50 protein-coding genes and 7 tRNA genes (1 of these 57 running past the window's edge) are annotated in these 57,671 nt (G+C 43.0%); 46 read left to right on the forward strand and 11 right to left on the reverse strand.

Translation table 11 applies throughout. From position 1 onward, the window contains the following. Positions 1-59 precede the first annotated feature (59 nt). The 17 genes from ABS301_RS23600 to ABS301_RS23680 all read left to right on the forward strand — a co-directional run bounded on the left by ABS301_RS23600 (position 60) and on the right by ABS301_RS23680 (position 11,889). Positions 60-131 (forward strand) — tRNA-Glu (locus ABS301_RS23600). A gap of 6 nt (positions 132-137) precedes the next feature. Continuing rightward, positions 138-210 (forward strand) — tRNA-Thr (locus tag ABS301_RS23605). A 39-nt stretch (positions 211-249) separates the two neighbouring features. Continuing rightward, positions 250-323: transfer RNA gene (locus tag ABS301_RS23610), tRNA-Ile, on the forward strand. A 29-nt stretch (positions 324-352) separates the two neighbouring features. Next, positions 353-426 (forward strand) — tRNA-Asp (locus tag ABS301_RS23615). 23 nt (positions 427-449) lie between these two features. Further along, positions 450-522, forward strand: a tRNA-Val gene (locus ABS301_RS23620). Positions 523-545: 23 nt separating this feature from the next. Then, positions 546-631, forward strand: a tRNA-Leu gene (locus tag ABS301_RS23625). Positions 632-659: 28 nt separating this feature from the next. After that, a tRNA-Arg gene (locus ABS301_RS23630) sits at positions 660-733 on the forward strand. 274 nt (positions 734-1,007) lie between these two features. Further along, positions 1,008-1,859, forward strand: coding sequence for a zinc ribbon domain-containing protein (locus ABS301_RS23635; protein WP_349674516.1), 852 nt, complete (start codon positions 1,008-1,010; stop codon positions 1,857-1,859). Positions 1,860-2,079: 220 nt separating this feature from the next. Further along, positions 2,080-2,913: a serine hydrolase gene (locus tag ABS301_RS23640; RefSeq protein WP_349674517.1), complete on the forward strand. Its 834-nt coding sequence runs from the start codon at positions 2,080-2,082 to the stop codon at positions 2,911-2,913. Next, on the forward strand, positions 2,910-3,998 hold the full coding sequence (locus ABS301_RS23645; RefSeq protein WP_349674518.1) for a dipeptide epimerase: 1,089 nt from the start codon (positions 2,910-2,912) through the stop codon (positions 3,996-3,998). Before ABS301_RS23640 ends, ABS301_RS23645 begins: the two co-directional genes overlap by 4 nt. 62 nt (positions 3,999-4,060) lie before the next feature. Beyond that, positions 4,061-5,995, forward strand: coding sequence for a peptide ABC transporter substrate-binding protein (locus ABS301_RS23650; protein ID WP_349674519.1), 1,935 nt, complete (start codon positions 4,061-4,063; stop codon positions 5,993-5,995). Positions 5,996-6,132: 137 nt separating this feature from the next. Next, positions 6,133-7,074, forward strand: a complete 942-nt coding sequence (locus tag ABS301_RS23655) for an ABC transporter permease (protein WP_349674520.1) — start codon at positions 6,133-6,135, stop codon at positions 7,072-7,074. After that, positions 7,071-8,057: an ABC transporter permease gene (locus ABS301_RS23660; RefSeq protein WP_349674521.1), complete on the forward strand. Its 987-nt coding sequence runs from the start codon at positions 7,071-7,073 to the stop codon at positions 8,055-8,057. Before ABS301_RS23655 ends, ABS301_RS23660 begins: the two co-directional genes overlap by 4 nt. 11 nt (positions 8,058-8,068) lie before the next feature. Beyond that, positions 8,069-9,121, forward strand: coding sequence for an ABC transporter ATP-binding protein (locus ABS301_RS23665; protein ID WP_349674522.1), 1,053 nt, complete (start codon positions 8,069-8,071; stop codon positions 9,119-9,121). Further along, on the forward strand, positions 9,121-10,053 hold the full coding sequence (locus ABS301_RS23670) for an ATP-binding cassette domain-containing protein (protein ID WP_349674523.1): 933 nt from the start codon (positions 9,121-9,123) through the stop codon (positions 10,051-10,053). Before ABS301_RS23665 ends, ABS301_RS23670 begins: the two co-directional genes overlap by 1 nt. A 79-nt stretch (positions 10,054-10,132) precedes the next feature. Beyond that, a complete protein-coding gene (locus ABS301_RS23675; RefSeq protein ID WP_349674524.1) occupies positions 10,133-11,026 on the forward strand; it encodes a C40 family peptidase in 894 nt (297 codons plus the stop codon). A 17-nt stretch (positions 11,027-11,043) separates the two neighbouring features. Further along, a complete protein-coding gene (locus ABS301_RS23680) occupies positions 11,044-11,889 on the forward strand; it encodes a serine hydrolase (protein WP_349674525.1) in 846 nt (281 codons plus the stop codon). Between the two features lie 4 nt (positions 11,890-11,893). Here the strand turns inward: ABS301_RS23680 and ABS301_RS23685 are convergent, their stop codons facing one another. Both ABS301_RS23685 and ABS301_RS23690 read right to left on the reverse strand, forming a co-directional pair. Continuing rightward, complete coding sequence (locus tag ABS301_RS23685; protein WP_349674526.1) at positions 11,894-12,565, reverse strand: YjjG family noncanonical pyrimidine nucleotidase; 672 nt, start codon at positions 12,563-12,565, stop codon at positions 11,894-11,896. 4 nt (positions 12,566-12,569) lie between these two features. Further along, positions 12,570-13,208 (reverse strand): YczE/YyaS/YitT family protein, encoded by a 639-nt coding sequence (locus ABS301_RS23690; protein WP_349674527.1) that lies wholly within the window; start codon positions 13,206-13,208, stop codon positions 12,570-12,572. A 77-nt stretch (positions 13,209-13,285) separates the two neighbouring features. Between ABS301_RS23690 and ABS301_RS23695 the strand changes: the two genes are divergently transcribed. Next, entirely contained in the window at positions 13,286-13,909 is a 624-nt protein-coding gene (locus tag ABS301_RS23695) for a cyclic nucleotide-binding domain-containing protein (protein ID WP_349674528.1), read from the forward strand. Here ABS301_RS23695 and ABS301_RS25825 read toward each other — a convergent pair. Next, positions 13,870-14,025 (reverse strand): type II toxin-antitoxin system prevent-host-death family antitoxin, encoded by a 156-nt coding sequence (locus ABS301_RS25825; RefSeq protein ID WP_502878001.1) that lies wholly within the window; start codon positions 14,023-14,025, stop codon positions 13,870-13,872. The two genes, ABS301_RS23695 and ABS301_RS25825, sit on opposite strands and share 40 nt — an antisense overlap. Here ABS301_RS25825 and ABS301_RS23700 point away from each other — a divergent pair. From ABS301_RS23700 to glyA, 4 genes are all read left to right on the forward strand, one after another. Then, positions 14,011-14,760 (forward strand): M48 family metallopeptidase, encoded by a 750-nt coding sequence (locus tag ABS301_RS23700; RefSeq protein WP_349674529.1) that lies wholly within the window; start codon positions 14,011-14,013, stop codon positions 14,758-14,760. The two genes, ABS301_RS25825 and ABS301_RS23700, sit on opposite strands and share 15 nt — an antisense overlap. Continuing rightward, positions 14,732-15,844 carry an MCP four helix bundle domain-containing protein gene (locus tag ABS301_RS23705; protein ID WP_349674530.1) on the forward strand — a complete coding sequence of 371 codons (1,113 nt, stop codon included), beginning with the start codon at positions 14,732-14,734 and terminating at the stop codon, positions 15,842-15,844. The genes ABS301_RS23700 and ABS301_RS23705 overlap by 29 nt, the downstream gene beginning before the upstream one ends. Next, complete coding sequence (gene recJ, locus ABS301_RS23710) at positions 15,813-17,525, forward strand: single-stranded-DNA-specific exonuclease RecJ (RefSeq protein ID WP_349674531.1); 1,713 nt, start codon at positions 15,813-15,815, stop codon at positions 17,523-17,525. Before ABS301_RS23705 ends, recJ begins: the two co-directional genes overlap by 32 nt. Positions 17,526-17,667: 142 nt before the next feature. Continuing rightward, a complete protein-coding gene (gene glyA / locus ABS301_RS23715; protein ID WP_349674532.1) occupies positions 17,668-18,918 on the forward strand; it encodes a serine hydroxymethyltransferase in 1,251 nt (416 codons plus the stop codon). A gap of 101 nt (positions 18,919-19,019) precedes the next feature. Here glyA and ABS301_RS23720 read toward each other — a convergent pair whose 3' ends face one another. Both ABS301_RS23720 and ABS301_RS23725 read right to left on the reverse strand, forming a co-directional pair. After that, complete coding sequence (locus tag ABS301_RS23720) at positions 19,020-19,190, reverse strand: DUF1540 domain-containing protein (protein ID WP_349667875.1); 171 nt, start codon at positions 19,188-19,190, stop codon at positions 19,020-19,022. A 77-nt stretch (positions 19,191-19,267) separates the two neighbouring features. Then, positions 19,268-20,209, reverse strand: a complete 942-nt coding sequence (locus ABS301_RS23725; protein WP_349674533.1) for a glycoside hydrolase family 43 protein — start codon at positions 20,207-20,209, stop codon at positions 19,268-19,270. Between the two features lie 207 nt (positions 20,210-20,416). Here ABS301_RS23725 and ABS301_RS23730 point away from each other — a divergent pair, with 207 nt between their 5' ends. The 3 genes from ABS301_RS23730 to ABS301_RS23740 are packed head-to-tail and all read left to right on the forward strand — an operon-like array spanning position 20,417 to position 23,933. Next, the gene (locus ABS301_RS23730; protein ID WP_349674534.1) at positions 20,417-21,193 is read left to right on the forward strand and encodes an FAD binding domain-containing protein; all 777 of its coding nucleotides are present in this window, start codon (positions 20,417-20,419) and stop codon (positions 21,191-21,193) included. Then, positions 21,194-21,661: a (2Fe-2S)-binding protein gene (locus tag ABS301_RS23735; RefSeq protein ID WP_349674535.1), complete on the forward strand. Its 468-nt coding sequence runs from the start codon at positions 21,194-21,196 to the stop codon at positions 21,659-21,661. It begins immediately after the preceding gene. 1 nt (position 21,662) lies between these two features. Beyond that, positions 21,663-23,933: a xanthine dehydrogenase family protein molybdopterin-binding subunit gene (locus ABS301_RS23740; RefSeq protein ID WP_349674580.1), complete on the forward strand. Its 2,271-nt coding sequence runs from the start codon at positions 21,663-21,665 to the stop codon at positions 23,931-23,933. Positions 23,934-24,000: 67 nt separating this feature from the next. On the opposite strand, the gene ABS301_RS23745 is transcribed toward ABS301_RS23740, so the two are convergent. Next, positions 24,001-25,422: a PspC-like choline-binding domain-containing protein gene (locus ABS301_RS23745; protein ID WP_349674536.1), complete on the reverse strand. Its 1,422-nt coding sequence runs from the start codon at positions 25,420-25,422 to the stop codon at positions 24,001-24,003. Positions 25,423-25,660: 238 nt separating this feature from the next. Next, positions 25,661-27,025, reverse strand: coding sequence for a CapA family protein (locus tag ABS301_RS23750; protein WP_349674537.1), 1,365 nt, complete (start codon positions 27,023-27,025; stop codon positions 25,661-25,663). Positions 27,026-27,383: 358 nt separating this feature from the next. Here ABS301_RS23750 and ABS301_RS23755 point away from each other — a divergent pair, with 358 nt between their 5' ends. Both ABS301_RS23755 and ABS301_RS23760 read left to right on the forward strand, forming a co-directional pair. Beyond that, positions 27,384-27,845 carry a DUF6323 family protein gene (locus ABS301_RS23755; RefSeq protein WP_349674538.1) on the forward strand — a complete coding sequence of 154 codons (462 nt, stop codon included), beginning with the start codon at positions 27,384-27,386 and terminating at the stop codon, positions 27,843-27,845. Between the two features lie 13 nt (positions 27,846-27,858). Continuing rightward, on the forward strand, positions 27,859-28,692 hold the full coding sequence (locus ABS301_RS23760; protein ID WP_349674539.1) for a DUF6179 domain-containing protein: 834 nt from the start codon (positions 27,859-27,861) through the stop codon (positions 28,690-28,692). 54 nt (positions 28,693-28,746) lie between these two features. Here the strand turns inward: ABS301_RS23760 and ABS301_RS23765 are convergent, their stop codons facing one another. Beyond that, positions 28,747-33,012, reverse strand: coding sequence for an acyl-CoA dehydratase activase-related protein (locus ABS301_RS23765; protein WP_349674540.1), 4,266 nt, complete (start codon positions 33,010-33,012; stop codon positions 28,747-28,749). A gap of 253 nt (positions 33,013-33,265) precedes the next feature. Here ABS301_RS23765 and ABS301_RS23770 point away from each other — a divergent pair, with 253 nt between their 5' ends. The 16 genes from ABS301_RS23770 to ABS301_RS23845 all read left to right on the forward strand — a co-directional run bounded on the left by ABS301_RS23770 (position 33,266) and on the right by ABS301_RS23845 (position 52,693). Then, the gene (locus tag ABS301_RS23770) at positions 33,266-34,207 is read left to right on the forward strand and encodes a magnesium transporter CorA family protein (RefSeq protein WP_349674541.1); all 942 of its coding nucleotides are present in this window, start codon (positions 33,266-33,268) and stop codon (positions 34,205-34,207) included. A gap of 18 nt (positions 34,208-34,225) precedes the next feature. Continuing rightward, entirely contained in the window at positions 34,226-35,074 is an 849-nt protein-coding gene (locus ABS301_RS23775; protein WP_349674542.1) for a DUF1751 domain-containing protein, read from the forward strand. Between the two features lie 14 nt (positions 35,075-35,088). Next, entirely contained in the window at positions 35,089-36,525 is a 1,437-nt protein-coding gene (gene pyk / locus ABS301_RS23780; RefSeq protein ID WP_349674543.1) for a pyruvate kinase, read from the forward strand. Between the two features lie 143 nt (positions 36,526-36,668). Next, positions 36,669-37,943: a diaminopimelate decarboxylase gene (locus ABS301_RS23785; RefSeq protein ID WP_349674544.1), complete on the forward strand. Its 1,275-nt coding sequence runs from the start codon at positions 36,669-36,671 to the stop codon at positions 37,941-37,943. Between the two features lie 446 nt (positions 37,944-38,389). Next, a complete protein-coding gene (locus tag ABS301_RS23790) occupies positions 38,390-38,881 on the forward strand; it encodes a GNAT family N-acetyltransferase (RefSeq protein WP_349674581.1) in 492 nt (163 codons plus the stop codon). A gap of 133 nt (positions 38,882-39,014) precedes the next feature. Beyond that, positions 39,015-39,905 (forward strand): S8 family peptidase, encoded by an 891-nt coding sequence (locus ABS301_RS23795; protein WP_349674545.1) that lies wholly within the window; start codon positions 39,015-39,017, stop codon positions 39,903-39,905. Between the two features lie 298 nt (positions 39,906-40,203). After that, entirely contained in the window at positions 40,204-41,289 is a 1,086-nt protein-coding gene (gene recA / locus ABS301_RS23800; RefSeq protein ID WP_349674546.1) for a recombinase RecA, read from the forward strand. Between the two features lie 16 nt (positions 41,290-41,305). Further along, positions 41,306-41,914 carry a regulatory protein RecX gene (locus ABS301_RS23805; protein ID WP_349674547.1) on the forward strand — a complete coding sequence of 203 codons (609 nt, stop codon included), beginning with the start codon at positions 41,306-41,308 and terminating at the stop codon, positions 41,912-41,914. Positions 41,915-42,039: 125 nt separating this feature from the next. Continuing rightward, positions 42,040-43,599: a ribonuclease Y gene (gene rny, locus ABS301_RS23810; RefSeq protein WP_349674548.1), complete on the forward strand. Its 1,560-nt coding sequence runs from the start codon at positions 42,040-42,042 to the stop codon at positions 43,597-43,599. A gap of 71 nt (positions 43,600-43,670) precedes the next feature. After that, complete coding sequence (locus ABS301_RS23815) at positions 43,671-45,092, forward strand: D-alanyl-D-alanine carboxypeptidase family protein (RefSeq protein WP_349674549.1); 1,422 nt, start codon at positions 43,671-43,673, stop codon at positions 45,090-45,092. Positions 45,093-45,509: 417 nt separating this feature from the next. Further along, positions 45,510-46,163, forward strand: coding sequence for a fructose-6-phosphate aldolase (gene fsa / locus ABS301_RS23820; RefSeq protein WP_349674550.1), 654 nt, complete (start codon positions 45,510-45,512; stop codon positions 46,161-46,163). A gap of 35 nt (positions 46,164-46,198) precedes the next feature. Then, entirely contained in the window at positions 46,199-47,716 is a 1,518-nt protein-coding gene (gene arfA / locus ABS301_RS23825) for an arabinosylfuranosidase ArfA (protein WP_349674551.1), read from the forward strand. Between the two features lie 20 nt (positions 47,717-47,736). After that, a complete protein-coding gene (araA, locus tag ABS301_RS23830; RefSeq protein WP_349674552.1) occupies positions 47,737-49,230 on the forward strand; it encodes an L-arabinose isomerase in 1,494 nt (497 codons plus the stop codon). Positions 49,231-49,258: 28 nt separating this feature from the next. Further along, positions 49,259-50,860, forward strand: coding sequence for a xylulokinase (locus tag ABS301_RS23835; RefSeq protein WP_349674553.1), 1,602 nt, complete (start codon positions 49,259-49,261; stop codon positions 50,858-50,860). Between the two features lie 21 nt (positions 50,861-50,881). After that, entirely contained in the window at positions 50,882-51,574 is a 693-nt protein-coding gene (locus tag ABS301_RS23840; RefSeq protein WP_349674554.1) for an L-ribulose-5-phosphate 4-epimerase, read from the forward strand. Between the two features lie 51 nt (positions 51,575-51,625). Then, positions 51,626-52,693: a GntR family transcriptional regulator gene (locus ABS301_RS23845; protein ID WP_349674582.1), complete on the forward strand. Its 1,068-nt coding sequence runs from the start codon at positions 51,626-51,628 to the stop codon at positions 52,691-52,693. 4 nt (positions 52,694-52,697) lie between these two features. On the opposite strand, the gene ABS301_RS23850 is transcribed toward ABS301_RS23845, so the two are convergent. Then, positions 52,698-53,942 (reverse strand): MFS transporter, encoded by a 1,245-nt coding sequence (locus ABS301_RS23850; RefSeq protein WP_349674555.1) that lies wholly within the window; start codon positions 53,940-53,942, stop codon positions 52,698-52,700. Between the two features lie 235 nt (positions 53,943-54,177). Between ABS301_RS23850 and ABS301_RS23855 the strand changes: the two genes are divergently transcribed. Next, positions 54,178-54,993, forward strand: a complete 816-nt coding sequence (locus ABS301_RS23855; RefSeq protein ID WP_349674556.1) for a helix-turn-helix transcriptional regulator — start codon at positions 54,178-54,180, stop codon at positions 54,991-54,993. Between the two features lie 23 nt (positions 54,994-55,016). Here ABS301_RS23855 and ABS301_RS23860 read toward each other — a convergent pair whose 3' ends face one another. After that, positions 55,017-55,862, reverse strand: a complete 846-nt coding sequence (locus ABS301_RS23860) for a helix-turn-helix domain-containing protein (protein ID WP_349674557.1) — start codon at positions 55,860-55,862, stop codon at positions 55,017-55,019. Between the two features lie 51 nt (positions 55,863-55,913). Beyond that, positions 55,914-56,477, reverse strand: coding sequence for a hypothetical protein (locus ABS301_RS23865; protein WP_349674558.1), 564 nt, complete (start codon positions 56,475-56,477; stop codon positions 55,914-55,916). A 317-nt stretch (positions 56,478-56,794) separates the two neighbouring features. On the opposite strand from ABS301_RS23865, the gene ABS301_RS23870 reads away from it, so the two are divergent. Further along, complete coding sequence (locus ABS301_RS23870) at positions 56,795-56,908, forward strand: hypothetical protein (RefSeq protein ID WP_349674559.1); 114 nt, start codon at positions 56,795-56,797, stop codon at positions 56,906-56,908. Positions 56,909-57,297: 389 nt separating this feature from the next. Further along, a protein-coding gene (locus ABS301_RS23875) for an Ig-like domain-containing protein (protein WP_349674560.1) crosses the window boundary here: on the forward strand, positions 57,298-57,671 show its beginning. It continues 1,162 nt past the right edge of the window; the window shows 374 of its 1,536 coding nt (coding positions 1-374); the start codon lies at positions 57,298-57,300; its stop codon lies off the right edge, out of view.

Raw genomic sequence — 57,671 nt, forward strand, 5'->3', positions numbered from 1 at the left:
GTAGAGCAAACGGCTGTTAACCGTTGGGTCGTAGGTTCAAGTCCTACTCGGGGAGCTTTGGCCCCATGGTCAAGCGGTTAAGACATCGCCCTTTCACGGCGGTAACACGAGTTCGAATCTCGTTGGGGTCATTGAATGCCGATGTGGCTCAATTGGCAGAGCAGCTGATTTGTAATCAGCAGGTTATCGGTTCGAGTCCGATCATCGGCTTTCACTTTACTAAATATATCTATCAGATTATTATGTTTAGGACCTTTAGCTCAGTTGGTTAGAGCAACCGGCTCATAACCGGTCGGTCCCGGGTTCGAGTCCCCGAAGGTCCACTAGCACTGAACTAAATATTTGATAATCTGGCCTGGTGGCTCAGTTGGTTAGAGCGCCGCCCTGTCACGGCGGAGGTCGTGGGTTCGAGTCCCATCCGGGTCGTTTTACAACTGCATTTTGCTTATGGGATCTTAGCTCAGCTGGGAGAGCATCTGCCTTACAAGCAGAGGGTCATAGGTTCGAGCCCTATAGGTCCCATTTCCATGAGAAATCATGAGAATGCCGGCGTGGCGGAACTGGCAGACGCACAGGACTTAAAATCCTGCGGGCTTAATCGCCCGTACCGGTTCGATTCCGGTCGCCGGCATTGCCTGAAAAGGCAGCCAATTAAATATGTGTGTGTAGCTCAGCTGGATAGAGCACTTGGCTACGGACCAAGGTGTCGGGAGTTCAAATCTTCTCACGCACGTAGAGGAAAAGCATTTACACGAAAGTGTAGATGCTTTTTTTGTTGTGCGCCTTGCGACGCACGTTTCTAATGGGTGAAAAGTCCCTAGTCCCCTCATGGACAACAGTTTTTGATTCCACACCAAAAGAGGATGATACTTGTAATAATAACGAATGCCAAGAAGTCAGCAGAGGCACAAAGTATAATTTTGAAAGTAAATTTACTTTAAAAGTTATTAATTTTGATATATACTAACTATTAGTATATATCAAAATTAAAGATGAGGGGTACGAATATGTATTGTATGAAGTGTGGAACTCAATTACCAGATGGATCAAAGTTTTGTATGGACTGTGGTAATTCAGTATTACAAAGCGAAATTAATAATAATCAGTCAACAACTAAATCAAAATTAATACCAGCAAAATGCACCAATTGTGGAGCCACTCTTGAAGTGGATAGTTCTCAGCAGGCTGCCATATGCCCTTATTGTAAATCTGCATATATAGTTGAGCAAGCAGTTAATAATTATAATATAAGCTTTAATTCTAATTTAAACATAGAGAATACGACTATTAATATAAATGGGATAGATACTGACAATTTATTATTACGTGCAAAAGAGTTTGAGGATGAATACGAATATGAATATGCGTTGAGATACTATAATCAAGTTTTGGATGTTGATAATGAAAATAATAATGCACGTGATGGTGTAAAACGAATTAAAAATGCTTTAGAAAACTATATCTATTATGAGAGCCCAGCAAGCCGAGGTTTCACAGCTGGTAAATTACAATTAAAGAAAGATAAATTGATTTACATCAATAAAAAGGGACAGGAAACAGTGTATGATTTAAGATGGATAAAAAAACTTCAGAATTTTGGTGGAGGATTCTCTTTCAATTATGGTGAAATTCCATCTAGTATCTCAATTGTTTGTAAAAATAAAAGTTCAGAGTGGCTTGATCTGATTGACCACGCCTTAAAGGGAATATATCCAAGAAGACATAAGCCAATATCTATCGAAGAGTATATAGTAAAAAATTTTAACAAAAAAACTTCAATTCAAGCAGCAAACTATTATCAACAAATGATGAATGTTAGTACAAAAGATGCAGTAAAAAAAATAAGTGAGCTTTTATAAATTTAAATAATGATATGTTGTAGTTGGTAACTTATACTAATAATTATTTATAAGACAACTATTGCTTGATTTTTTTCCAGAATTTATTATACTAAATAGTAAATGATATAAGAAAATTTAATAAAAAAATCTGAATCAGGTGCAACGAGGTAGCTGGCAACAAAGGGTGCAGTGCCTCTTTTTTTATATAAATGATTCTAAATGACTGGAGTTTTGCGGGATGACAAGGGATGAGGTAATCAGAATATTAGATCAGGTTCCTGGAAAAATCAGCTTTTTTTATGAAAACCTGGAAACAGGAGAGCGGGTGGGATACAGGGAAGATCAGCCGCTTATGGCAGCCAGCGTGATAAAGATATATATTATGGCGGCAGCATTTAATCAGTTTGAGACCGGAAAACTGAGGCAGGATTTCTCGCTGCCCATATACAAAAAGGATTGCGTTCCATCCTGCGGAGCTCTCACTTACCTTCATGAGGGGATCTGTGTCACGGCATTGGATCTGGTCACTCTGATGATTATATTCAGTGATAATACGGCCACCAATGTGCTCATTGAATTATTGGGGATAGACGAGATCAATCGATATATTAAGTCTCTTGGATTTGAAAAAACCTGCCTTAACAGAAAAATGTATGATATAGAAAAGTCGAGTAAGGGGATTCAAAATTACATAACTGCATCCGAGACAGGCAGGCTGCTTACGATGATGTACCGGGGAGAATTGGTCAGTGAAGGGGCAAGCAGGCAGATGATATCAATTTTAAAAAATCAACAGCTTTGCAGTAAGATTCCATTTTATTTACAGGCGCTTACAGAGGAGCCGGAAATAGCCCATAAAACAGGCGAGGATCGTGGAATTACTCATGATGTTGGGATCGTTTATGGAAAAACGCCATTTTTGGTCTGCTTTTGTGGGAATGAGACGGATACTCCTGGATTTGAGCGGATTATGGCGGAACTATCGTTAAAATTATATGAAGAGACAAATCGGTCAGAGGCGCAGAATCAGAACAAAATCATGGACAGCATGATAGGAAGGAAATCAGAATGAGAATAGCGAAAATTGAAACGGCAGAAGTGAATATTCCTCTTGTAACTCCATTTAAGACAGCCCTCAGGACCGTAGATACTGTTAATGATATAGTAGTCAGAATTACGTCTGACGACGGGCAGGCAGGATACGGTGAGGCTCCCCCTACGGCTGTGATTACAGGAGAGACGAAGGGCTCTATCCGCTGCGCTATTGAAGAGTTTATTGCACCTCCATTAATTGGTATGGAGATTGAAAATTTGGATGGCATTATGAAAGTACTTCATAAATCAATGATTAAAAACACTTCGGCGAAGGCGGCTGTGGATATGGCTGTTTATGATCTGTTTGCAAAATTCTGCGGGAAGCCTCTCTATCAGGTTTTAGGGGGCAGTAAGGGCGAAATAGAGACCGATTTGACCATCAGCGTCAATGAGACAGAGGAGATGGTCAAAGACAGTCTGCTTGCAATCCAGCAGGGCTTTAGAATACTGAAGATCAAAGTCGGCAAAGAAGGACAAAAGGATGTGGAACGGATCAAGGCCATTCGCCAGGCTGTGGGGCCAGAGATTAGGCTTCGGATTGATGCAAACCAGGGGTGGTCGGCAAAAGATGCAGTTAGGATTATAAGAAAACTGGAGGACATGGGAATCGATATGGATCTTGTGGAACAGCCGGTGAGTGCCCATGATTTTGAAGGGATGAAGCTTGTCACCAGTCAGGTACAGACCCCCATTCTCGCAGATGAAAGCGTGTTTTCAGCCATGGATGCCATACATATCATAAAAGAACGGGCTGCAGATTTAATTAATATTAAGCTGATGAAGACCGGGGGAATTTACGAAGCTTTAAAAGTCTGTGCTATAGCAGAATGCTACGAAGTGGAGTGTATGATTGGATGTATGCTGGAGAGCAAGATTGCGGTCAGCGCAGCAGCCCACCTGGCAGCTGCAAAGGGAGTTATTACCAGAGCGGATTTAGACGGGCCCTCCTTATGCAGTGAGGATCCATATAGCGGAGGTCCTGCCTTTATGGGCTCCAGAATTATAATGAATGGGGAGCCGGGACTGGGAATCTTTAAAGTACCTGTTTTTGGGGAGAAATAGAAGCATACGAATGAGGACACTAATCCCTGACGGGTTAGAAATAAAAAAAATGGAGGAAAATTATGAAGAAAAAAAGATTAGCAGCCGGAATTCTCTGTGCAGTTCTTGCAACGGCAACTGTACTTAGCGGATGCGGAGGTAAAAAAGCTTCTGAAAGCAGTGCAGGAAGTGCGGAGGGTGGATCAAAGACCGAAGGAAGCGGAGAGCTGGCAGTTTATAAAAAGCTCTATGGAAGAGAGGCTACAACTCTTAATTATCTGGTTTCTTCCTCAGAAGATGATTATAAAATCGGAGCGAATGTGATCGACACGTTGGTTGAATACGATAGCAAGGGACAGATTAAACCAGGTCTGGCAACAGAATGGACTTATGATGAAGCGACCTTAACCTGGACATTTAAGCTTAGAGACGCAAAATGGGTAGATAACACGGGAAAAGAGGTTGGAACCGTGACTGCTCAGGATTTTGTGGATGCGATGAAGTATGAGCTAACTCCGGAATATGAAAGTGCTAATGTACAGAATTTGTTTGGTATTATTGCCAATGCCGATAATTATTATAATGGACTGGTTTATAACGGTGGTGCAGATAAGGACGGAAAGGTATGGCAGCCAGTTGAATTTTCAGAGGTTGGTGTTAAGGCTGTAGATGAACATACCCTTACTTATACGCTTGGAAAAGATGTTCCTTATTTCCTGTCTTCTCTGGCTTATATAGTTTATATGCCAGCTTATGGACCTCAGCTTGAGGAGCTTGGTAAGGACTTTGGAACAGGCGCAGACAAGATGTATTATAATGGTGCTTACTATCTGGAAGAATTCTCTCCTCAGGAAAAGCATGTTATGAAGAAAAATCCGTTAAATTACGATGCAGCTCTGGTTTATATTGATGAAATTCAGGAAGTTTACAATGCGGAATACAATACAATCGGACCTGAGATGGTAAAACGAGGCGAGGTGGATTATGCAGAAATCTCTTCCGATATTCTGGATGACTGGAAAAACGGTGAGGATACAAAGAACTTAATCAGCAGAGAGAGACCAAAAACAAGCTACTCTTATTTCTACTGCTTTAACTTTAATCCCCAGTTTGATGCTCAGTATGAGCCGGATAACTGGAAAAAAGCAGTAAATAATGAAAACTTCCGTAAGGCTTTATCATCAGCACTTAATAAGTCCAAGGAAGTTGCAGTGTTAGAGTCCGCCACACCCGATGATTTTGTTATCAACTCTATTACACCTCCAAACTTTACCTTTAATGCACAGGGTGAGGATTATACCAAGGTAGGGGATATGGCAAACTTAACCCAGACCTTTGATGAGACAAAAGCAAAGGAATACAGGGATCTGGCAAAGAAAGAACTGGAGGCATCAGGTGTAACATTTCCTGTTAAGGTATTAATGCCATACAATCCGTCTGAAGTAAACTGGGATAAAGAATGTCAGGTAGTGGAACAGCAGATGGAAAGCCTTCTTGGCTCTGATTTTATTGATATCGTTGTGGAAGCAGGTCCTGCAGATGGATTTTTAACAGAAGTACGTAGAAGCGGTAAATTTGCATTTATGAAATGTAACTGGGGCGCAGATTATGCTGATCCGGAGACCTGGACAGATCCGTTCTATCAGAAAAAGGGAGAAAGCGGATATGAACTTGGCTATAAGTATGGAAATATAGCAAAAGCAATTGAAGACGGAACGCCTTCTGCTGAAGCGGCTTTAGAATACCTGACTCTTGTGGATCAGGCTAAGGATATGAAAACAGATATCAATGCAAGGTATGAGGCATTTGCAAAGGCAGAGGCAAGTCTGGTAGATCACGCATTTGTGATTCCTTACAGCATTTCTGTCAGCAAGTATGTGGCAAATAAGCTGGATGTATTTGAAGGGCAGTATGCACCGTTCGGAGTATCTAATCTTCGGTATAAAGGACAGCATTTAAAGGATCATTTCATTTCCATGGATGAGTTTAAGGCGAACCAGGAAGCAAATGAAAAATAGACGGTAAGATAAAACGCCGGATCACAGGCTATGCTTTTGGTCCGGCGGAAAAATACCGTCTGAAGGGGAGGTGGATATCATCTGACTTCGCCTTCAGAGAGTATTTTTACAAACAAAACAAAGGAGTCTGAAAACTGATGTTACTATACTTGAGTAAAAGAATCGCACGTTCATTTCTTACATTAATCATCATTCTGACCGTTGTATTCTGTCTTCTCCGCCTAATGCCGATTGAAGGTTATTTTCAGAACTTTGATAAAATGACGACTCAGCAAATCGAAGTGGGTTTAAAGGAGATGGGATTGTCGGATCCCCTTCCACTCCAGATTGTTCATTTTTTCCAGAAACTGCTTCATGGGGATCTGGGTACTTCCAGGATTTACCGTTCCAACGTTCCTGTATCCGATATTCTGGCGGATAAAGTACCTGTATCCATTAAGCTGGGAATCTGGTCCATGGTTGTCTCACTTCTGGTTGGGCTTCCTATGGGGGCTTTTATGGCAAGGTATCAGTATCGTTGGTTTGATAAAATAGGTACATTTTTTATTGTATGTATTCAGGCTGTACCGGCCGCAGTCTATTTCCTTTATATTCAGCTTTATGGGACACAGCTCTTTCATGTAGGGCTGCTCTTTCAGATCGATGATCCCAATTACTGGATTTTGCCGGTTCTCTCCATGTCTCTTGGAAATATTGCATTTTATGGGATGTGGCTGAGACGGTATATGATTGATGAAAGCAATAAGGATTATGTCAGGTTAGCAAAGGCAAAAGGGCTGTCAGAAGGTAATGTTATGTTTAAACATATTTTCCGCAACGCCTTTGTTCCCCTTGCCCAGTATATTCCTACTGCATTTTTAAATACGGTAATCGGTTCTATTTACATAGAATCTCTTTACAGCATTCCTGGAATGGGCGGTCTTTTGGTTACCGTAATTAAAAAGCATGACAATGCCATGGTACAGGGGATTGTTCTTTTGTATGCCTGTGTGGGCGTACTGGGACTGCTTCTCGGGGATCTTATGATGGTTACGCTGGATCCCAGAATCAGCCTTGGAAAGAAAGCAGGTGACAGATGATGAAGCAATTTTCTTACCGCCATACAAAGGAAGCAGAGTTAATTGAAAATATGGAAGAAGCAGAGCTGTTTACGTTTGGGGGATATAATGAAGCGGAGACAGAGAAAACGGGATTCAGCAATTACTCTTATTGGAACAGCACGCTCCATGCATTTTTTAAAAACCGCATAGCCTTTGCTTTACTGGTGCTGTTAATGCTGTTATTGGCATTTACATTTGTACAGCCTTATCTTCCAGGCCAGTATGATCCAAACCTGATTATTAATGATACCAGTGGAATGCAGTTTCGTAATATTCCGCCTGGAAAACAATTTATTCTCGGAACCAATTCCATCGGTCAGGACTTATGGGCACGGATCTGGTCAGGAACCAGGACTTCGCTGTTTATTGGCTTATCAGTGGCGCTGGCGGAGGCCGTAATCGGAATTACGGTAGGGGTGATCTGGGGCTATGTCAGAAAGGCGGACTTTATACTGACTGAAATTTATAATATTATTGATAATATACCAAATACAATTATATTGATTTTGATCTCTTACATATTAAAGCCCAGTGTTAAAACACTGATATTTGCCATGTGTCTTACAGGTTGGATTCAGATGGCAAGATTTATCCGCAACCAGATACTCATTATCAGAGACAGAGATTATAATGTTGCCAGCCGGTGTCTTGGAACACCAACAGTCAGAATTATTGTGAAAAACCTTCTGCCTTATCTGGTTTCTGTCATTATGCTTCGTATGGCACTTACCATTCCGGCGGCTATTGGAAATGAAGTGTTTATTACCTATATTGGTCTGGGACTTCCGGTTAATATTCCAAGTCTTGGGAACTTAATCAATGAAGGAAGAGCACTGATTACCAGCCCGGCACTGCGCTATCAGCTGGTTTATCCTACCATTATTCTTTCATTTGTAACTATTTCTTTCTACATTATCGGCAACGCGTTTTCTGATGCCGCCGATCCGAAGAATCACTTATAAGGAGGCAGCCAATGGGACGAGAGACGATATTAGAGGTAAATGATTTAGATATTACCTTTGAACTGAGAGGGAAACGGCTTCATGCCATACGTGGAATTTCCCTGGAACTTTATAAAGGGGAAATTCTTGCGATTGTAGGGGAATCGGGAAGCGGAAAATCGGTATTTACAAAATCATTTATGGGACTCTTAGATAAGAACGGCAGTGTCAGCGGCGGGAAGGCCGTTTATTATGGCTCTGATGATAAAGTTCCGGTAGAGTTAACGGGAATTAGGAAAGAAAAAGACTGGTTAAAGCTGCGGGGACATGAAATTGCCATGATCATGCAGGATCCAATGACCAGCTTAAATCCATTAAAGACCATAGGTTCACAGATTATGGAGGCGGTTCTCCTGCATCAGAAGGGAAGCAGGGCTGAGGCCAGAAAACGGACGCTTCAGTATCTGACTGATGTGGGAATTCAGGATCCGGAGAAACGTTTTTCTCAGTATCCTCATGAATTTTCGGGGGGTATGCGCCAGCGTGTGGTCATAGCCATAGCAATCGCCTGCAATCCCCAGATTCTTATTTGCGATGAGCCCACGACGGCTCTTGATGTGACCATACAGGCTCAGATTCTGGAACTGATTAAGGAACTACGGCTGAAATATAAGCTTTCGGTGATCCTTATTACTCATGATCTGGGAGTAGTGGCGAATACGGCAGACAGAGTAGCCGTGATGTATGCCGGGGATATTGTGGAGATTGGAACCAGTGAGGATATCTTTTATGATGCAAGACATCCCTATACCTGGGCGCTCCTTTCCTCTTTGCCTCAGGTTGGGATAAAAGGAGAGAATTTATTCTCCATTGCCGGAACACCCCCCAATCTTTATGCAGAAGTAAAGGGAGATGCGTTTGCTCCCAGAAATCCCCAGGCTCTTAAAATTGATTTTGTGAAGAGTCCTCCTTATTTCAGCATTTCTCCTACCCACAAGGCTAAAACCTGGCTGCTGGATGAACGGGCACCAAAGGCGGATCCGCCGCCTGTACTAAAAATAATCAGAGAAGGAGGTCTGTTCTGATGGAGCGGGAAGTATTACTGGAAGTTAAGGATTTGGAAGTGACCTTCGGCGAACGAAAAAAGAAATATCAGGCAGTAAAAGGGGTAAACTTTAAGATTTATAAAGGGGAGACCTTTGGACTGGTGGGAGAATCCGGTTCTGGAAAAACGACCATTGGCCGGGCTGTTATGAGAATTATAAAGACTTCAGGAGGAGAAATTCTCTACAAGGGTCAGAAAATAAACGGAGATATTTCGGGAGAACTGGACCGGAAGGTGATTCAGGAAATCCAGATGATTTTTCAGGATCCTCAGGCATCTTTAAATGAAAGAGCCAAGGTGGATTATATTGTAAGCGAAGGGTTATTGAATATTGAAAAAGGGATTCCTGAGAAGGAAAGGAAAGAACGGGTGAATCAGGCACTTCTTGATGTGGGACTTCTTCCGGAGTTTGCCAGCCGTTTCCCCCATGAGTTTTCGGGAGGCCAGAGGCAGCGGATCGGTATTGCAAGATCTCTGATTATGAAACCGGAGTTTATTATAGCGGATGAACCGATTTCTGCCCTCGATGTGTCGGTGCGGGCTCAGGTTCTGAATCTTCTTACCAGAATTCAGAAAGAACGTCAGATTACTTATTTGTTCATTGCCCACGATTTATCGGTTATGCGGTTTATTACTGACCGGATTGCAGTCATACGCAAAGGAGAGATCGTGGAGATGGCTGAGACGGAGGAATTGATTACCCACGCCATTCACCCTTATACCAGGGCCCTTCTCTCAGCAATTCCCATGCCGGATCCAAAGCATGAGAAGGAGAAGAAGCTGATGGTTTACGATCCGTCCATGCATGATTATACAGCTGATCAGCCTTTCTGGCAGGAAATCAGAAAAGAACATTATGTACTGGCGAATAAAAAAGAGGCGGAAGAATATAAGAAATTATATGAGCGTTGACGAAACGGATGACAGGCAGCGAATTTATTCGCTGCCTTTGACTTGCAGGTCCGGTTCTTTGGAATGAAGGGAGACAGTGATGGAGCAGCAGTTTGCAGTAATTAAAAAGCCGGTAATTACCATATGGGACCGGCCTGGAGAAACAAAGGAGAACAGGGAAAAGAAACTGGTTTCTTCCATTGCAGATGAAGGGATATACGGTATGGGACTTCGGATCACAGGGGAGGAAGACCAGGGATTTTATCCGGTTGTAACAGCCTATCATTATCCGGGGTATGTAAGAAAAGAGGATGTGGAACTGACCGGCCTTTCTTCCCTGATTAACTGGGAAGAGGGCGGTCTGATGGTAACAGATGGAGAATTAGTGGATATCATGTCAATTCCCAAGGTCCAGGGTGTGAGAATCATGAGTGTTCCCAGAGGAGCGCTCATTAAGGTGAGAGAGTTTGAGTCTGAGGAACCAGGCTGGGCAATGGTTGAGTTATTTGACGGGCAGAATGGGTTTATGAGGAATCAGTATCTGCGCCCGAAAGAATATTCCCAAAGCGCTTTGTGGACGGATCATCTTCCACAGAAGGAAATTGTGGATGAAAGAGAATTTCGTCTGGCGTTGATCGAGACTGCAATGGAGTATTTGGGCACCCAGTACCGGTGGGGAGGCAGAACATCGTTTGGGATTGACTGTTCTGGTTTAACTTCACAGAGCTATCTGATGAATGGAATTATTATATTCCGGGATGCAAAAATACAGCCTGGATTTCCGGTTAAGGAAATTCCCAAGGATGAAATGCTTCCAGGGGATCTCATGTATTTTCCGGGTCATATTGCCATGTACCTGGGAGATGGATCGTATATTCATTCCACGGGTAAGATTGGCAGCAGCGGAGTGGTCATAAACAGTTTAAATCCTGATGCAGCGGATTACCGGGATGATCTGGCCAAAAGCTGGTATGCTTCGGGGAGTATATTCTAAAAAAAACGGAGGATGACATGGACAATAGATTTACATTAGAGAAACGAATTCAGGCAGAACTAATGAGCTATGACGGGAAATTGGGAATCTATCTCAATGATTTTCATGGTAATGTGATTACTATAGGGCAGGAAGAAAAATATGAGACTGCAAGTACCATCAAGACCTTTATACTTGCCTGTTTATTTGATGAAGTGGAAAAAGGGAACAAAAGTCTTGAGGATCTGGTGGAATATAAGGCGGAACATATGGTAGATGGGAGTGGCGTACTGGCAGCCCTGGAACCAGGGGCTGTGCTGAGGGTAAAAGATGCGGCTGTTTTTATGATTATCGTCAGTGATAACATTGCTACCAATATGATGATTGACTATCTGGGACTGGATACCATTAACCGCTGTATTGAGAAGCTGGGCTGCAAGGATACGATTCTTTATAATCCCATTCACTTTGACCGTTACCGGCAACTGGGAACCAGCACTCCAAACGATTATGGCAGCGTGTTTACAAGACTGGTAAAGGGAGAGCTGATCAGCGAGAAAGCAGATGGGGCGATGCTTGAAATATTGAAAAAGCAGCATTACAACAGTATGATTACAAAAGACTTTCCGCCTGTCTATATGGACAGTGACAATACAGATGACATACTGATTTCAGTGGCTTCAAAAAGCGGGAGCATGGATGCCTGCCGCAATGACGGAGGCATCGTATTTACTCCATATGGACCGTATGTGATTGTGATGTTTCATAAAGAATTTTCTGATGCCATGTATTATCCGGCTCATCCGGCCACTATATTCGGAGCCAGGGTAAGCAAAATGGTACTGGATCAGTTTTTGGCTTTGGAAGGAAGATTCTGTCTGTAGAGACCTACAGGTTTAAAAGCTGGGACAGATCATGGATGGTATATGTAGCATCAGAACTGGCGGGAGAATCTGCGGGGGTAAAAAGACAGGAGTCAATGCCTGCATTTACTGCACCCTTGATATCAGAACTTAAACTGTCCCCAACCATGATGGTTTCTTCCTGATTGAAATCAGGAATATGATCAAAGCAGTGTTTAAAAAAGTGGATAGATGGCTTCTCACTTCCCACCTTTTCTGATATAAACATTCCGTCAAACAGGTCGAAGATACCAGCCTGGTTTAGTCTGGTAACCTGAGTGGTATAGACCCCGTTGGAAGCGGTATAAAGCTTTTTCCCCATGCTTTTTAGCTGGATCAGCGTCTCTTTTGCGTGGGGGATGAGTTCCGGGCTGTTGCCAAGAAAGCTTCGATAGCGGGATTCTGCCTCCACTCCATCTACTTCTCTTTCCAGAGTCTGAAAGTATAGGGAAAATCTTGTGTGAAATACTTCTTCCCTGCTGATCTTCTCCTGCTCCAGCAGATTCCAGAGATTCTTGTTTATCTTTTTATATTCATCCAGCATGCTGCGTTCAAAGGGAAGGCAGTAGGATTCTATTACATTCTGAAAGCTTCGTTCTTCTGCCGCATCAAAATCCAGGATGGTGTTGTCAATATCAATTAAGTATGTTTGGTACATGTTTTTAGTCCTCCATATTCCAGTGCTTCTTAAAGAAGTTTAAGCAGATTCCTAACAGAGGGGAAAGGAGCAAAACACTGATTACGGTTCCTTCCCGGATCTGCCAGGGGGTATGTGCCCATAAGGTAAGGGCGATGGCAGCAACCAGAAATATCACATCAAAGCTCATGCGCACAGCGGTAAATTTCTTGTGATAAAGTTCCGTGATGGTAAGGCAGAGACTCTCTAAGGGGAACTTTATAATTCCAATTGCCAGGACAGCGCCAAGGCTTATGGAAGCGAAAATCAAACCGATCGCATAGAGCAGTACTCTAAAAAGGTAGCTTTCGGCCGTAAAGCCGGACAGAACCTGGTAGAGAAAAAAGTTAATGATAATTCCATTGGCAATGGTTGCGATAATCTGAATGATGTCCTTATAGTTTAATCTGGTACGTCTTAAAAGTAAATAGCTGATAAAAAAAATGGTATTAACCAGGTTTAATATGGTACCAACCTTCCATGGAATGAGAAAGGAAAGTGTAACTGCCAGTGCGTTTAAAACACTCTGGCCGATGGCTGCTTTTAACTGCAGCGATACTCCAAATCCAAATAGTACAAAGTTCAGGATGGAATAAGCGATTAATTTTGTATTTTTCTTCGTCATTGTTTTCACCTCGGGAATATGATACCATAGTTTCTGGATAACCTACTATGAGATTTATCATATCAGAGGAAATTATAATGAAACAGTTTATAACATGTGAGATTCCGGATCATTTAATAAAAATGGGGCAGGAGAAACGCTTCCCCAAAGGCAGCAATATTTTTAAGGTGGGGGAGTCTATTTCCCGCTGCTATTATATCTGCTCCGGTGCAGTAAAAATATATATAGATCATGAAAACGGCCGCCGCTCCATTCTTGATTTTGCAGGAAGAGAGGACTGGCTGGGGGAGCTTTCTATTTTCTGCAATGAGGACTTCACAAAAGAAAATAAAGTGGTGGATGACATCTGCTGCCTGGAGTTTGATCTGGAAGTTATTAGAAATATGTGTAAAAAGGACGCTGAGGTTTCTTTCTATTTCGCATCCTATATTTCCAGTAAACTGATGGCCAGAAGTTTCCGGCTTAGTGAATATCTTAATTATTCTCTGGAAAAAAGACTTGCCTCCTTTATACTGACCCATCACAAAGAGGGTTTGTATGGGATTTCCCATACGGATGTCTCTGAGTATATGAATGTCAGCTACCGTCATATACTGTTTGTTATGAAGAAATTTTGTGATGAGGGAATTATGAAAAAGGAGAAAGGGTATTTTATCGCTGATTATAAGAGACTGCAGGAGATCGCGGAACGCTCTGAATAATCCATAATTACTATTGTTTCTTTTCCATTTTTCGATATAATTAAGGGTACGGGTTTCTTTGCGAATAAGGAAAAAGAAAATAAGAGATTGGAATCGTATATATGGAAGAGGAACATAATGAAGATAGAAGGAACACAGGTATTCTGCCCTTTGAAGATGGAACTTTCTTAAACTATAAGATTGTAAAATCCAAGAGGAGAACCATGGCGCTCCAGGTCTCAAAAACAGGGGATGTGATCGTAAGACTTCCTTTCACAGTATCTTACCGTTTGGGGCATGAGCTGGTATTAAAAAACAGCAGATGGGTGTATGAGGCAGTTTTAAAGATCAGATCCCGGCCAGTATTAAACCAGTTTTCATGGGCCGATGGGAGTGAACTGCTGTTATTTGGAGAAACGCGTATCATTCGTATCCTGCATGATGTTAGGAGAAAGGGGATTTTAATAAAGGAATCCTCAGAAGAATTAACACTCACTGGTCCCATAGATGGAGAGGATACAGTCAAAACAGTGATTAAGAACTGGTACAGGCAGCGTGCAAGGCAGTACCTGGAGGAGAAAACTGCTTTGTGGGCACAAATTATGAAGACGGATTACGGCAGAATCGCCATTCGGGATCAGGCCACCAGATGGGGCAGCTGCAGCGGAAAGGGAAACCTAAACTTTAACTGGAGACTTGTGCTGCTGCCGGAAGATCTGGCTGATTATGTGGTAGTACATGAACTGGCTCATCGGTCTTATATGAATCATTCAAAAGCATTCTGGTCAACTGTAGAAAAGGAAATACCGGATTACCGGTCCAGGAGGAAGAGATTAAGGGAATATGAAAGTGACATCTATCAGAAATATTAAAATAAAAACAAAACTTATTTTGTTGGGAGCAATCAGCATTTTGGGGTTAATATTTATTGGAACGGAATCTGTTATTACAGCTAGTAAGATTAATGAAGCCAGTACGGTGATTTCCCAGTCATGGGTGCCAGCCATTATCATTGCGGAAGAGTTAAACACGAAGACATCCGATTACCGTATTAAGGAATATAACCATGTGGTCACTTCAAACGGGGTTGACAAATCTCAGCTGGAGCGGGAGATGGATGGCATTAAAACTGAGATAGACCGGTCTTTTGTCCGGTATGAACTTTATATTACGGATGAATCAGACCGCCAGTTAATGAATGAGGCCAAAGATAACTGGAGGAAGTATTTGGAATGCAGCTATCGCCTTCTTGCCGTCAGCCGGGAAAATAACTCCAGTGAAGCATTTAACATCATCATGGGTGAATCCAGAGAGCTGTTTGATGAGGCAAGCGATGGGTTTTTAGAGGTTGTGGATTATAACAGAAAAGGATCCGAAGCAGCCAGCATTGAAGGAGATCATTTATATATGCGTCTGGCAAGGATGAAAGTCATCAGTGTTGGTGTGGTGGGATTTTTAATTTCACTCCTTGTGATTTATATTATCATTGCCATTGATAAACCGGTAAAGGATCTTGTGGAAGGAACCAGAAGAGTGGCAGACGGAGATCTGGGTGTTTATTTAACCTACCAATCCAGGGATGAAATCGGCATCCTGACCAATTCTGTCAATGAATTGATTGACCGTTTGAAGCATATTATTGATGATGAAAAATATTTATTTCAGGAAATAGGAAGTGAGAATTTCGAGGTGAAATCTACCTGTGAAAAAGCTTACCGGGGGGACTTTGCTCCCATTCTTTATTCCATTACAAGCCTTATGAATCGTTTGTCTGCCGCAAAAAGGCGGAAAGAAGGCTTGCAGGAGAATCAGGAAATTGGAAATAAAAGAATTCGGGAAATAACAAGAGCCAGGAAATTGAGAGAGATAAAAGGCGCAAAAGAAGAGACAGCACAAAAGAGTGTTATTAAGGAGATCAAGAAAGATGGCAGCAGAGCAGTGGATGCTTCAGACTAAACGGGCTGATTTTGATGAAATGGCAAAGTTTCATCATATATCACCGGTAACGGCAAGAATTATCAGAAACCGGGAAGTATTAGGGCGGGAAGCCGTGGAAAAGTATTTAAAAGGGGGGCTGGGTGATTTATACAGCCCCTGTCTGCTGAAAGATATGGATCGTGCCATATTGATTTTAAAAGAAAAGATACAACAGTTGAAACCGATCCGGATCGTAGGAGATTATGATATCGACGGAGTCTGTTCTACATACCTTTTGTATCAGGCTCTGAAAGAGACAGGCGCAGTCGTGGATTATGAAATTCCGGACAGAATTAAGGATGGATATGGGATTAATGAATCTATAATCAGGGCAGCTTACGAGGATGGCATTGATACAATTGTGACCTGCGATAATGGAATCGCCGCAGTGGAACAAATCAGTCTTGCCAAAAAACTTGGGATGACAGTGATTATAACAGACCATCATGATATTCGCAAAGATGATGGGCAGGAGATGCTGCCACCTGGAGATGCGATTGTTAATCCCAAGCAGGAAGCCTGTAAGTATCCATTTCCTGAGATCTGCGGTGGTATGGTGGCCTTTAAGCTGGTACAGGCTTTGTATGAGGCATTTGGCATTTCAAAAGAGAAATCCTTTGATATGGTGGAATTTGCTGCCATAGCAACCGTTGGAGATGTGATGAAGCTGCAGGACGAGAACCGGATTATTGTAAAAGAAGGTTTAAAGCGCATTGGGAATACCAAAAGTCTGGGTCTTTTAAAACTCATCGAGAAGAATAATCTGGATAAGGATCATATCACGTCATATCAGATAGGATTTGTGATCGGCCCTTGTTTAAACGCAGGTGGACGTCTGGTGACTGCCAAGCTGGCTCTTTCGCTGCTTTTATGTCAGGAAGAGGAAGAAGCAGACAGAATGGCGGCTGAATTAAAGGATCTCAATGACCAGAGGAAGGATATGACGAAATCAGGAACAGACGAAGCGGTAAAGCTGGTAGATGAACATTTTTCCAAGGATAAGGTTCTGGTGGTATATCTGCCGGATTGCCATGAGTCACTTGCTGGAATCATAGCCGGCAGATTAAGAGAGCGTTTTCAAAAGCCGGCATTTGTGCTGACGGATGGGGAGGAGCATGTAAAGGGTTCCGGACGATCCATTGAGTCTTACCACATGTTTGACGCTCTGGTGGAGGTAAAGGAACTTCTGCTGAAATTCGGAGGTCACCCAATGGCAGCGGGGCTGTCTCTGTTAAAGGAAAACGTTGATGAATTACGCAGAGCTCTGAATGATAAAGCAGAGTTATCGGAAGAGGATTTTGTTAAGAAGGTATGGATCGATGTTCCCATGCCTCTGGAGTACATAAGTGAGCCTTTAATAGAGGAACTGGATTTACTGGAGCCTTATGGACAGGGGAACGAAAAACCACTGTTTGCACAAAAGGATTTGTCCATTCGCAGTGTACGCGTACTGGGGAAAAACCGGAATGTGGTCAAATTTTCACTGGTAACAAAAAACGGTACGCCTATGGATGGACTTTTGTTTGAAGACGGAGATTTATTTGTAGAAGAACTGGGAAATCACCGCCGGCTTGACGTGGTGTATTATCCGGCAGTAAATGAATACAATGGAAATAAATCTCTTCAGATTGTAATAAAAAATTACAGGATTTTAAGCTAGATCAGACAACAGGATCTTTATGAAAAGCTTCTTGCTCAACATGCAGAAGATGAGAAAGCCTTGACATTTTAAGGAAGTTTGCTATATAATCTACCAAAATGCTAAAGAGTAACGATTCAAAAGGAAAAGTGAGGGATTGGACATGGTAAATGAGGTAATGAAGTTTATCACCGGCTTTGACAAGGAAGTAGGAGAAGCCATCGAAAAGGAATGCGCACGTCAGCGAAGAAATCTGGAATTAATCGCATCCGAAAACATTGTTTCAGAACCGGTTATGATGGCTATGGGAACTGTGCTTACCAATAAATATGCGGAAGGTTACCCTGGAAAGCGTTATTACGGCGGATGTGAAGAGGTGGATGTTGTGGAAACCATCGCCATTGAACGTGCAAAAAAACTGTTCGGCTGTGATTATGCCAATGTTCAGCCCCATTCAGGAGCCCAGGCCAATATGGCGGTATTTCTTGCTATGTTAAATCCAGGTGATACCGTTATGGGAATGAATTTAAATCATGGTGGTCATTTAACTCATGGAAGCCCAGTAAACTTTTCCGGTCTTTATTTTAATATCGTTCCTTATGGAGTGAATGATGACGGATTCCTTGATTATGATGAGATGGAGCGTCTGGCAGTGGAGCATAAACCAAAACTCATTGTGGCTGGCGCAAGTGCCTATGGCAGAGCCATCGACTTTAAGCGGTTTAGAGAAGTGGCAGATAAGGTGGGAGCTTATTTGATGGTGGATATGGCTCACATTGCAGGACTGGTTGCAGCAGGAATTCATGAAAGTCCCATTCCTTATGCAGATGTGGTTACCACCACAACTCATAAAACCTTAAGAGGACCAAGAGGCGGTATGATCCTGGCAAACCAGGAGGCAGCTGATAAGTTTAACTTTAATAAAGCAATTTTCCCGGGAACTCAGGGCGGTCCGTTAGAGCATGTAATTGCTGGAAAGGCAGTTTGCTTTGGAGAAGCGTTAAAGCCTGAGTTTAAGACCTATCAGGAGCAGGTGGTTAAGAATGCCAAGGCGCTTGCTGCAGCACTGGTTAAGCAGGGATTTCATATTCTTACCGACGGCACGGACAATCATCTGATGCTGATTGATTTAAGAGGGATGGAAGTTACTGGAAAAGAACTTCAGAACCGCTGCGATGAGGTATTTATTACCCTCAATAAGAATGCGGTTCCAAATGATCCAAGAAGCCCCTTTGTTACTTCCGGTGTCCGGATTGGTACCCCAGCTGTTACTTCCAGAGGATTAAAGGAAGAAGACATGGATAAGATTGCAGAGTGCATCTGGCTTGCGGCAACTGATTTTGATCAGAAGGCCGATTATATCAGAGCTGAGGTAACAAAAATCTGCGATAAGTATCCGATTTATAATAACTAATGAAACAGAAAGCTGCTGCACGTTTCGGTGCAGCAGCTTTTTTCATATGCAGGAAGGAATTCACTCTTTTCTGCATGTCAGGAGGAAATTAGATTTGGCTTTTATGCCTGGTTTTTAAAAGATTCGCAGTCTGTGCATTCTTTTTTTGTAGGATTCTGCTCATGGGTTCCTACTTTGATTTTTTCCAGTGTGCAGTAGTCATCACTCTTGGCATGATAAGTGCAATTGTCAATAGTACATTGGATACATTCATTTTTACCGTTTACTAACATCGATTTGACCCTCCTTTATTGTTTGTTGCATCTATTATTGTGAGCGTTTTTGGCTAATTTATTATGCCAAATTTTTCTTAAATAAAATGGGCAGAGTCCAATCGGTGGTATTCTTCCTGGTTAATCGTTAAAACAGTGCCGTGCTTGAATCCGTAAGGAAAGGAGAAGGAACTATCGGAACGGATAAAATTGCCGGAAGAAATTGTCTCAGCAATAAAGGGAACGTATCCCTGTTTATCTTTTATTTTTGTACCGTAGTAATCTAAAAACAGGCACCAGCGTCCATCTTCAGTCCGAAAAGCTGTAGGGGCTTCGTATTGTCCCTGTTCCAGCTTTTTCATCTCTTCGCTGAACTTAGGAATGATAGAAAATGGACCGGTAATACATTGTGACTGAAGCAGTAATATGGTAGCCGGATTGGGATTACTTTTAACAAAGAGGTAGAAAGTTTCACCATCTTTATAGAAAGCAGAATCAATAATATCACTGTCTTCTTTTTCATATAGTACCCTGGGACTGGTAAATGATTTAAAATCCTTGGTTCTGCTGTAATAAATTTTTTTATTTCCATAGTTGTTAGAAGGGTGGGAAGAAGACCAGTGAATCAGGTAATCACCTGCTTCACTGTCAAAAATAATATCAGGAGCCCAGACACATCCAAAGGGCTCGCTTCCAAAGGAAATCAGCCGTGGGGCGGACCAGTGAATCAGATCGGGAGATTCCCAGAGAACCAGATTCCTGCTGCCTTCCCTGCTGACATTTTCCCAGCTCCCTTTATACTTTGTCTTAAAATTTCTTGCAAGGCTTAAATCTGTGGCAAGTATGTAATAAATTCCTTCTTTTGTGCGGCAAATAGTAAAATCCCGCACACCCTGTTCTCCAATGTCACTGGTAAGAATAGGAATGCCTCCGTTTATTTCCTGCCAGTGAAATCCATCCTTGCTGATGGAAAAATAGACGGCTTCTCCATCGGGATCTTCCTTTTCTTTAAAATGAACAAATAAATATGCCTGCATCATACACGTCCTTTCTGTTTTTTTTCCATCTTATCACTTGATGGCAGATGGGACAAGTTGTTGTTCTGGGAAAATAATATTGTCAAATCAGGTGTGAGTATGATATACTTTTTTGGGTTTTTAATAAATATATTGTCAATTATAACTAATACTTATTAATATGGGCGGCATTTACTGATAGATCCAGTTCTATGCAGGAGGATAATTTAAGTGATCAGATTTAAAAATTACGTAAGAGCAGAAAGTCTGGAAGAAGCTTATAATCTGAACCAGAAAAAAAGCAGTATAATCGGTGCAGGAATGATGTGGCTGAAGGTTCAGAACAGGATAAAAATGACTTTGGTGGATTTGTCCGGTCTTGGACTTGAAGGAGTCGAAGAAACGGATGAAGAGTTTGTGATCGGAGCCATGTGTACACTGCGCCAGCTGGAAATACACAAGGGACTTGATGGGTATTTTAAAGGTTTATTTAAGGAATGCACCCGTTCGATCGTAGGCGTTCAGTTTCGCAATGGAGCAACGGTGGGAGGAAGCATATTTGGCAGATTTGGATTTTCTGACATTCTTACCTGTATGATGGCACTGGATACCTATGTAGAACTCTATAAGGGAGGAATTATTCCACTTGAGGAATTTTGCAGTCAGAAATTTAACCGGGATATTCTGGTCAGAATCCGGATTAAAAAGGACGGCAGAAGGGCATTCTATGCATCTTCCCGAATGACCAGAACGGATTTTCCTCTAATTGCATGCTGTGTGTCCGCAACGGATGATACTTATTACGTATCAGTGGGAGCAAGACCAGCAAAGGCAGAGCTTGCTGTCATAAGCCGCAAGGAAGGGGAAGATTTTAAAAAGCTGGCGGCACTGGCAGCAGACCGTTTTCGTTATGGCACCAATTTTCGAGGCAGTGCAGAGTATCGGAAACATCTTGCTGCAGTATATGTGAAACGGCTTTTCATGGCACTGGACCGGGAGGAAGGGTAAATGCAGATTGAATTTACATTAAACGGAAGACTCATTTATGAGGAGACAAGCGACGATGAAACCCTGTTCCACCTGTTGAGAAGAAAAGGCTGTTACAGTGTGAAATGCGGTTGCGAGACGGAAAACTGCGGGCTGTGCACCGTCCTTGTCAATGGAGTTTCAAGGCTATCCTGTTCCTATCTTGCAGCCAGGGCGGATGGCTGTGACGTGGTAACACTGGAGGGCGCTCAAAAGGAAGCGGAGGAATTTGGTTCTTTCCTTGCAGCGGAAGGGGCTGAGCAGTGCGGCTTTTGCAGCCCTGGCCTGATCATGAATGTTATGGCCATGGAAAAAGAACTGGATTCTTATGAAGAAGAGAATGTCAAAGAGTATCTGGCAGGCAATCTTTGCCGCTGCAGTGGATATATGGGGCAGCTGCGTGCCGTAAAAAAATATTTAAGCAGAGGAGAAAACAGGAATGAATGTTAGAATGCGCACCGTGAATACTTCTGTCAAAAAGAAGGATGCGAAAGCATTGGTGACTGGAAAGCCTGTTTTTACAGACGATCTGGCGCCGGGTGACTGTCTGATCGTTAAGGTATTAAGAAGTCCTCATGCCCATGCCTTAATAGGTAAGATTGATACAGAAAAGGCAAAAAAGGTAGATGGAATAGTCTGCATTCTTACATATCAGGATGTGCCGAAAAAACGGTTTACCATGGCTGGTCAGACGTATCCGGAACCAAGCCCGTATGACAGGCTGATTTTAGATGACAGAATGCGTTTCGTGGGCGATGCTGCTGCAATTGTTGCAGGAGAAACCGAAGAAGCAGTTGATCATGCAATGCGGCTTATCAAGGTGTACTATGAGGTTTTAGAGCCAGTTCTTGATTTTAGAAAGGCAAAGGATCACAAGGTTCTCATCCATCCGGAAGATAACTGGGAAAGTCTTTGCCCGGTTGGAGCAGATAATCGCCGTAATTTATGCGCCTGCGGAGGAGAAGAGCATGGAGACGTGGAGGAATTATTAGAGCAGTGTGATTATGTGGTAGAGCAGGTATATCATACAAAAGCGAACCAGCAGGCCATGATGGAAACATTCCGCGCCTACTCCTATCTGGACGCTTACGGAAGACTGAATATGGTAGCTTCCACTCAGGTCACCTTTCATGTGAGAAGAATTCTGGCTCATGCACTGGATATTCCAAAGTCACGGATTCGGGTGATCAAGCCAAGAATCGGAGGAGGGTTCGGAGCCAAACAGACAGTAGTGGCAGAGGTTTATCCTGCAATTGTTACCATGAAAACCGGCAGGGCGGCTAAAATCATTTACAGCAGATATGAATCCCAGATCGCTTCCTCTCCCCGTCATGAGATGGAAATCAGGGTCCGGGTCGGAGCGGATGAAAACGGAATTCTTCAGGCAATTGATGTATATACATTATCCAATACAGGAGCATATGGAGAACACGGCCCTACAACTGTAGGATTATCAGGACATAAGTCTATCCCGCTGTACAGAACCCCAAAGGCATTTCGGTTCGCTTACGATGTGGTTTATACCAACTGTATGTCAGCCGGTGCGTACCGGGGCTACGGAGCCACGCAGGGAATCTTTGCAGTGGAATCTGCCATCAATGAGCTTGCAGAGAAAATTGGGATGGATAAGGTGAAGATAAGAGAATTAAACATGGTAAGAGAAGGGGATATTATGCCGGCTTACTATGGAGAAACTCTGAATAGCTGTGCACTTGACCGCTGTATGGCCCGCGCTAAGGAAATGATGGAGTGGGATAAGAAATACCCGTCAGTTGATATGGAAAATGGGAAAGTCCGTGGAGTGGGTGTTGCCATGGCGATGCAGGGCTCTGCCATATCCGGAGTGGATGTGGCCTCCGTTGAGCTACGACTTAATGATGACGGGTTTTATACGCTTATGATCGGTGCTTCTGATATGGGGACGGGCTGTGATACCACTCTTGCCCAGGTTGCATCGGATTGCCTGGAGTGTGACTTAGATCAGATCGTGGTTCATGGAACGGATACGGATGTATCGCCCTATGATTCCGGTTCCTATGCCTCCAGTACCATGTATTTAACCGGCATGGCTGTGGTTAAGGCCTGTGGTGAGATGCGTGACAAAATACTGAATAAAGGTGCAGAATACTTATCCTGTGAAAAAGATACACTGGAGTTTGACGGAAGCAGGGTATGGCAGCCGGCCGGCAGTCTGGAGATATCATTAAAGGATATTGGAAATAAGGTAATGTGCTCCAATAATAATATGCTTTCTGCCGGTGCATCTCATACCTCCCCGGTTTCGCCTCCGCCATTCATGGTAGGGATGGCAGAAGTGGAGGTAGATAAAGAGACCGGTGAGGCAGAGCTTATTGATTATGTGGCAGTTGTAGACTGTGGAACAACCATCAACCCCAATCTGGCCAGAATTCAGACCGAGGGGGGTCTGGCACAGGGAATCGGTATGGCGCTTTATGAGGATATCACTTACACGGATAAAGGTCAGATGATACAGAATTCATTTATGCAGTATAAACTGCCTTCCAGACTGGATGTGGGCAATATCCGGGTGGAATTTGAAAGCAGCTATGAACCCACTGGACCTTTTGGTGCCAAGTCCATTGGAGAGATTGTAATTAACACTCCTTCCCCCGCCATTGCAGATGCCATAGCAAGTGCAGTGGGGGCCAGAGTCAGGGAACTTCCCATTACAGCGGAGAAAGTATATCGGGAGATAAAATAGAAATATTAAGAAACGGCTGCACAAGATGGAGAATCCATTCTGTGCAGCCGTTCCTGTTATTGATTTATTATTTTAATTTGTCGTAACCGGATGCTTTGATTGTTCCGTCACTGTTGGTGTTGTAATATTTCTCATCACCGTCTTTTACATTAGTTTTGCTCTTTGCAAGCTTACCAGAGGTGCTGATTAAGTATTCTTTGCCGTTGAATTCAACTACTTTGTATTTCTCATCTTTATCAGCTTTTAAGAGACGACCCTGGATGTAAATGCTGTCATCAGTGATTCCGTTGTAACCTGCACCCTTGTTGCTTCCGGATTTGCGGAAGTTGAAGGTATAGGATTCTCCGTCTAAATCAATGGTAGTTTTGCCTGTAGCCATAGCGCCTTCCTTTGGTGAATTTCCAAAGTAGTAAACCAGACCTGTATCATCTGCTGCAGGAAGCTCGCTTTCTGTCTCGATTTCATCATAGGAATCAATCACGTTGCCAGTTACGGTGAGCTTATAAAGTCCGTGAAGCATTTCGCCCATTTCATTGAATGCATAACGGATGCCGTCAATAGTTTTAATCTGGCTCTTTACAAGATTGCCGTCACTGTTTGCATAGAACCAGTACTGAGTATCATCTTCATGGCCTTTTGCATCAAGTTCTTCGCTTGGAACTGCCTTAAACCAGCCTTTTGCCTGCCAGCATTCTTCCGGAAGATTATAAAACTGGTTAGAAGAACTAGCTGTGGAAGTAGAAGCAGGACTAACCTCGTACCAGTCATATTTTGCAGCACCGTATTCATTAAAACGATATTTTTTACCGTTAATGGTTTTGGTTGTATCAGTGGTCTTTTTACCGTTTGAACCAAAGTAGAACCAGTAGGAGCCGTTGAAATTGTCATCCTTATCTGTATCGTCTTCCACTTCAATGGATTTCCAGCCATCAGCGCGAGCACCGTCAGAAGCATCGCCACAGTAATATACGCCCTCTTTCCATGCATCATCCCCGGTAACACGGGTAGAAGCATCATCAAGCCAGCCGTACAGCATCTTTCCTTCTGTATCGAATGCATAGGAGTGAGTTTCTCCATTTGCGATTTTTATTGATTTAAAATTAGTTTTACCGTTAGTAGATGCCTGATAGGCTTTACCGTTGCTGCCAAAATAGTACCAGTCGGTATCTGCTGCATCTTCGTCGTCACTGTCAGAAGCAACCTCTCTCCACTCGTCAGTAACCATAGCACCTACAGAGTTTACATAATAGTAATTATCGTCTGATTCAATGATCTGATTTGTAGCAAGCTGTCCATCAGAATCTAAGTAAAACCAGTTATCTCCTGATTTTCTCCAGGCTTCTGTAGTCATATCACCACTTTTGTCATAGTAGACCCAGCTGCCGTTTTCTTCGGACCAACCTTGTGCTGCAAAGGATGTCATGGAGGCACCTATGGTAAAAATCGCTGCAGCGCAGGGAATCAGCCATTTCAGTTTCTGTTTCTTCATAATAATTCTCCTTTCATCTCTCCCGCCCATGGTTTTTGGGCATATAGGGATACCCCCAGGGTGTTTGTATCTCCTGTCAGGGTGTTCATTTCTCCTGCCCGTTTATCGGGCTTATTCAGCTCGTATCGGCTGATAGGGAGACTTTAAACCATGGAGTAAGTACAAGGTCAAGGGAAGTTAAAAAGGCGTAAGAATACGTAAGAAAATGGCGATTTGTTAATAGAATTGTAATCTTACCTTATTCTGGAAGAGGCTGAATCAGTCCCTCAGTATCTATGGTAATTGTGGAAGAGAGCTGTTCCATATACTGGAAGGATTTCTGCTTTTCATCAGGAGAAACGACCAGATCAGTGCTGCAATTTTCCTGAATACATGGGATAAACTGAAGTTTCTTAAGACCGTTTGGGGTGACCGTTGCCTCTGCAAGTCCGGTAGGAATTGTTCTGCTGTTGAACCAGAAGTTGCCCAGACTATACACAATGGGAACACTCTTGTAATACTCAATTCCCTGAAGGACATGGGGGTGGCAGCCAATGATTAGTCCTGCACCATGGTCAATGAGCTGACGAGCCAGATTTTGCTGGTCCTCTCCATAGTAATTGGTTCCTTCTGTTCCCCAATGGATAAACACCACTACAAAGTCGCTGTTTTCCTTTGCTGTTTTTACAGCACCTAAATACAGATCAGGATCATCTGTTCTTAAAACCCCCGGACTGTCAGGACCTGCTTCTTTTGTAAATCGGGTGGAACGTTCAATCTGAGTGGCGCAGACATAGGATATTTTCATTCCCCCGGATATAAAATAGACGGGTTCTTTTGCTTCCTCAATATTTCTTCCAGCACCGGCATAGGGAATCCCGGCACCGGATAATGTGTCAAGAGTATCCATAAGGGCATCTGCCCCGTAATCGTAAACATGATTATTTGCCAGAGATACCAGATCCACGGACAGGGAATGCAGATTTTGTACCATGGAAGGATCTGCCCGGAATGTAAAGGCTTTTCCTGGCAGTGGGTTTCCCCTTCTGCTATAGCTGAATTCATTGTTAATCATCATAATATCAGCGGAAGCCATCCGTGCTCTTACATTTGTCAGAATGCAGGAATCAATACCACCTCTTGCGTAATATGCGGACATATTGGCATATCCGTCTGCAAAACTCAAATCTCCGGCAAAGGATAACACCACCTGATTGGGATTAGACGATTGTTTCAGCCAGATATTGTGGGAACGTGCTGCGTCAGGGCTGTTAAGTATCCCAGAATAAAGATCCTTTAAAACAAGAAGAGAGTTTCCGGTCAGTTCATGCCAGAGCCCGCCTCCATCAGAACCTGATTCAAATGAGGTTATGAGTCTGTCGTAGACACTGGTTCCATATGTGGATTTAATAAAAGCCATGAAATCTTCGCTGATTCCTTCCGGAAGCCTGTCCTTTTTCACAGTTACCTGGTCAGAGGCAGCAGGGGGTTCGGTGTTTGAAGGAAAAGAGGTCTCATTCTCTTCTGGCACTTGGACGGAGGGAGAGGAAAGGACGGCAGATCTTGCACAACCCGCAAGCAGCACTAGAATAGCAGGCAGAATAACTATTTGGTATCGCTTCATGATTTTCTCCTGTTTTCATTTCTCTGCTGTTATTTTACCAGATTGACCGGCAGAAAGATAGACAAAGGGAATCAGCAGGAAATAATAAACGTATTAAAAAAAGGAGATGAAGGAGAAAATGCGGGGAAAGCACAAAATGGGGATTCAGAATATTAAGTCTATGATGGATAAAATGAGTGGAATATGTGAAGTGATAAACCATGACAGCAGCTATGTGATGAAAATAAAATTTCCTGTAAAGTAAGAATAATCACTTGATCTGATGGTAATATAATACCACAAAAATGACTTTTTTTCAAGTCTTGTAATTTCCCTGAAACAGGCGTAAACTGTGGATTTATCAGAAAGGAGTATGATTATGGACAATGAAAAATGGCTGGTGAACAAAGAGGACAACGCTTCGCTTGCAAGATTAAATGCTGCAAACGAATATACCGGAAGATTTGGTCTTAAATTATCAGAGGAAGATGCTGCACTGCTTTTAAAAGAGAGAACAAATATTTTAAAGAAGCAGGAACGGGTGGAATTCGGAGAAGGAATTCTTCCAAAGCTTATTTTTGCCTTTTGTGATTCCCCGTATATTTATCAGGATAACTACACGGATACCCTTGGAAGGCTGCAGGAAATATTCTATTCGTATAAAAATGATACCCTGGATGAAATACCGGATGATGAACTGATTGAATTCATGAAGGAACAGTTTGACGGTCCCTGTCAGGGATCAGTCGATTACCTGGAAGATACTGCTCTGGAGGGCTTTGCACGGAAAACCAGATCTGGTTTCCATGATAACTGGGAAGAGGATGATGATGAAATATAGCCAGGAGGAGTTAATGCCTGTAGTGGCAAAGCTTGCAGCCCGGTATACAAGCAATGAAAGCACGTCAATCTCTTATGATAAGGCAAGGCAGCTGATGGGAGCCGTAATTTATTGTATAGAAGAATATGAAAATGCAGCAGCTGGCTTAAGGGACCTGGTTACAGCACACTCCACTGTATCCGCAGATACCGCCTACAGGCAGGGATATGAGATACTCATAGAAAAGGTTAAAAAAATCCAACAGGAATATAACCTTATGATGAAAGAGTTTGAATTTTACGGCAATCGGTGCTGTTATGATACTTTTCAAAAAGGGATGCCGGAATTTTTTCTGTATTATGATGCACGCTTTCACCCCATGAACCATATTCTTACCCTTGATTATCCTGTTCTGGTTTCCTTAGAACCCCGTAGCGGTGCGGATCTGATGGAAGTCTATGTAAGAAGTGCCCATCTGGAACAAAGTTTTTTACAGAAACTGCCTGAGGCCTATATCATGCATGTGCTGAATGCCTATTCAGGTGATCATGGAGAACTGATCATTAATCTGGCCTCCATTGTGATCAGGAATGTCTTAGGCTGCCGGATTGCAGGAAAAAGCATTGATTTAAATGGATATTCCTCTATTGAGATGGAACGTCTTAAGCTTTTTATCAGTGAAAAGACCAGAGAAGAGTTAGAGGAACAATTAAAGAAATACATCGATGAACTCATGGATTTTGCTTATGAAGGAAATAAAGAGCTTGGTAGTTATTTAAAAGAAGACGTGAGAAATTTCAGCTTCGAATTACAGCACGGGTTAAACTATAACTGTTTTCAGGCGATGCTGGCAGTGGGAAATAATTAAAAAATACCGGAAACCTATTTTTAAGGTTTCCGGTATTTTTGTATCAACGGAACACTATTCCTGTCCGGTGGTTTGATTTTGTTCTTTTAGAAGATTTTTCTGTGCTGTTGAAAGCATAAGTTTAATCCGGTTTAACTGATTTACTTCACTGGCGCCTGGATCGTAATCCACTGCGATGATGTTGGAGTCAGGATATGCTTTTCTTAACTCCTTGATTACGCCTTTTCCCACAATATGATTGGGGAGGCAGCCAAATGGCTGGGTGCACACAATATTATTGGTACCGGTATGGATCAGTTCCAGCATCTCTCCGGTTAAGAACCAGCCTTCCCCGGTCTGATTGCCGATGGAAACAAAGTCATTTGCCATATTAGCAAGGTTTCCGATATGAGCCGGAGCAGTAAAGTTCTTACTCTTTTCCAGTTCCCGTTTGGCAGTCTTACGGAAGAATTCCAAAAGCGAGATTCCCATATTGGCAATGAATGCGGTGGATTTTTTTCCTCCAAGGAAATCTGCCTTAAAGTTTGTGTTATAAAAGCAGTACAGTAAAAAGTCCATTAAATCAGGCATAACAGCCTCAGCGCCTTCTGCCTCCAAAAGCTCTACGATCCGGTTATTGGCAAGTGGAGAAAACTTCACAAGAATCTCACCTACGATACCAACCTTTGGTTTTATCACAGAGTTTCTTGGCAGGTTATCAAAATCTCTGATGATGCCCTTAATGTTGCGGGAAAACTCGATCATGTCAGCGGACTTCTTTGAGAGAGATACAATACAGCGTTCTTTCCATCTTTCATGGAGAGAGTTGGCTGAACCAGGTATCTTCTCATATGGACGGGTGGCGTAAAGCACCCTCATAAATATATCTCCGTATACCACTGCCTGCATGGCTTTTGTTAACAGCGGCAGCGAGATGGTAAAGCCGGGATTGGATTCCATGTTTCCCGCGTTGACTGAAATCACAGGCACCTGACTCATCCCAGACCGGTCAAGGGCTCTGCGTACAAAACCGATGTAGTTGGAAGCACGGCAGCCTCCGCCTGTCTGGCTCATAAACACAGCAGTTCTGTCTAAATCATATTTCCCGGAAAGCAGTGCCTCCATAATCTGTCCGACTACAATCAGGGAAGGATAGCAGGCATCGTTATTTACGTATTTTAAGCCTGTATCAATGGCAGAGCGGTTATCGTTCTGCAGAACCTCCACCCGGTAGCCGAATGCCCGGATAGCGGGCTGTAAAAGGTCAAAATGCAGAGGAGACATCTGGGGACAAAGGATGGTATATTCCTGCTTCATCTCCTTGGTAAACATCACTCTGTTATAGGCGCTGGAAACCACTTTATGCTCGAAGTGACGCTTGTCACGTACCTTTAAGGCGGCAATGAGAGAGCGGACACGAATTCTGGCGGCACCTAAGTTGTTAACCTCGTCTATTTTCAATACTGTATAAATTTTGCCGGAACCGGTCAGGATATCATTAACCTGATCTGTAGTGACGGCATCCAGACCGCATCCAAAGGAATTAAGCTGAATTAAGTCCAAGTTGTTCTCTTTTTTCACCAGACTGGCAGCCCGGTAAAGCCGGGTGTGGTACATCCACTGATCTGTTACAACCAGAGGGCGTTCAATGTCAGCAAGATGGGAGATGGAATCCTCGGTCAGCACTGCAAAACCATAAGAGGTAATCAATTCCGGAATTCCGTGATTGATTTCCGGATCAACATGGTAAGGCCGGCCGGCCAGTACGATTCCGTGTCTGTTATTTTCTTTTAACCACTGTAAGGTTTCTTCCCCTTTTTTCTCCATATCTGTGCGGGAAGCCATGAGCTCTGTCCAGGCTTTATGGGAAGCGTCAGCAACTTCCGATGCAGGAATGTCAAATTCTTTGGTAAAGACCTCTGTTAAGCGTTTCGTTAAGACTTCTTCATTGGTAAAAGCCATAAACGGATTTAAGAATCGAATGGCTTCTGTTTTAATTCCTTCTACGTTATTCTTAATGTTTTCTGAGTAGGAGGTAACAATGGGGCAGTTAAAATGATTGCCTGCATCAGGACTCTCATTTCGTTCGTATGGGATACATGGGTAAAAAATAGTTTTAATCCCCTGCTTAATAAGCCATTCCACATGACCGTGAGCGATCTTTGCCGGATAACACTCGGATTCACTGGGGATGGATTCAATACCCAGTTCATAGATCTTCCTGGAGGATTGTGGGGACAGTACGGTACGGAACTTTAAGGTATGGAAAAATACAGCCCAGAAGGGATAATTTTCATAAAGGTTCAGTACCCGTGGAATTCCGATGACTCCCCGTGTGGCCAGATCAGCGCTTAACGGTTCATAATCAAACATCCGGTGATTTTTGTAATCAAACAGGTTTGGAATCTCACGTCTTGTTTTTTCTTTTCCAAGTCCCCGCTCACAGCGGTTTCCGGAGATGAACTGGCGTCCGCCGTCAAACCGGTTGATGGTCAGAACGCAGTTGTTGGTACAGCCCTTGCATCGGCTCATTGATGTCTCATAGTGAAGAGCCAGAATCTTGTCAAGATCCAGCATTGCAGTCTTTGCCGACTGGTCATAACGCTCTCTTGCAATTAATGCGGCTCCAAAGGCTCCCATAATTCCGGCTATGTCCGGTCTTACTGCCTCACAGCCGGATATTTTTTCAAAGCTTCGAAGTACTGCATTGTTATAAAAGGTACCGCCCTGAACTACGACATGTTTTCCAAGATCAGAGGCGCTTGTTATTTTAATAACTTTAAATAATGCGTTTTTTATAACGGAATACGCAAGTCCCGCAGAAATATCAGAAACTTCAGCCCCTTCTTTTTGAGCCTGCTTCACATTGGAGTTCATAAAAACGGTACATCTGGTTCCAAGATCAGTGGGGTTTTTGGCAAATATAGCCTCAGTGGCAAAATCTTCCACTTTGTAATTTAAGGAATTGGCGAAGGTTTCAATAAAGGAACCGCAGCCAGAAGAGCATGCCTCATTTAACTGAACACTGTCTACCGTATTATTCTTTATGCGGATGCACTTCATATCCTGTCCGCCGATGTCTAAGATGCAATCCACTTCCGGTTCAAAAAATGCAGCCGCATAATAATGGGAAATTGTCTCAACTTCTCCCTCATCAAGAAGGAACGCAGCCTTTAATAAGGCTTCTCCATATCCGGTGGAACAAGACCATACAATCTGGCTGTCATCAGGTATCTGTTCTTTTATCTCTTTAATTGCGCGGACAGCAGTGGACAGCGGAGATCCGTTGTTGCTGCTGTAAAAGCTGTAAAGCAGGGTTCCGTCTTCCCCAACCACTGCAACTTTTGTAGTAGTGGAACCGGCATCAATTCCTAAGAAGCATTTGCCGTGATAGGAAGACAGCTCTCCCTTTCTCACACAGTGACTGCTATGACGGTTAATAAATTCATCGAAATCTTCCTGTCCTGCAAACAATGGCTCCATTCGCTTTACTTCAAATTCCATCCGAATACCATTTGACAATCGGGAGATCATATCCTCAAGAGAGACCTTTGCATCCGTCTTATCTTCTGTGTTCATGGCAGCGCCAATGGCAGCAAAGAGATGGGAATGTTCGGGCGCGATAATTGCATCTCCGGTGAGATTTAAAGTGCGGATAAACGCTTTCCGAAGTTCAGGTAGAAAGTGGAGAGGTCCTCCTAAAAATGCCACATTGCCTCTGATTGGCTTACCACATGCCAGACCGCTGATGGTCTGGTTAACGACCGCCTGAAAAATAGACGCTGCCAGATCTTCTCTGGTAGCTCCTTCATTAATAAGAGGCTGAATGTCTGTTTTGGCAAATACGCCGCAACGGGCAGCAATTGGATAGATCGCCTTGTAATTGGAAGCATACTCATCGAGCCCCTTGGCATCAGTCTGTAAAAGAGCAGCCATCTGGTCAATAAAGGATCCCGTGCCACCGGCACAGATTCCGTTCATTCTCTGGTCAATGCCGCCGCTAAAATAAATAATTTTCGCATCTTCTCCGCCAAGCTCGATTGCCACGTCGGTCTGCGGGGCATAATCTTTTAATGAGGTAGCAACAGCCACCACTTCCTGTACGAATGGTGTCTTTAAATGACGGGACAGAGTAAGACCGCCGGAACCGGTTATGGCCGGAACAAGATCCATAGGCCCTAACTGGTCATAGGCCTTCTTTAAAAGGCCTGCCAGTGTTTCCTGTATGTTTGCAAAATGCCGCTCGTAATCAGCGAACAATAGCTGTTGATTTTGATCTAAAATAGCAATCTTTACGGTTGTGGAACCGATATCGATTCCTAAAGTGTTGTATGTATTCATATGCGCGGGGTTAACCCCTGCCTCCTTTAGTGTAAAAGTAAGTTGCTGACTCACCGGACATCAGTTTAACATAAAATAAGAAATAAAACAATTGCCTGGACATGCTAAAAAAATGTTAAACTTAGTAAAATTTGTGTAAGTTCACAAATTACGGTAGCTTTTCGTTTGACAAAAAGGGTCGGGGAAACTATAATGTATAAGTCAAAGTCCGCCAAAGTATACACAAAATACTTCCGTAGAAGGGAGAAAAGCCATGATTCAGATTTATAAAACAGAAGACGGCCTGATTCAACAAAAGGATGAGCTTTCTCCGGGGTGCTGGATCGCACTTACCAATCCTACAGCTACGGAGATACTGGAAATCGCAGATACCTACCGTATTGATCCGGATGATTTAAGAGCTCCTCTTGATGAGGAAGAGCGTTCCCGTATTGAAACAGAAAATAATTACACGCTGATCCTTGTTGACGTTCCAACCATTGAGGAGAGGGGCGGAAAAGACTGGTATGTTACAATACCCATGGGAATCATCACCACTGACGAAGCTATCATAACGGTATGCCTGGAAGAAACAACGGTATTAAATGCCTTTATGGATGGACGGGTGAGGGATTTTCATACTTACATGAAAACCCGGTTTATTCTTCAGATTCTTTATAAGAACGCATCGTTATATTTGCAGTATCTAAGAGTCATTGATAAGAAAAGCGCTGTTGTTGAAGAAAAACTTCATAAATCCACAAAAAACCGGGAGCTCATTGAGCTTTTGGAACTGGAAAAGAGTCTGGTTTATTTCACCACATCCTTACGTTCCAATGAAGTAGTGTTAGAAAAGCTTATGAGGAATGAAAAGATTAAGAAATATCCAGAAGATACCGAACTTCTTGAGGATGTTATCGTAGAGAACAAACAGGCGATTGAGATGGCCAACATCTACAGCGGAATTCTAAGCGGAACCATGGATGCATTTGCTTCCGTTATTTCTAACAACTTAAACATTGTCATGAAGTTTCTGGCAACTATCACCATTGTAATGTCCATACCTACCATGGTAGCAAGCTTTTATGGTATGAATGTGAATCCAGCGGGAGTTCCCTTTGCGGACAACCCATATGGCTTCTGGATTGTTTTAGGTCTTACACTGATTCTGACATTGAGTGTTGCCTGGATTTTTTCCAAAAAGGATTTGTTTTAGCTTAGGAAGGTTGAACGCATGAAATTTTTTTATAATCTGGAACGCAGATACAGAAAATATGCCATTCCGAATCTTATGTACTATATCATTGGCATGTATGGGACCGGACTGTTCTTACAGCTTTTTGCTCCGGAATTTTATTTACAGTATTTAGCACTCGATGCACAGAAGATTCTAAGCGGTCAGGTGTGGAGAGTTGTTACCTTTATGATTTATCCGCCGGGCGGAGGAAGTCTTTTCGGAAGTCTGATTGGCATGTATCTTTACTATATGCTGGGAGTTAATTTAGAGAGAATCTGGGGAGCTTTCCGATTTAATGTTTACTTCTTTATGGGAGTAATTGGTCATGTGGCAGCCGCTTTGGTTGTTTACATCTTTTTCAGACAGAGAATTTATCTGACAACGGAGTTTTTAAATTATTCTCTGTTTTTTGCTTTTGCTGCGACATTCCCTGATCTGGAATTTCTTCTGTTTTTTGTGATTCCCATTAAGGCCAAATGGATGGCGATGTTTAATGGAATCTATTTCCTGTATGAGTTTATTATGGGAAATATGGCAACCAGGATCACGATTGTCATGTCACTGATTAACTTTTTCGTGTTTTTCCTTCTCACCCGGGATTTAAACCGGTTTAATCCGAAGGAAATCAAAAGAAAGCAGAATTTTCACCGTCAGATGAAAATTATGCCCCAGGGAGGAACCCACCACAAGTGCGCCGTATGCGGTCGGACCGAAAAGGATTCCCCAAACCTGGAATTCCGGTATTGTTCAAAATGTGAAGGCAGTTTAGAATACTGTTCGGAGCATTTGTATACACATAAACATGTAACATCGGATAACCCCACAACCGGTGATACGACCAACTAGCTACGGAGGATAATATGAAGAGAACCAAAATTATTTGCACGATGGGACCAAACACAAATGACCGCGCACTGATGAAATCACTTGCTGAGCACGGAATGGATATCGCCAGATTCAACTTCTCACACGGTGATTATGAGGAACAAAAAGAACGTCTTGACATGTTAAAGAGCATTCGCCAGGAATTAGACCTTCCAATCGCTGCTCTTCTTGATACAAAAGGACCGGAGATTCGTACCGGACTTTTAAAAGATGGTAAAAAGGTAACTTTAAAAGAAGGCGATACCTATGTTCTCACAACAGATGAGATTGTGGGTGACGAGAGTAAGGGCCATATCAACTATGACGGCTTAAATGAAGATGTAGTTGCGGGCAACCGGATTCTGATTGATGACGGTCTGATTGAACTTGAGGTTTTAGAAGTGAAGGGCAGCGAAATCACCTGCAGAATTGTAAACGGCGGCGAACTGGGAGAGAGAAAGGGAGTAAATGTCCCTAATGTAAAGATTAAACTTCCGGCTCTTACTGATAAGGATAAAGCAGATATCTGTTTCGGTATCGAACAGGGATTTGATTTTATTGCAGCTTCCTTTGTACGTACGGCTGCAGCGGTACGTGAGATTAAAGATATACTGGCAGAGCATGGCTCTGACATCGCTGTTATTGCTAAGATTGAGAATGCGGAAGGAATTGAAAATCTGGATGAAATCATTGAAGCCAGCGATGGAATCATGGTTGCCCGTGGTGATATGGGTGTTGAGATTCCGGCTCAGGAAGTTCCGTTTATTCAGAAGAGCATTATCGAGAAATGTAATGAGGCCTGCAAGCCGGTTATTACTGCAACACAGATGTTAGATTCCATGATCCGTAACCCCCGTCCAACCAGAGCAGAAGTAACTGACGTTGCCAATGCTGTTTATGATGGAACAGATGCAGTTATGCTTTCTGGTGAAACTGCAATGGGTAAATATCCGGTAGAGGCTCTTTCCATGATGGCTTCCATCGTAGAAGAAACAGAAAAGCATCTGGATTACACCGGATACAGACAGCGTAAGGTATCTGCAGTGAATACACAGAATGTATCCAATGCAGTATGTTACTCTTCTGTATCCACCGCTCATGACCTGGGAGCAAAAGTGATTGTAGCTCCAAGTATTACTGGTTTCACCACAAGACTGTTATCCAAATGGAGACCGGAAAGCTTAATTATCGGCTTATCTCCAAGTGCTTCTGCTCTTCGTCAGATGCAGCTGTACTGGGGTGTCATACCATTCCAGGCAAGACGAGCCGAGTCAACTGACGTGTTAATTTATTCCTCTTTGGAGCTGTTAAAGGCAAGATCCATTATTAAAGAGAATGACATAGTAGTTGTAACCGCAGGTGTAGTAAGTCCTGCAAGAAAGCATGAGCCTGCAGCTCATACCAATATTATGCGTGTTGTGACAGTCGATTAATGACTTCTTACAGTATTTCTGAATATTTATACAAAAAAGTGTAGACAAAAGAGTCTATCCCCGGTACAATGTAGCTTACTAGCAGATGTGCCGGAGATGGCTCTTTTCTGCATATGGTAACGTTATGAGAGGAGAGGAAAACAATGGAGAAAAGACCATTTGTAACCAAAGATCAATTAGAAGAAATTGTGAATGAATATCCAACTCCCTTCCATTTATACGATGAAAAGGGCATCAGGGAGAATGCGAAGAAATTAAAAGAAGCATTTTCCTGGAATAAGGGATACCGGGAATATTTTGCGGTGAAGGCAACTCCCAATCCATTTATTTTAAATATATTAAAAGAGTATGGCTGCGGAGCTGACTGTTCCTCTATGACGGAGCTTATGATGTCTGATGCCATTGGATTTTCCGGTCCCGACATTATGTTTTCCTCCAATGACACGCCTGCAGAGGAATTCCAGTTTGCAGACCAGATCGGAGGAATCATCAATCTGGATGACATTACTCATATTGATTTTCTGGAAAAAGCCATCGGTCATATTCCGGAAACGATCAGCTGCCGTTATAACCCGGGCGGAATATTTAAGATCAGCAATGATATTATGGATAATCCCGGAGATGCCAAGTATGGTATGACGACAGAGCAGATCTTTGAGGCATTTCGTATCTTAAAGAGTAAGGGAGCTAAGAAATTCGGAATTCATGCATTTCTGGCAAGCAATACAGTGACTACGGAATATTATCCCCTTCTTGCCAAGGTACTTTTTGAGCTTGCAGTAAAGCTAAAAAAGGAAACAGGAGCAGAGGTTACTTTTATCAATCTTTCCGGCGGAATCGGTATTCCTTACCGTCCGGGTCAGGAACCCAACGATATTCTGGCAATTGGTGAGGGCGTAAGAACGGTTTATGAAGAAGTACTTGTTCCGGAAGGAATGGGGGATGTGGCAATCTATACGGAGCTTGGCCGGTTTATGTTAGGGCCGTACGGCGCGTTGGTGACCAGAGCCATTCATGAAAAACATACACACAAAGAGTATGTAGGCGTAGATGCCTGCGCAGTAAATCTTATGAGGCCTGCCATGTATGGTGCCTACCATCACATAACGGTTATGGGAAAAGAGGATGCTCCCTGCAGCCATAAGTATGATGTTGTGGGATCGCTTTGTGAGAATAATGACAAGTTTGCCATTGACCGTATGATGCCGGAGATCTCCAGGGGAGACCTGCTTTTTATTCATGATACAGGTGCTCACGGGTATGCCATGGGATATAATTACAACGGAAAATTAAAATCTGCAGAGCTGCTTCTCAAAGAAGATGGATCGGTTGAGCTGATCCGCAGGGCAGAGACTCCAAAAGACTATTTTTCAACCTTTGATTGCTTCGATGTGCTTAAAAATATAAAGTATGAATAATTGCATTTAATAAAGAAAAATAAGATCTCGTTTTCAGACAACTGCTGGCGGGATCTTTTCTTTTGCATAGAAAAATCCCTGTGTCAAAGACACAGGGGACTTTTCTTAGGATTTTCGGATTTTCAAAAAGGGTGAAAGGATAATTGTTACGTTGTGCATTTCTTATGTGTTTAGTATAACACACCGCTTCTTGAAAAGTTTGTATATTGTTTGAATAGATTATGAAGATTTTCTTAACTTTAATGGTTTGCAGAAAAATAAGGGGTGATGGATTTCCTGTTAGAATCAGTATCGCCCTGGCTTTTTCCTGCCCAGTGGTCGTCTTTGTTTCCCTTATAGCTTAAGGATGCTGCCAAACTAATATTGATAGTTGGTAAGCGGGGTGATATTCTACTTATATGAATGAAAAAAAGCACATTAAATTTCAAAAGAAGGGATGTACTCAGTTGAGGATTAAAACAAGAGAATACACGATTGAAGATGTTAATTTCATGATTCACATATGGAACGAAGTTGTTCAGGAGGGAATTGCGTTTCCTCAAAAGGATTTGTTGACTTGGGAAACAGGCTATGCCTTTTTTGAATCACAAACATATTGTTCTGTGGCAGTAGATATCGAAAGCGGTAAGTTATATGGTCTATATATTCTTCATCCGAACAATGTAGGAAGATGTGGTCATATTTGCAATGCCAGTTATGCGGTAAGCTCTGAAAGTCGGGGTATGCATATTGGTGAAGCGTTAGTAACAGATTGTCTGATCAAAGCCAGACAGCATGGATTCAGAATTATGCAATTTAATGCTGTAGTTTCAACGAATACCCATGCAAGGCATTTATATGAACGGCTTGGTTTTAAACAGCTTGGGACAATTCCCGGCGGATTTTACATGAAAGATGGCCATTTTGAGGATATTTGTCCTTATTATTATGTTTTATAATTGTGTTTATAACTTTTAGCTGCTTTGGAAAATAAAATACAAATGGAAAATTCCACCTGTATTTTAGATGGAAAAGAAACCATGGGAAGCGTACCGGAATATCTTAATAAAAAAAGGAATCAGGTAGCGGACTGTGAATCAGGTAAGAGAAGTAATACACTGTGACAGTGCCCTTCGCATGGGACTGACCGGTCGCGGAATTGGTGTTGCAGTTCTTGATACGGGAATTTACCTTCATGAGGACCTTGAACATAGATTGGCAGCTTTTGTGGACATTGTTCACCGCAGGCGGGAGCCATACGATGACAATGGCCATGGTACTCATATATCCGGAATAATAGCAGGAGAGGGCAGAGCCTCCAATGGCCTCTATATGGGTGTTGCTCCGGAGTGCCACATTATTATGCTGAAAGTATTGGACAAAAAAGGAAATGGATATGCTTCGGATGTACTTTCTGGTCTGAAGTGGATCCGTGACAACAGAGAAAGGTATGGGATCAGGATTGTAAATATATCGGTTGGTTCCTTTTCAAGAAAAGGAATGACGGAAAATTCCGTACTGGTAAGAGGTGTGAATGCGGCCTGGGATGACGGTCTTGTGGTATGTGTTGCAGCAGGAAACATGGGACCTGGAACCAATACCATTACAACGCCGGGAATCAGCCGGAAAGTGATAACGGTAGGGTGTTCCGACGATTACAAAGAGGTAAATGTGATGGGAAACCGGATGATTGACTATTCCGGCAGAGGTCCTACTGGTGCATGCATCTGTAAGCCGGAAATCATTGCTCCCGGAGCCGGAATCATAAGTTGTTCCAATGAATCAGGGCAGTATCAGACGAAAAGCGGGACTTCTATGTCCACCCCCCTGGTCTCAGGAGCCATCGCATTATTGCTGCAGAAATATCCCTATATGAGCAACCGGGATGTAAAATTAATGTTAAGAGAGCGGGCTGTGGATGCCGGGCTCCCCATGAACCAGCAGGGGTGGGGAATGCTTGATGTAGAGCAGCTGCTGCTATAGAAAATGGATACGGACTGTTCTTGTTTTAAAGGCGGTCCGTATCTGTCTTTTTCAAGAAAAACTTGCAGAGTCCTTTTGTCTGTGCTATAGTAAAACAGAAGTCATAAGGCAGTCTGCCTTTATTGTCTCCCATTCAGGCGTTTCGCCCTATTTTCCAAAGTAGCCATATTAAGTAACCCACTAAGGCAGGAGTGTGATGCGTATGATTGAAGAAGCGTAAAAATACAGGTTGACATTTGCCTGGAAGTATACTATCATTATAATATTAAAAGAACATTTGTTCGTGTTGGAGGATAAGATGAATAAAGATGATAAGCTGAAAGCACTGGATGCCGCACTTACCCAGATAGAGAAAGCATATGGAAAAGGATCTGTCATGAAGCTGGGAGATTCTGGAACCCATATGAATGTAGAGACCATACCGACCGGAGCATTAAGTCTGGATATCGCACTTGGCCTTGGCGGAATTCCCAGAGGAAGAGTTGTGGAGATCTATGGACCGGAATCCAGTGGTAAGACCACAGTTGCTCTTCATATGGTAGCAGAGGTTCAGAAGCGTGGAGGAATCGCAGGCTTTATCGATGCGGAGCACGCCCTTGACCCTGTTTATGCAAAGAACATCGGTGTTGATATCGATAATTTATATATTTCCCAGCCGGATAACGGAGAACAGGCTCTTGAGATCACGGAAACCATGGTTCGTTCCGGTGCAGTTGATATCATCATTGTAGACTCTGTTGCAGCCCTTGTGCCCAAAGCGGAGATTGAGGGAGACATGGGTGATTCTCACGTAGGTCTTCAGGCAAGGCTTATGTCCCAGGCTCTCAGAAAGCTTACTGCTGTTATCAGCAAGTCCAACTGTATTGTTTTATTCATTAACCAGCTTCGAGAAAAAGTAGGAGTTATGTTCGGAAGTCCGGAGACAACCACCGGAGGCCGTGCACTTAAGTTTTACGCTTCTGTCCGTTTGGATATCCGTAAGATTGAGACCTTAAAGCAGGGCGGCGATATGGTAGGTAACAGAGCCCGTGTTAAGGTGGTAAAGAACAAGATAGCTCCCCCATTTAAAGAAGCTGAGTTTGATATCATGTTCGGAAGGGGAATTTCCAAAGAAGGAGATATCCTGGATCTGGCTGTGAAAGAGAATATTGTTGAGAAAAGCGGCGCATGGTTTGCGTATAATAACGTGAAGATCGGTCAGGGAAGAGAAAACTCCAAGATTTATCTTCAGGACAACCCGGCTGTTTGTCTGGAGATTGAGAATAAAGTTCGCGTGAAGTACGGTCTTGCAGAGGAAAAATCTATTGCAGGTGACCGTGCACCGGAAAAGGAAAGCAAGCGTATTAAGCCGGAGGAAGATAAGACCGGAGCTGTTAAGGAATAAAAACACTGGAGGGCATATGATAGTAACAGAGATAGTGCCCGTCGATAAACGCAGGAGTAAAGTCATTCTTGATGATGACTTTACTCTTGTTCTTTATAGAGGGGAATTAAAACGATATTTCATAGAAGAAGGAAGCGAGATTTCGGAAGAGGTTTATCAGGAGATCGTGAAGGAGATTCTGTACAAGAGAGCCAGGGAACGGGTTTTGTTTCTTTTAAAATCCTCCGATAAGACAGAGCAGGAGCTGAGGAGAAAATTAAAAGAGGGGTTTTACCCCCAGGAGGTCATTGATTATGCCATTTATTTTCTAAAGGAGCACCGCTTTATCAATGACCAGGAATACGCGAAAAGGTATGTGGAATTTAATTCCAGAAAAAAGAGCGAACGGCAGATTGAGTTTGAACTTAAGAGAAAAGGTCTGGACAAGGAAATCATTGGAGATATATTAAAGGAACAGCCTGTTGATGAGGCTGCCATAGTCAGAGATTATATCAGGAAAAAGCGCTTAAACCCAGAGCAAATGGACGCCAGAGAGAAGAATAAAGTGATGGCATCCCTGGGCAGAAAAGGTTTTTCTTATGAAGCGGTAAGCCGGGCTTTGGGCGAAATTTTTGTCGAAGACTGACAATAGTGAAAATGTGTATAAGTATACCGGAAACAGAGGTGAAATACTTGACATAATGTATAAAACAGTTTAAAATTGTAGTGTTGTATTGTTGTACAATGAAAATAAAATAAGGAGGTGCTCCTGTGTCAGTATCAGTATTCACGGCTGCATTGATTACGATCATTGCATCAGTAGTAGTTGCTTTTATTGCCTGGTCTGCTGCGACCGCGTATCGTAAGAACACTTACGAAAGCAAAATTGGCTCTGCAGAAGAAAAATCCCGGGAAATAATAGATGAAGCATTAAAGACCGCTGAGACAAAGAAGCGTGAAGCTCTCCTTGAGGCGAAAGAAGAGTCTTTAAAGACTAAGAACGAACTGGAAAAGGAAACCAGGGAGAGAAGAGCTGAGCTTCAACGTTATGAAAGACGAGTATTAAGCAAGGAAGAAAACTTGGACAAGAAGTCTGAGACTATGGAAAAACGAGAAGCAGGTCTTGCTGCTCGAGAGGAAGCCCTGAGTAAAAGAAATTCCGAAGTGGAATCTCTTTATGAAAAAGGCATTCAGGAACTGGAAAAAATTTCCGGACTTACCTCCGAACAGGCAAAAGAATATCTTTTAAAATCTGTTGAAGATGATGTTAAACATGACACTGCGAAATTAATTAAGGAACTGGAAAACAAAGCAAAAGAAGAAGCTGATAAGAAAGCAAAAGAATATGTGGTTACTGCCATTCAAAGATGTGCAGCAGACCATGTAGCAGAGACAACCGTTTCTGTTGTTCAGCTTCCCAATGACGAGATGAAGGGCCGTATTATCGGAAGAGAAGGCCGTAACATCCGCACGTTAGAAACCCTGACGGGTGTGGAATTGATTATTGATGATACCCCGGAGGCAGTTGTTTTATCCGGATTTGATCCGGTTCGTAGAGAAGTAGCTAGAATCGCGTTGGAACGCCTCATTGTGGATGGACGTATTCACCCAGCCAGAATCGAGGAGATGGTGGAGAAGGCGCAAAAAGAAGTAGAGACCAATATGCGTGAGGAAGGAGAAGCTGCCGCTCTTGAAGTGGGCATTCATGGGCTTCATCCGGAACTCATACGTTTGCTTGGAAAACTGAAATATAGAACAAGCTATGGACAGAATGCGTTAAAGCATTCGATGGAGGTCGCTCAGTTATCCGGGCTGTTAGCCGGAGAGATCGGTCTTGATATCCGTATGGCAAAACGTGCCGGTTTATTACATGATATTGGAAAAGCTGTGGATCATGAGATGGAAGGTTCTCATATTCAGCTGGGACTGGAGTTATGTAAGAAATACAAAGAATCCCCAATCGTATTGAACACCGTGGAATCACATCATGGCGATGTAGAACCACAGAGTCTGATTGCCTGCATCGTTCAGGCTGCAGATACCATATCTGCAGCAAGACCTGGTGCCAGAAGAGAGACTCTGGAAACATATACAAACAGATTAAAACAGTTAGAAGATATCACCAACTCCTTTAAGGGAGTGGACAAGTCCTTTGCCATTCAGGCAGGACGCGAAGTTCGGATTATGGTAGTTCCTGATCAGATTAACGATGATGATATGGTACTCCTGGCCCGTGATATTTCTAAGAAAATCGAAGATTCCTTAGAGTATCCAGGACAGATTAAGGTTAACGTGATCCGGGAGTCCAGAGTTACAGATTACGCGAAGTAAAATAGTGCCCTAAAACCGTATACTTATTCTGGTGCGGCTTTAGGGCATATTTCATGTCAGGAGGATGATACGTGAAACGTCGGATAAAAGTACTGTTAAGCTGCGTACTGATTTGCCAGCTGTTTCTTATGACCGTTTATGCAAAACCGGATTGGCCGTCTGATACGGGCATCCAGGCAGAGTCGGGAATTGTAATTGATGCAGATACAGGCACCGTTATCTTTGGACAAAATATACACGCCGCTTATCCACCGGCAAGTATTACAAAGATACTGACTGCTTTAATTGTTCTGGAAAACAGTGATCTGTCCGATATGGTGACATTTTCCAAAGACTCTGTTTACAATGTGGAAGAAGGAAGCGGAAATAAACTGAATGTGACCAATGGAGATACGCTGTCAGTGGAGGACTGCCTCTATTCTCTTATTCTGCATTCCTGCAATCAGGCTGCCAACGCTTTGGCGGAACATGTAGGAGGAAGCAGAGAAGATTTTGTTAAGATGATGAATGACAAACTGGTGGAGCTTGGCTGTACAGAGAGCCATTTTGAAAACCCATCAGGTTTAAATGGAGATACCCAGCATGTAACTGCTTATGATATGGCACTCATCGCACGTGCTGCTTATAATAATAAAAAACTGGTGGAGATCAGTTCTGCTATCAGCCATAAGATTCCGCCTACTGCCAATAATCCGGAGGGTCTGACTATTTATAATGAGCACAGACTGGTAAAAACCACGGATCAGTCCAGTGAATTTTATTATCCTGCAGCTGTAGCAGGAAAAACCGGTTATTTAATAAAAGCTGGTAATACCCTTGTAACATATGCAGAAAAAGATGGAAGAAGAGAAATTTCCGTTATATTAAAGGGAAGTCCAAGACAGTATTTTATTGATGGAAAGAACCTCCTTGAATTTGGTTTTACCAATTTCGAAAACCTGCCCCTGGCAGGGAATGAGACGGAATATACATCTGGGAATACCCCTGTATCCATAGGTTCTAAAAGCTATCAGCCTTCCGATCTTGAACTGGAGCAAAACGCAGCAGTCACTGTTCCAAAAGGAGCAGAATTCTCTGAGGTTGATAAGGAACTGGTGACGGATCTGCCAGCTGGCAGCCCAAAAGGTGCAGTGGCACTCATCCGCTATACTTATAATGACAGAGCAGTAGGACAGGCCTATCTGTTGGCAAAAGAACAGGAGGAATCCCAAAGTGAGAAACCCGTAACAGAATCTTCCGGGAAGCATGAGGAGGAAACAAAGGCGGAAACAAATCACAACTCGCAAAAAGGAATTGGAGTGATGGGAACCCTTGGGATTGCTGCGGCGGTTTTTGCGTTAGCAGCCGGAACTGTGTTTGTAGTGAAAAAGAAAAGAAAAGAGTCTAAAGAAATTGCCGTGCGAAGAGAGGAACGAAGACGCCGCCTTCTGGAAGAGGGTGATGCGGCTGACTTTGAGCGCATTTTAAACGAACGCAGAAACAAAAAGAAATAAAACGAAAGAAGTAAATGAAAAAGACCAGCTGGGGAAGCTGGTCTTTTTTCGGAGAAGGTATTTCGTTTCTTATGGGGTGTAGCAAAAACTATATAATGTATTGGGGGGGGTTACATGTAATAATATACCCCATTTTTCTTCAAAAGTGTCAACAAACATTCACAAATTTAAAAAATAAAATTGTGCATTTTACCGTGCTTTATTCGTGATATTGTGGAAAAAACATAGATTTATATATTAATACCCCGATCTCTTGTGCTATATACCATCTGATACGGTAATGAATTATTTGGAAATAAAGGGGCCGATATGGTAAAATATATAAAAACAACTTGTGCAATGGTGCGTACAAGTTATAAATTGTAAGTAAGAGGATGACTGGTTCACTCTCATGGAAAAATCAGGAGGTAGAAATCAATGAGGTTCTTTGTAGACACGGCAAACATTGAAGAAATTAGAAAAGCCAATGAGATGGGAATTATCTGCGGTGTTACCACCAATCCGTCTTTGATTGCCAAAGAAGGAAGGGATTTTAAACAGGTGATAGAAGAGATTACGTCAATTGTGGATGGTCCCATCAGCGGTGAAGTGAAAGCGACTACGACAGATGCAAAAGGGATGATTGAAGAGGGGCGGCAGATTGCAGCCATCCATCCCAATATGGTTGTTAAGATTCCCATGACTGCAGAAGGCTTAAAAGCGGTTAAAGTGCTGACAGGGGAAGGAATAAAGACCAATGTGACCCTGGTATTTTCTGCAGCCCAGGCTCTTTTGGCTGCAAGGGCAGGAGCTACCTACGTATCTTCGTTCTTAGGAAGACTTGATGATATTTCAATGCCTGGAATTGATCTCATTAATGAGATCACTGAGATATTTGCAATCCATGAGATTGAGACTGAAATCATAGCGGCCAGCATACGCAATCCCATCCATGTGACCGATTGTGCAAAAGCCGGTGCGGATATCGCTACCGTGCCTTATCCGGTGCTGGAACAGATGACAAAACATCCCTTAACTGATCAGGGAATTAAAAAATTTCAGGATGATTACCGAAGCGTATTCGGAGAATAAAACTAATTATCGTTTAGAAAGGTTGGACACTACTAATGGCATGTAACAAAGTAAAAATGGTGATTGACAAAGAATTTCGTATATCAGAGGTTGATGAAAGGATCTATGGTTCTTTTATCGAACATCTTGGAAGAGCAGTATATGACGGTATTTATAGTCCGGAGCATCCGTCGGCAGATGAATATGGGTTCCGTAATGACGTAAAGGAATTGATAAAAGAGTTAAATGTTCCGATTATCCGGTATCCAGGCGGAAACTTCGTTTCCAGTTTTAACTGGGAAGACAGTGTGGGACCGGTCAGTGAGCGTCCGAGAAGACTGGAACTTGCATGGAAGAGCATTGAAGAGAATAAAGTCGGATTAAATGAATTTACCAAATGGGCAAGAAATGCAGGATCTGATGTGATGATGGCAGTAAACCTGGGGACAAGAGGGATTGCCGATGCCTGTAACATTTTGGAATACTGCAACCACCCGGGTAATACCAAATACAGTGATTTAAGAATCAGTCATGGATATAAGGAGCCTCATAATATTAAAACATGGTGTCTGGGCAATGAAATGGACGGTCCGTGGCAGCTGGGACATAAGACGATGGAGGAATATGGACGCCTTGCCGAAGAGACAGCAAGAGCCATGAAGATTATCGATCCTACCATTGAGCTGGTTTCCTGCGGAAGCTCCTCACTCACCATGCCTACATTCCCGGATTGGGAGGCAGTTACCCTCCAGCATACCTATGATCACGTGGATTATGTTTCCATGCATCAGTATTATGGAAATGGGAACGGAGACAGTGAGGATTTCCTTGCCTGTTCCGACGACATGGATCAGTTTATCCGTACGGTAATTGCTACCTGCGATTATGTGAAAGCGAAAAAGAGGGGCAAAAAGGATATTAAAATCAGCTTTGATGAGTGGAATGTATGGTATCATTCCTCTGCAGCTGATAGCGAAACAACAGAAAAACACCCATGGCAGATTGCACCGCCCCTGTTAGAGGATATCTATAATTTTGAAGATGCACTTTTAGTAGGCCTGATGTTAATCACTTTGTTAAAGCATGCTGACAGGGTGAAGATGGCATGTCTGGCACAGTTAGTGAATGTAATTGCTCCGATTATGACAGAAGCTGGCGGCGGCGCAGCCTGGAAGCAGACAATCTTTTATCCATTTATGCATGCGTCAGCTTACGGAAGAGGAACCGCTCTTTTACCAGTGATCAGCTCACCGAAATTTGACACTGCAACCCATGTAGATGTAACAGCAGTAGAGGCAGTTTCTGTTTACAATGAGGAAAAAGAGGAAGTAACCATTTTTGCAGTCAACCGTTCTATTAAAGATGATGCAGAAATGACAATTGATGTTAGATGTTTTGAGGGATACCGTGTTCTGGAGCACACCGTACTGGAAAGTGATGATCTGTTAGCAGTGAACGGACCGTTTAATGAAAAAGTGGCACCGAAGCAGACCAGCCAGTCTTCCTTAGATGGCGGTACTGTAACAAGCATCTTACACAAGGCATCCTGGAACGTAATTCGTCTGGGTAAATAAAACAGGAGGGGGTTATACATATGAAACAAAAAGCGTATCAATTCTGGTTTGCAACAGGCTCTCAGGACCTTTACGGAGAAGCCTGCTTAAGAGATGTAGCAGAACATGCAGGAATTATAACCGGAAGGCTTAACGCCTCCGGCCTCCTGCCATATGAAGTGGTTTTAAAACCGGTGCTCATTGACAATGCTTCCATACGGTCTTTGTTCCGTCAGGCAAATGATGATGAGTACTGCGCAGGTGTTATTACCTGGATGCACACATTTTCCCCTGCAAAATCCTGGATCTTAGGCCTGCAGGAATACAGAAAACCCCTGCTTCATTTACATACCCAGTTTAACCAGGAAATCCCATATGATTCCATTGATATGGATTTCATGAACGAGAACCAGTCAGCCCACGGCGACCGGGAATTCGGACATATGGTGACCAGAATGGGAATGGTAAGAGAGGTAATTGCCGGTTTCTGGGATGATGATTCGGTGAAAAGAAGAATTGCTTCCTGGATGAGAACTGCAGTGGGAATTGTAGAAAGCAGCCATATCCGTGTAGTACGTTTCGCTGACAATATGCGAAACGTAGCTGTTACGGAAGGAGATAAGGTAGAGGCCCAGATGAAATTTGGCTGGGAGATCGATGCATATCCGGTGAATGAAGTTGCAGATTATGTTTCAGATGTGAAAGCGGGAGACGTTTCTGCACTTATAGAAGAATATTATGACCGCTATGATATTTTGCTGGAGGGAAGAGATCCTGAGGAGTTTAAAAAACATGTGGCTGTTCAGGCTCAGATTGAGCTTGGATTTGAAGCATTTTTGAAAGAAAAAAACTATCAGGCAATCGTTACCCATTTCGGTGATTTAGGATCCTTAAAGCAGCTTCCCGGACTTGCAATCCAGCGTCTGATGGAAAAAGGGTACGGCTTCGGCGGAGAAGGCGACTGGAAAACGGCAGCCATGGTACGCTTAATGAAGCTGATGACAGAGGGGACTAAGGAGGCAAAGGGAACTTCTTTTATGGAGGATTATACCTATAATCTGGTTCCGGGCAAGGAAGGAATTCTTCAGGCTCATATGCTGGAGGTCTGCCCGTCTATTGCAGAAGGAAAAGCAGGCATCAAGGTAAATCCATTGTCAATGGGTGACAGAGAAGACCCTGCAAGACTTGTATTCACTGCAAAAGAGGGCAGAGGAGTTGCTGCCTCCCTGATCGATCTTGGAAACCGCTTCCGCCTTATTATTAATACTGTTAATTGTAAAAAGGTGGAAAAACCTATGCCGAAGCTTCCCGTGGCGTCAGCATTCTGGACTCCGGAGCCAGACTTAATAACTGGTGCAGAATGCTGGATATTAGCAGGCGGAGCCCATCATACAGCATTTACCTATGATCTGACAGCGAAACAGCTGGGTGACTGGGCGGAAGCTATGGGAATTGAGGCTGTTTATATTGATGAAAATACAAACATCCGTGATTTTAAGAATGAACTGAGATGGAATTCGGTGGCATATCGCTGATACTAATAGAAAGTTTGAGGGGGTTTCTATGGATAAAGAAAAATTAATAGCAGCAATCCGGGAAGGAAATACCGCACTGGGAATCGAACTGGGATCCACCAGAATCAAGGCAGTTCTGGTAGATGAAAATCATAATCCCATCGCTTCCGGCGGTCATGACTGGGAAAACCGTTATGAAAACGGAATCTGGACCTATGGTATTGATGATATATGGGAAGGTGTTAAGGAAAGCTACAGGAAGATGGCAGAGGAAGTAAAGGAGAAGTATGGGGTAACGATTACTACCATTGGAGCCATTGGATTTTCTGCCATGATGCATGGATATATGGCATTTGACGAGAAGGAAGAGTTACTGGTTCCATTTCGGACCTGGAGAAATACCATGACGGAAGAGGCAGCTGGAAAACTGACGGAGCTGTTTTCGTTCCACATTCCTCAAAGATGGAGCATAGCTCATTTATATCAGGCTATTTTAAATGGCGAGAGCCATGTTTCTGAAATCAATTATCTGATTACTCTGGAAGGATATGTTCACTGGAAGCTGACAGGGAAGAGAGTCCTGGGCATTGGTGACTGTGCCGGAATGTTTCCTGTAGACAGTGAGACAAAGGATTTTAATGAACGGATGATCAGCCAGTTTGATGAACTTGTCTCTGACCGGAATCTGCCATGGAAATTAAGGGATATCATGCCTGAAGTTCTGACTGCAGGAGAAGCTGCTGGTACACTGACTGCTACGGGAGCGGCTCTGCTGGATGAAAGCGGTAATTTAAAACCCGGAATCCCACTCTGCCCGCCGGAAGGTGATGCAGGGACCGGTATGACTGCCACCAACTCTGTTGCAAAGAGAACCGGTAACGTATCGGCAGGTACCAGTGTTTTTGCCATGGTAGTGCTGGAAAAGGAGCTTTCCAAAGTTTATGAAGAGCTTGATCTGGTTACCACACCGGCAGGAGACGCTGTTGCCATGGTACACTGCAATAACTGCACTTCTGACTTAAATGCATGGGTAGCTTTGTTCGAAGAGTTTGCCAATACCATGGGTATGAAGCCGGATAAAAATGAACTTTTTACCGCCCTTTATAAAAAAGCGTTAGAGGGTGATAAAGATGGCGGCGGACTTTTGTCCTACGGTTATTTATCCGGAGAACATATCACTCATTTTGAAGAAGGAAGACCATTATTTGTCCGAACTCCAAACAGCAGGTTTGACCTGGCAAACTTCATGAGAGTTCATCTTTATACGGCTTTGGGAGCCTTAAATATGGGCATGGAGATTCTGTTTAAAGAAGGTGTGAAGCTGGATGTGCTTCTGGGACACGGCGGCCTGTTTAAGACCAGAGAAACGGGGCAGAGAATTATGGCTGCAGCTGTGGGAGTTCCCGTTTCTGTCATGGAGACGGCTGGAGAAGGAGGAGCCTGGGGAGCAGCCCTGCTTGCATCCTACCTGCTTCGCAAGAAGGAAGGTGAGTCTCTGGATCATTACTTATCTGACCGGGTATTTAAGAATATGGCAGGTGAAACCATGGAGCCGGATCCGGAAGATGTAACAGGATTCCAGACATTTATGGAACGGTATAAAAAGGGTCTTGCCATCGAACGGGCGGCTGTGGACAGCTTATACATATAGGGAAAGGATAAAGGCGATAGGATGCTGGAAGAACTGAAATTAAGTGTGTATGAAGCAAATATGGAATTGCCCCGGAGAGGGCTGATTACCTACACCTGGGGAAATGTCAGTGGCATTGACCGGGAAAAGGGATTGTTTGTCATTAAACCCAGTGGAGTGGATTATGATAAGCTGAAACCGGAGGATATGGTGGTTATGGATTTAGACGGCAATCAGGTGGAGGGAGAATTAAATCCCTCTTCGGATACAGCCACCCATTTGGAACTGTACCGGGCATTTGAAAAGATCGGCGGAATTGTACATACCCACTCCCCTATGGCGACCTCCTGGGCTCAGGCAGGAAGAGCGCTGCCCTGCTATGGCACGACCCATGCAGATTATTTTTATGGAGAGATTCCGTGTGCAAGAAACTTAACTCAGGAAGAGATTGATGAAGGCTATGAGAAAAATACAGGAACTGTGATTATAGAAACCTTTGAGGGGCTTGATCCTATGCATGTTCCGGCGGTATTGTGCAAAAACCATGGTCCTTTTACCTGGGGAACTGATGCGGCCAATGCAGTTCACAATGCGGTCGTATTAGAAGAAATTGCAAAAATGAATTTGATGACAGAGCTGTTAAATACAGCAGTAAAGCCAGCACCCCAGTCCTTGCAGGATAAGCATTTTATGAGAAAGCACGGACCGGATGCCTATTATGGGCAGAAAAAATAACAAGGAGTCCTTACAGTGTCGGACAGTGGAAAAACAAAGTATTACGTATTAATGGAAGAACTGAAAAAAGAGATTATATCCGGAGAGAAGAAGCCGGGAGACCGGCTTCCTTCGGAGAATCAGCTTTCGGAAGTTTACCATATCAGCCGTCATACGGTGAGAAAAGCCCTGTCCATACTGGAGCAGGAAGGCTACATTGAAGCGGAGCATGGAAGAGGTACCTTCGTGTCCAGAAAAGCGGGAAGGAAAAAAGGGTCGGGCAATATAGCGGTGATTACTACCTATTTGTCCGACTATATTTTCCCGCGGCTGATTCAGGGAATCGATCAGGTGCTGACGGAGAATGGTTACAGTATTATTATTAAAAATACAGGAAACAGCAGATTAAAAGAAAGCAGATGTTTAGAAGAAATCCTGGAAAAAGACGTGGACGGGCTCATTATTGAACCAAGTAAAAGCGAGATTCTCTGCGGGCACAGAGGACTGTATGACAAGCTGGATTTTTACAAAATACCTTATGTGTTTATACAGGGCTACTATGCCCAGATGAAAAGCAAACCCCATATCAGGCTTGATGACTGTATGGGTGGATATCTGGTGACAAAGTATCTCCTTGATCTGGGGCATGAACATATACTGGGGATTTTTAAGGCGGATGACAGCCAGGGAAGGGACAGGCACAAAGGCTTTGTAAAAGCCCTTCAGGAGAGCGGGTTTTCCTATGATCCGGATATGGTGATCTGGTATCATACAGAGGACCGGTCGGCCAAGCCTTCTGAGGCTTTAAAGATTATGCTGGAGGAGAAGGTGTCTGTTGACGGGATTGTCTGCTACAACGATCAGATTGCCTTTGAGGTCATTAAGACCATACAGAAAGAAGGGATTTCTGTCCCGGAAGAGATATCTGTCACTGGGTATGACAATTCTTTCATAGCAGAAAATGGAATGGTAAAGCTGACCACCATTGCACACCCCCAGGAACGGCTGGGCGCAATGGCGGCTGAACTGCTTTTGGAAAAGATTCATGGAATTCCAGACGAAGATAGCCGGGTGGAACGGGTATTAAAGCCGGTGCTTGTCATCCGGGAATCCTGCAAAGACCGGAGAAAGAATCAGTAACCGGTTAGTATTTCTTCAGTTTTCCCATATAAAGAACACAGCCCAGTATTAAGGAACCGGACAGCAGGAAGAGAATCTGCATACCGCTGACTGGCAGGTTTCCTATTTTAAAGGATGGGAGTATGGTCAGTAAACTGGCGCCTAAGAGGGTGGATAAGAAGCCGCAGAGCCCCGCATAGGATGAATTGGCACTGACGTATAAAACCCGTTTATCTTCCGGTGCATAATGATACTGCAGATTAAATACGGAAATTGCAATTCCGCCCCATGCAGCTCCGGATAAGGCCTGTAAGACTGGCTGGAGGGTATAGCAGGTATCCGGTGTCATGAAGAGCCAGCTGATATGGATAAGTCCAAGCAGTCCCATGGAGAGTCTGCCGGCAAGAAGCCAGGAGGTGGCATCAGCCAGTTTCCCCCAAAGCCAGGCAGCCAGAATCCGGACGGTGGATGAAATCAGTCCAAGGAATGTGATATAAGTATAATCCATCTTCAGTCCGGTAACCATGTATACACTGAAAAAAGGACCTGCAATCTGCAGCGCCAGGTTCCAGAATACATAGGTGATCATAACCTTCCGGTATTTTATGTCAGCGATTGGAGCCAGAAGAACATCCTTTAGTTTCTGTTTATGGGGAGTACTTTCCGGTTCTTTTATGGATAGCAGGCACCAGAAGTCTGTACATGCAACAAGAAGCACGGTGACCCCTACTACCAGAAAGCCGGTCTGTTCCATGGCATTGTTTCGAAACCAGTCCATGACTCTGCCCATAATAAGGCTTAAAACAGTGGAGAAAGCAAAGGCAAAGGAATCTTTTTTGCCAAGATAATCTCCCCTGATATTCTGGGGAACCAGCTGGAGTATCCAGTTTCCGGTTCCGGTACCGATAGATGCACCAAAGAAGTGGGCGATTCCATAGAGAATGACCACTGCTGTCAGGCGAATGACCGGTTGTGTGATAAATAACGGCAGAAAAAACATCAGTGAAAGCAGCAGCCTGTGGACAAAGGAAAAACCTACGATCAATCCTTTTCTTCTCATGAGGCTTTCTAAAAGAATGGAAGAAAACATCTGAAGGCTGCATAAAAGGATTGGAATGGAACCAATGATGCCGTTTAAAGAGTCTTCCGCTCCCAGTGAACTGGCGTATCCGGAGAGAAATGCACCTGTGGTGAGTGTAACGATACCATTAGCGCAGCATCCTTCTGCAATAAAAAGGTTTCGTCCTTTTGAAAAATCTGTAGCTGTCATAGGCGTTGTTTCCTTGCTGGAAAACGCCGTTTTTTTTCTTATCAAGTCTGTAACCATTATATATAAACGGCAAATCTGCCGTGTTCCCCTTTTCTTTTATTCGTAGATCTGCTATCCTCTTTATAGAAATAAAAATACTTTCTCTATATTGCCAGTTTGAGTCAAAGGATACAAGAGGAAAAAGAAGAGAAAAACTGGATGATTCCGACTTGAAGACGACAGAGGGGGGCGACACATGGAACATTACTTACATCTAAAGGCAGTTCTTCCAGTAAGGGCATTAAATGCAGGATATCTGGTTACAGAGGGAAAGGGACGGCACGCAGACCGTGTCATGGATTCCTTTGAAATCATCTATGTCAATTCCGGTGTGCTTGGAATTGCGGAAGAAGATGTGGAATATGAAGTGGAAGAGGGGGAAGCCCTGATTTTATTTCCTGGCAGACATCATTGGGGAACCAGGGAATTTGGTAAGGACTTAAATTTCTACTGGCTTCATTTTCATCTGGAAAAGAAGGCAGAAGAGACGGGAACAGATATTATGTCCCTTCCCCAGCTCATACGGATCGGAAAGCCCCAGCAGTTTGAGGAACTGTTTCGCCGGTTTATTAAGAGGCAGAATGTATGCAGGGAGGACAGAACCATTTTAAATCTGGTTTTGTTAGAACTGCTTTGCGAGCTGAGTGATTCTCTTTCTCCCATGGAAATAAACGGACAAAAAGTGCTTCTGGCCAATCAGGCAGGACAGTATATTAAAAATCATATAAAAGAACCGTTATCCGCCTCCATATTGGCGGAAAAGCTGGAATGCAGTCCGGATTATTTAGGGCGGACATACCATGCAGTTTATGGAAAGACTCTGACGGAAGGAATCCATGAAGCCCGGCTTAATAAAGCATGCAGAATGCTGATTGAGACCAGTCTCACGGGAAGTGAGATTGCTTACCGGTGCGGATATGAAGACGTGGATTATTTCAGAAGGATATTTAAAAAATATATGGGAATGACAGCAAAGGAATATCGGCAGACCTATAGTGTCATTGAACGGTAGATGAAAGGCGGCAGGGGATACACTCACCTTGCCGCCTTTCTGTATTCAGCCGGAGAGACTCCGGCAGTTTTTTTAAATATACGGCTGAAATAGAGGGGGTTTTCATAACCGATGATTCCACCTATTTCACCGATGCTGTAATCTGTACTTTCCAAGAGTTCCTTGGCTTTCCTGATCCGGATATCGGTTAGATACCTTCCGGGAGGCATTCCGGAATATTCCTTGAAACTTCGGATAAACCAGCAGGTGCTCATGTGAAGCTGTCTTGCATACGCTTCAATCTCGATGTTGCTCGCCAGATTTTCGTGAAAATATCGGACTGCTTTTTCCATTTCTTTTTGTATTTCCGTTTTTTTGAAGCCGCCTTCTTTTCTGATCCGTTTCAGTAGGAGAAAAATCTGCTTTAAATAAAGGGCAGACAGCTCGTCAAAGGAGGGTCGGGTAAGCTGGATTTCCCGGATTACTGCAAGGAACAGTTCCTGATATTTGGAAGATATTCCGGTATACAGAATTGGGCTTTCATTAAATCCGGCTTCTTCTGTCAGAGTACCAGACTCACTGCCGGTAAAGTGTAGCCAGTAAACCTCCGGCTTATGGTTTATATAATAAGCATATTGCTGGGGGGTATGAGGGGGATACAAAACCATGCTGCCTTCTGAGACTTCAGTCACAGATCCGTCAAAGGTAAAAAAGGCCTTTCCGGCTGCGATATAAAGCAGTTGATAATCTGACCGGCCAAGAGGACGAAAGGTTGACATAACTGGAAGAGAAACCAGACGGTAGACTCCGCAGCTGTTGACTCTTAATGGGACTTTTCTATTTTCCAGTTCTTCTTCTGTCAAATTCATATAACCTGTGTTTGTATACATGAAGGGAAGCTCCTTTCACCTTTTTTCTGACAGCCTGAAAGAGGTCGATTTTTATTGTCTTATGTTGTACTCGTCAGCAATACTATTTAATTTGGAATCTAAATCTGCATTAATACTTTCCAGGCTTTCATTAAAATCAGCCATGGGATCTTTCGTTTCTGGATTATCTTTCTTCTTCGAAATCAGGGTATCGGTTGCGTAATCATAAAGGTCTACCGTTTCTTCATGTCCGGGTGAAATATAGTAAGTGTGATTATTTTCATTGTTTTCCACATAGAGAATGGCCCAGTGATCAGTAAGGCCTAAGTAAGAACAGGTACATTTTAGTTTATATAGATCCGTTGTTAATATAACATCTAAAAAGATGGTATCGGAATCTATTTTTTCAACGTTATCATAGTAAGCATCTGTAACTTCCGAGATTCCAAGAATAGCCACACAGTCGTTCAGCTTTTTTTTGAGATAATCTAAATTTGGTAAATCTTCGGAATCTTCTGTTGAAGATACCTCAGTGACACTTTCTGCTGTAACGGTTTGGGTTTCTTTCTGCGCGGTTGCTTTTGAACATCCTGATAATAGTAAGCACATTCCTATAATTATAAAACTTTTTTTCACATTCATTTCCTCCATACACGAATAAGATTTAAAACAGCGAAAAGCTTATGTAATTACCTGTTATTGTATCATTTTATCCATGCTTTGTCTAATGCGACAAAACCCTTTATTTATGCACGTTTGAAGGGTATGATTTTATTGTTTGACTGCATTTTGACTGCATCATAGTAAGCTTCCAGTTTATCGATTTCCACATCTGCATAGCAGGACTGCCAGAATTAAAAGAATAAGCTGTTGCGACCGTTGCAACGGTTGCGATGTCATAACTTTATGGACCTGGGATTATCCTGGGTCCTTTTTCGATTGGAGGAAAATATATGAGAGATATAACATTGTGTCACCCACGGCTGCAGGTCAATGGAAAGTGGTACTGGTTTAATGCTACCGGGATCATGGTTACTAATACCTGGTACCAGTATAATAACGCATAGTATTATTTGGGACCAGATGGCTCGATGTGTAAGTCTCAGCTGGTCGAAAACTCCGAAAAGATCTATGCCATAGATGCTGACGGTAAAATGATAACGGAGCCGGTGACGCTCACGCCAAATCATGATGGGGCGCTGCAATATCCGGGATTAGTAAAATAGTGCTAAATTTGTTTGGTAAGGTTACCGATTGCCCGTATTGATACAAGATGATAATATAAATGCATTCTAAAACATAAATCAAGTGCTGAAATCCCAGAATACTATAATCGATTATATTAAAAATTTACAAGTCATTTGTTACATTCAGATGGCTTTCTTTTCTGCACTTTATTTATTGATTTAGAATGTTAAAACAACAATTACAAAAGATAAAATTTGGAGGTATATGTATGAGTAAGAGAGCATTCAAAGGATTGGTATCAAGTTTTTATTTTATGCTTTGTGTATTGTTTCTAGGGCAGGTTACTGCATTTGCAGATGAAGTTAAACCTGTTCACGAATACAATTTCGAATATGATAGTAATACTATTGTTTACGATTCTTTTATAGGTAAAGATGCAGCAGGTGGTGTTAATCATGTTAGCAGTTCTCCTGTTACTGGCTATAATGGAATAGGTCAAGCAAAGCATTTTGAAAACAGGGATTACCTTGGTATTCCATCTAAAGCTTTACCTGTAGGCGCGAGGTCAATTAGATTCCAATTCAGAAAAAATGCCTCTACCGTCACTGGAAAATCTGAACCAATTTTATTAGCATATAAGGG

Origin of the sequence: Lacrimispora sp., from assembly GCF_031982545.1 — a bacterium.
Lineage (GTDB): Bacteria > Bacillota > Clostridia > Lachnospirales > Lachnospiraceae > Lacrimispora.

What these genes read in the sequence shown, in the direction of transcription:
- ABS301_RS23635 (WP_349674516.1), top strand. Translation starts at nt 1,008, where the DNA reads ATGTATTGTATGAAGTGTGGAACTCAATTACCAGATGGATCAAAGTTT.
- ABS301_RS23640 (WP_349674517.1), top strand. Translation starts at nt 2,080, where the DNA reads ATGACAAGGGATGAGGTAATCAGAATATTAGATCAGGTTCCTGGAAAA.
- ABS301_RS23645 (WP_349674518.1), top strand. Translation starts at nt 2,910, where the DNA reads ATGAGAATAGCGAAAATTGAAACGGCAGAAGTGAATATTCCTCTTGTA.
- ABS301_RS23650 (WP_349674519.1), top strand. Translation starts at nt 4,061, where the DNA reads ATGAAGAAAAAAAGATTAGCAGCCGGAATTCTCTGTGCAGTTCTTGCA.
- ABS301_RS23655 (WP_349674520.1), top strand. Translation starts at nt 6,133, where the DNA reads ATGTTACTATACTTGAGTAAAAGAATCGCACGTTCATTTCTTACATTA.
- ABS301_RS23660 (WP_349674521.1), top strand. Translation starts at nt 7,071, where the DNA reads ATGATGAAGCAATTTTCTTACCGCCATACAAAGGAAGCAGAGTTAATT.
- ABS301_RS23665 (WP_349674522.1), top strand. Translation starts at nt 8,069, where the DNA reads ATGGGACGAGAGACGATATTAGAGGTAAATGATTTAGATATTACCTTT.
- ABS301_RS23670 (WP_349674523.1), top strand. Translation starts at nt 9,121, where the DNA reads ATGGAGCGGGAAGTATTACTGGAAGTTAAGGATTTGGAAGTGACCTTC.
- ABS301_RS23675 (WP_349674524.1), top strand. Translation starts at nt 10,133, where the DNA reads ATGGAGCAGCAGTTTGCAGTAATTAAAAAGCCGGTAATTACCATATGG.
- ABS301_RS23680 (WP_349674525.1), top strand. Translation starts at nt 11,044, where the DNA reads ATGGACAATAGATTTACATTAGAGAAACGAATTCAGGCAGAACTAATG.
- ABS301_RS23685 (WP_349674526.1), bottom strand. Translation starts at nt 12,565, where the DNA reads ATGTACCAAACATACTTAATTGATATTGACAACACCATCCTGGATTTT.
- ABS301_RS23690 (WP_349674527.1), bottom strand. Translation starts at nt 13,208, where the DNA reads ATGACGAAGAAAAATACAAAATTAATCGCTTATTCCATCCTGAACTTT.
- ABS301_RS23695 (WP_349674528.1), top strand. Translation starts at nt 13,286, where the DNA reads ATGAAACAGTTTATAACATGTGAGATTCCGGATCATTTAATAAAAATG.
- ABS301_RS23700 (WP_349674529.1), top strand. Translation starts at nt 14,011, where the DNA reads ATGGAAGAGGAACATAATGAAGATAGAAGGAACACAGGTATTCTGCCC.
- ABS301_RS25825 (WP_502878001.1), bottom strand. Translation starts at nt 14,025, where the DNA reads ATGTTCCTCTTCCATATATACGATTCCAATCTCTTATTTTCTTTTTCC.
- ABS301_RS23705 (WP_349674530.1), top strand. Translation starts at nt 14,732, where the DNA reads ATGAAAGTGACATCTATCAGAAATATTAAAATAAAAACAAAACTTATT.
- recJ (WP_349674531.1), top strand. Translation starts at nt 15,813, where the DNA reads ATGGCAGCAGAGCAGTGGATGCTTCAGACTAAACGGGCTGATTTTGAT.
- glyA (WP_349674532.1), top strand. Translation starts at nt 17,668, where the DNA reads ATGGTAAATGAGGTAATGAAGTTTATCACCGGCTTTGACAAGGAAGTA.
- ABS301_RS23720 (WP_349667875.1), bottom strand. Translation starts at nt 19,190, where the DNA reads ATGTTAGTAAACGGTAAAAATGAATGTATCCAATGTACTATTGACAAT.
- ABS301_RS23725 (WP_349674533.1), bottom strand. Translation starts at nt 20,209, where the DNA reads ATGATGCAGGCATATTTATTTGTTCATTTTAAAGAAAAGGAAGATCCC.
- ABS301_RS23735 (WP_349674535.1), top strand. Translation starts at nt 21,194, where the DNA reads ATGCAGATTGAATTTACATTAAACGGAAGACTCATTTATGAGGAGACA.
- ABS301_RS23740 (WP_349674580.1), top strand. Translation starts at nt 21,663, where the DNA reads ATGCGCACCGTGAATACTTCTGTCAAAAAGAAGGATGCGAAAGCATTG.
- ABS301_RS23745 (WP_349674536.1), bottom strand. Translation starts at nt 25,422, where the DNA reads ATGAAGAAACAGAAACTGAAATGGCTGATTCCCTGCGCTGCAGCGATT.
- ABS301_RS23750 (WP_349674537.1), bottom strand. Translation starts at nt 27,025, where the DNA reads ATGAAGCGATACCAAATAGTTATTCTGCCTGCTATTCTAGTGCTGCTT.
- ABS301_RS23755 (WP_349674538.1), top strand. Translation starts at nt 27,384, where the DNA reads ATGGACAATGAAAAATGGCTGGTGAACAAAGAGGACAACGCTTCGCTT.
- ABS301_RS23760 (WP_349674539.1), top strand. Translation starts at nt 27,859, where the DNA reads ATGCCTGTAGTGGCAAAGCTTGCAGCCCGGTATACAAGCAATGAAAGC.
- ABS301_RS23765 (WP_349674540.1), bottom strand. Translation starts at nt 33,012, where the DNA reads ATGAATACATACAACACTTTAGGAATCGATATCGGTTCCACAACCGTA.
- ABS301_RS23770 (WP_349674541.1), top strand. Translation starts at nt 33,266, where the DNA reads ATGATTCAGATTTATAAAACAGAAGACGGCCTGATTCAACAAAAGGAT.
- ABS301_RS23775 (WP_349674542.1), top strand. Translation starts at nt 34,226, where the DNA reads ATGAAATTTTTTTATAATCTGGAACGCAGATACAGAAAATATGCCATT.
- pyk (WP_349674543.1), top strand. Translation starts at nt 35,089, where the DNA reads ATGAAGAGAACCAAAATTATTTGCACGATGGGACCAAACACAAATGAC.
- ABS301_RS23785 (WP_349674544.1), top strand. Translation starts at nt 36,669, where the DNA reads ATGGAGAAAAGACCATTTGTAACCAAAGATCAATTAGAAGAAATTGTG.
- recA (WP_349674546.1), top strand. Translation starts at nt 40,204, where the DNA reads ATGAATAAAGATGATAAGCTGAAAGCACTGGATGCCGCACTTACCCAG.
- ABS301_RS23805 (WP_349674547.1), top strand. Translation starts at nt 41,306, where the DNA reads ATGATAGTAACAGAGATAGTGCCCGTCGATAAACGCAGGAGTAAAGTC.
- fsa (WP_349674550.1), top strand. Translation starts at nt 45,510, where the DNA reads ATGAGGTTCTTTGTAGACACGGCAAACATTGAAGAAATTAGAAAAGCC.
- arfA (WP_349674551.1), top strand. Translation starts at nt 46,199, where the DNA reads ATGGCATGTAACAAAGTAAAAATGGTGATTGACAAAGAATTTCGTATA.
- araA (WP_349674552.1), top strand. Translation starts at nt 47,737, where the DNA reads ATGAAACAAAAAGCGTATCAATTCTGGTTTGCAACAGGCTCTCAGGAC.
- ABS301_RS23835 (WP_349674553.1), top strand. Translation starts at nt 49,259, where the DNA reads ATGGATAAAGAAAAATTAATAGCAGCAATCCGGGAAGGAAATACCGCA.
- ABS301_RS23840 (WP_349674554.1), top strand. Translation starts at nt 50,882, where the DNA reads ATGCTGGAAGAACTGAAATTAAGTGTGTATGAAGCAAATATGGAATTG.
- ABS301_RS23845 (WP_349674582.1), top strand. Translation starts at nt 51,626, where the DNA reads ATGGAAGAACTGAAAAAAGAGATTATATCCGGAGAGAAGAAGCCGGGA.
- ABS301_RS23850 (WP_349674555.1), bottom strand. Translation starts at nt 53,942, where the DNA reads ATGACAGCTACAGATTTTTCAAAAGGACGAAACCTTTTTATTGCAGAA.
- ABS301_RS23855 (WP_349674556.1), top strand. Translation starts at nt 54,178, where the DNA reads ATGGAACATTACTTACATCTAAAGGCAGTTCTTCCAGTAAGGGCATTA.
- ABS301_RS23860 (WP_349674557.1), bottom strand. Translation starts at nt 55,862, where the DNA reads ATGTATACAAACACAGGTTATATGAATTTGACAGAAGAAGAACTGGAA.
- ABS301_RS23870 (WP_349674559.1), top strand. Translation starts at nt 56,795, where the DNA reads ATGAGAGATATAACATTGTGTCACCCACGGCTGCAGGTCAATGGAAAG.